We start from the raw sequence: 57671 nt of genomic DNA on the forward strand, positions 1-57671 counted from the left end.
GACCTCATCAATATAATGGTGGTTTGACGCCGAATGAATCAGAACGATTGTTCTGGAAAAACTCTAAAGCCGTGGCCAGTTTTGCTTGACCACTACAGTGCCACCTTCCTGTTACTCGGGTCTGGTACATACTGAATACAGGACATCAATTCTTCCATCAGCGGCTTGGCATCCTCTGGGTTCATTTTGGAGAGTAGAGAGAAACCAAATGTGGCTAACCCCACCAGCCCCATATCCTTCAGATTATCAGGCACCTCAAAACCACTTTTTGACATACCCATAAACGCCCTGACAGCCCACCACTCGCCCTGAGAGGAAGTCATCTCCTGGATATAGAACACTTTGCCTTCATCGCGCCCCTTCGTACCACTAATGGTGTAGAACAATTCTTTGCGTGCCATGTTGTCGTCTCTCCGTAATCGGCTTTACTGTTGCCTATTTGACGCTGTTGTAATCGCTCAGGTAGTTCTCTGGCTCTTCCAGGCAATTCCTGTAGTAAGGCATGATGAAATCAACGTCGCCTGTATCTCTGAAAAGGCGGCGGAAATTCTTATCCTTGTAGACTCGGTCAATAACGCTTTGAGCAAAGCGTTTACCCGCTTCAGGTGGGTTGGTTTCTGGCGCATAGGGCAGCAATTGCTGCTCTGACATTTCCTTATTGGGGTAAAAACCTGCCGCAGTGTTAGCAATGATGTGGAATGCCCGCGCATGCGACATGCAATCCTGCTGAATTTCAACCTGCCCGGCATGAGCCAAGGCAGGGAGAGTTAACATGAATACGCAAAGTAGCTTTTTCATTGTAATAACCCCACCAACTCCTTCACCGCAGCATCTAACTGAGCTTTACCGCCCTGCCCCAATACAGCTTTCTCGACAGTTGTCGCAACCTTGGTGACCGCTGCCGGGATTTGCTTCTTAATAGAGGCAATTGCCGCGTTCACTTCATCGAGAGTGGCATCTGACGTCCCTGCGCGGCCACCGTCCTGCGTAATGAGATTGGGGGATTTGGAATTCTGACTCGGATCAACCTTATTTGACTTGGCAGTGACCTGGACAGCCTGAAAAACCAAGTTCACCGTCAATAGCGTAATGCCATCTTGAGAGTTGACCTTATAGTCGTATCGCGACAAGTCGTAGCTCTCGTAAGTGGTATCCGGAGTCTCTATGTCATAGATTTCAGTGCTGGATATCATCTTATCCAAAGTCGTTAAAAACTCAGTCCGGCTGCTGGTGGTGAAATTAGTAAGGTTAGGGACCGAGCCACTGAATCCCGTCCAGCCTTCAAACACGACAATGGCGTTAATCTCAGCAGGCCGCTGGACCTTGTTGTAACTCTCATAATCCCCCTTCTCAAGCGGAGCCGTCGTGATGGACGCCTCTTTCACGCGTGAAACGTCGATAAAACTGGTTGGTTCCAGAGCGTAGGAGCTTGCCTTGGATTTTGTCTTCGTCAACGGGCTGTAGTAGATGCCATAACTCGGAGACAAAGAGCTATTGATAACGGACAACAGGCCGCCACCATTGATAGCGTTGAGTAACGTTGTTTCGTTTAACGATATGGCCATAAGGTTCTTAGCTCCTCTGCTCGCCGACAGGGAAGACGAGCATGGAAGTTAACCATGCGCCCCCAGGCGTTTTAGTTGAAATGTTATGTTCCATCGTTATGATGGAGAAAAGACCGTTGGCAGCCTTGTTGCCGCTCTTAATATTGACGCGATTCAATCGACGCAATTTGGGGCTGAACACCATGTTCACCAACACTCCCGAATTAGTTACCGTGGGGTATCCAATGAGACCTGTCTCTGGAGAGATTTCAGTTACGACATCACTGAGGAAATCCCCCTTCCAGGATATTTCTACCACCCCGTTATGGATGGTACAGCCAATGTCAGCCGCATCGACGCAATCCATAATCTGTTCAACGGCGCTACCACACAGGTACATATCTTTCAAAATCACACTTACACCGTGATTCACGAATGTGTAGTTACATGCCTTGGCCAACACCTTGATCACCTCAGCAACGTCAACACCGTTGATATAGCTGTTGGGAGCCGCAGGCTTGACCCGGTAAAAATAAGTGCTGGTGGATTTGATGCGTAAAGGCACGTCCGGCATCTGGTTGTAATCGACAAAGGCATCGTAAATTGTCCCTTGATAAATCTGAGTTTGCTCGTTCTCCGCCCCCGCCAGTACAGAAACAACAGCATTGGTAATTCTTGGCGTACTGAACCCCTGGCCGACTATCATCTGAGTCAGATCCTGGTTAACGTTGAAAATCGAAAGGTCGATTTGGCTTTGACTCCTACCGCCAGCATTACTCATTGACAGGGCACAACGATAATCAGAAAGGCGAACCGGCTCCTTCTGGTTATAGAGTTTAAACTCGACGGTGATCAGCTTTTCAGAGTATGTGTTCATTGCCATTCCTCTTAAGCCACCGGCTTCCCAGTATTAGAACCACCAGACTCCACACCACCATGTTCATGATCAGACAGTGGGATCCCCTTACCCGTCACTTCGCCAATAGCGGTAACATCACCACTCACACTTAAATTGCCCACCAGCTCGACCTCAGGAGCCTCAATGGTGACTTTTGATGGAGAGTGAATGACGATCCCCCCATTTTTGAACCATAGGTATTGAGACGGCGCACCATTGAGGAAGCCGCCAACATACAGCCCATCAGAGAAGTGATTACGGCGCTTTGAACCAGGCGCACCAGCTTGACGGGTTTCTTTCACAACCGAGATATCCCGATCGGCGAATATCGCCATACCGATATCACCGACAACCGGATCAATCACCACCGCATTAACCCCGCCCTGCAGGCGAAAATATGGAAGGTTGTAGATTTTGTTATGAGGCATCACTACCCCATCAGCCTGGACCTGATGGACCATAGGTTTAACTGTCACCATACCGACTGGCGACAGGGTATCTGTAGCAGAAACCGACGCCACCTCTACCAACCCTGAAAAGCACTTCTGGTCGATGAAGCGCCGCATCATGGCAAAAAGTACGTTCTCTTCGGTGGCCATATCTTCAACGCTCAACTCACCTTGGAAACTTTCCTGATCACTCATGATTGCCCCCCGTTCATCGCGCCAATTAGCGGATTCTTACCCAGTTCCCGACGAGCATCGTGAACAATGCCTTGGGCGTCTGTAGCCTGGGTGTAGATATTCAGATTGAATCGCCACAGGTTTAACAGACACCTCAGAGTCATTTAAGATGGCTTAAAGAGAGGTGCCCATGAGCGGTAAGCGTTATCCCGAAGAGTTTAAAATTGAAGCAGTCAAACAGGTTGTTGATCGTGGTCATTCTGTTTCCAGCGTTGCAACACGTCTCGATATCACCACCCACAGCCTTTACGCCTGGATAAAGAAGTACGGTCCGGATTCTTCCACTAATAAAGAACAGTCAGATGCTCAGGCCGAGATCCGCCGTCTCCAAAAAGAGCTGAAGCGGGTTACCGACGAACGGGACATATTAAAAAAAGCCGCGGCGTACTTCGCAAAGCTGTCCGACTGAGGTACGCCTTTATCCGTGACAACACCTGTTGCTGGCCTGTTCGCCTGCTCTGTCGGGTGCTGGATGTTCATCCCAGTGGCTTTTACGCCTGGCTTCAGCAGCCGCATTCACAACGCCATCAGGTAGACCTGAGACTGACAGGGCAGATTAAACAGTTCTGGCTGGAATCGGGATGCGTCTATGGTTATCGCAAGATCCATCTGGATCTGCGGGATAGCGGGCAACAGTGCGGAGTCAACAGAGTCTGGCGACTGATGAAACGTGCCGGGATAAAGGCTCAGGTCGGGTACCGGAGCCCGCGGGCACGTAAAGGCGAGGCCAGTATAGTGTCGCCCAACAGGCTCCAGCGACAGTTCAATCCGGATGCTCCGGATGAGCGTTGGGTAACGGACATAACCTACATCAGGACCCACGAAGGCTGGCTGTATCTTGCCGTGGTTGTTGATCTGTTCTCACGCAAAATTATCGGCTGGTCAATGCAATCCCGGATGACAAAGGACATTGTCCTGAACGCATTGCTGATGGCTGTATGGCGGCGTAATCCCCAAAAACAGGTGCTGGTTCACTCGGATCAGGGCAGTCAGTACACAAGCCATGAGTGGCAGTCGTTCCTGAAATCACACGGCCTGGAGGGCAGTATGAGCCGTCGCGGTAACTGCCACGATAATGCGGTTGCAGAAAGCTTTTTCCAGTTGCTGAAACGTGAACGAATAAAGAAAAAGATCTACGGAACGCGGGAAGATGCCCGCAGCGATATTTTTGATTACATCGAAATGTTTTATAACAGTAAGCGTCGGCATAGTTCTAGCGATCAGATGTCACCGGCAGAATATGAAAACCAGTATTATCAACGGCTCGGAAGTGTCTAGATTATTCGTGGCGATTCACCCATTACCATCAGATTTCCCCTCGAAACGCTCCCCGTTTTTTATCCAGGTACGTATCTGTATATCAGTTAGTTTTGGCATTCGTGGATACCTGAATATTAGAAGGTGTACCCAAAGAAGCGCCTATGTCATGGGTACACCTTTGGGTACACCCTAAACGTGCGCTGTAGTGATGCTTCATGCTACCTGATGGTAGTGTAAAATCCAGATAAAAGTGTGTGTGGCGTGATTTTTAGATGCTAATGGTTTTCCGTGAGGCTTAACTCAATGAGCAGAGAGTGCTCCTAGAGGTTTGACTGGCAGGCATTGCTGTTCCTGTGGTGGGATATTTTTTTAACTTATTGCTCCCCGGCGCAAACCTGGGCTTCAAGCGTATGGTTGTACCATGCCGGCCATTTGCCATCCAGCTATCACTGTAGAATCATTCAGATATTCCGCAGCTAACCTCGGCAGCCAGATCGAAACGGGAGAATAGCCGCGACCAAAACAGCGTAAAGCCGTATGAACCCTCAGCAACTCAAGCGAATGCTCACACAATTCTTGCTGGGAAGTGGCAAATAAAACGGGAAGTGGTCATGCTGTACGGCAAGTCCATTATCATATCTGTCCAAGGGGAATTTATGTCAGTATCAGCCCGTAACCAACTATCCGGTACCGTGTCTGCGGTCGCTAAAGGCGCCGTTAATGATGAGGTAGAAATCACCCTGCCGGGTGGCGAGAAACTGGTCGCCATTGTGACAGTGCAGAGCCAGCAATCGCTTGGCCTGGTCACCGGCAAAGAAGCCGTAGCCTTAATCAAAGCACCTTGGGTGATCCTGGCATCTGAAGATTGTGGGCTGCGTTTTTCCGCGCGTAATCAGTTTGCCGGAGAAGTAAGTGCAGTGGAGCAAGGGGCCGTGAACAGCACCGTACATATCAAAACGGATGCGGGCTTTACCCTGACCTCAGTGATTACCAACGAAAGCCTGCAGGAAATGGCATTGAAAAACGGATCTCGGGTGATTGCGCTGATCAAAGCCTCCTCCGTGCTGCTTGCCGTCAGAGCCTAACGGCATCCCTCCCTTGATATATCCGCTATCATGTCGGCGGATATATCCTCTCTATTTGAGCGCTTGCTCGGCTAACAAGGCGACGGCGATGATCACCATCGCGGCTCCGGAGATGCGGCTGACAACCCGCGCCGCCTGTGGACGGGTCTGCAAGACAGACTGCGAGCCAAACCCCACCAGCAGATAAACCAACCCACAACTGACCAGATGCAACAGGCCGAGTGCCAGGATCTGCATCGGTATCGACCAAACGGCATGCGGATCGGTGAATTGCGGCAGCAGGGCCAGAAACAGCAGGAATACCTTGGGGTTCATACCACTGATGCAAACCCCTTTGCCCGCCCAGCGCATCCATGAGTCTGAGCTCTGTTTCTCCGCAGAATTGGGTACAGGCGGGCTCATCAGCAGATTGATGCCAATCCACAACAGATAGGCCGCTCCCGCGACGGTGAGTACCGTCAAGATCAAGGGGCTACCGGCAACCAACACCCCCACGCCAGCCGCCACAACCACAATCGCCAGCAGGTGGCCAAACAGCAACCCGGCGACGGCGGGGACCACGACCCTGCCACGTATACCTGCCGAGATGACGTATGCCCAGTCCATACCCGGCGTGATGACAAACAGCATAGAGACCGCCCAGAAGGCCGCAAAAATGGCGAGCGTCATAATGGCTTGAGCCTCTGCCGAGATTGCTGTGTTATCCGTATGTTCACCTGACTTTCCTCATTATAAGACCCTGAGCGCCGCTGCAAAAACGCGCAGTCCCGAGCGGTTAATTATTGGAAAGAATATCTTTAGGGCGTTAAAATGTGCTGCCAATTACTTGCCTGAAACCTACGAATTTGGGGAAAATTTTCTAAATGGATAAGATTGACCGCAAAATTCTTGCTGAACTACAGACCGATGGGCGACTTTCGGTCACCGACCTGGCCGAACGGATCGGGCTTAGCGTTTCTCCCTGCCATCGTCGTGTCCGGGCTCTGGAAGAGTCGGGAGTGATCCGGGGTTATCGCGCCCAGCTTGATCCCACCAGCCTGGGGTATAACTTCTCTGCGCTGGTTTTCGTTACCATGAGGGAAGGCGATCGCCATGCCGTGGCGGCCTTTGAGGATGCGATGGTGGATATTCCTCAGGTGGTGCAGGCGCAAAGACTGTTCGGTGATCCAGACTACCTGCTGCATGTGATCTCGCGCGATCTGCCCGCTTTCCAGCAGCTGTATGACGAGAAGCTTTCCGCCCTGCCCGGCGTTCAACGCCTCAGTTCCACGCTGGTGATGAAAACCGTGGTACCTGAGCGCTCTTTTTTGCCGATGGGGAAATAACAACGGGAGCGTCTCCGCTCCCGTCGGGGACTTAAGGCTTAAGGCACAATCACAAAGTCTGGATTGGCGACGGCGAACAGCGCATCGCGATCCGCTGCCGGTGGATAGATCCACTGGGTGTTGATTTCCTGTTTGATCTTTTTGCCCTCTGCACGCGTGAAGCGTACCTGACGATCCCAGCCTTCGGTGTAGAGCGCCCCCCAGGCACCGAGATCGAGGCAGGTCACGTACTTGGGCTGGCTGTAAGGATGCACCGGCAAACCGACCAGTTCCGCCGCAGCATTATGTCCAGCTACGCGCCCCAGGCTCATCGCATGCTGGCAGGTCATCAGGTTATGATTTCCCTGCCCGTCAGTCGCGGCCTTGACCGTATCCCCGGTAACAAACACGCCATCCACCGCCGGTGCATGCAGGAAGGCATCGCCGACAATGCGTCCGGAACCGTCACGCTCACCCGGAATTTGTGCGACCAACGGATGCGCCCGCACGCCGGCGGCCAATATCACCGTGTCGGTTGCAATGCGTTCACCGCTCGACAAGGTAACGCTGCCGGCATCGATCGCCGTAACGCGCAGCCCGGCCCGTGACTCAACGCCGCATTCATCCAACGCTTGTCGGATCACCACGCCAGGTTCGGCCCCCATACCCGCCCCCACTTCTGCCGCGGTATCAACAATCACCACACGGATGTTCGCTTCGCTGCCCAGAATCTCACGCAAACGCATCGGCATTTCGGCCGCGCTTTCCAGCCCGGTTAGCCCACCGCCAACGACCACTACGGTGTTACGCGCCGGAGTTTCTGGCTGACTCGCTAATGCTTTTAAATGGACGTCCAATCGCTGCGCGCTTTGCAGCGTATCCACGTTGAATCCGTGCTCGGCAAAGCCAGCCACCGGCGGAATAAACAGTTGGCTGCCGGTCGCCAATACCAGGCGATCGTAATTCAGTTGCAGCCTTTGTCCTTCTGCGCTCTCCACCACCAGCGTCTGGTTCTCACTGTCTATCTGCTCAACCAAACCGGCCAAATGACGAACGCCAATAGCGGCAAGCTGTGCCGAGATATCCGGGCTCATGTTTTCCAACACCGCTTCATACAGCCGTGGACGAATGGTGACATTCGGCGTCGGTGAAACCATCGTTACTTCGATATCCCCTTCCTTGCCGGCCAGCGAGATTGCCCGCATGGCGGAAACGGCCGCCCAAAAGCCTGCAAAACCAGAACCGGCGATCACTATTTTCTGCGTCATGGAATAACTCCTTCATACACGTTTATCGGGGTGCCCGTACTGTTTTCCAGGCGAGTGGCGCCGTTCCGCCACCTGTCAAAAGGGTGCAGAAGGGCTACCGCCTATGGCACACAGGCGGGGAAAAAAGAATCAGGGAAAATACTGAGGCGTTATTGAGGCTTGGCGCGAGCCGGCTTGCCGCTGCGCGTGGTGCGCTCGCTCATCCGCTCATCGATCCAGATGTTAACCTCACCAAAAAAACCTTCTGGTGCTTTGCGCCCGAAGCGAGTGGCAACATCCCCCAGAGTTTGTACCGCCAGCGCATCACGCATGGCCTTTTCGGCCTGCAGCATCACCGCATGGATCGCACACTTGCCCGACACAGCCCAGTCTGGCGGGCTGTCGTCAAACACCGCACAGCGGCCGCGCACCTCCTGGCAATCGAACAGCGGCTTGTGGCCTTCGATGGCGTCAATGATTTCAAGAAAAGTGATTTCATCTGCCGGGCGGGCCAACCGATAGCCACCACGCACGCCTTCGCTAGCGGCGACAATGCCCGCTTTCTCCAGCTTGGGAAAGATTTTGGCCAGGAAGCTGGGGGAAATGCCCTGCAGCTCGGCAAGTTCGCGGCTGCTAAGAGCACGTTGATTATCGCCGACTAGCCAAAGCAGACAATGGATGCCGTATTCAACGCTGGTAGTGATGTAAGCCATAGTGGGTTTGCGGTGCGCCTGTGGACTCAATAACACAGACTATATTAGTCCACGTTTATCCTGTCAATTAAAACACGGACCAAACTTGTCCTCGTTTTTTAGTTAGCATCCTCAGAGCGCCACTCCTTCGACCGCCATGGCGGTATTCAGAAATGAAAAATAAAGCCTTTCTGTCCGATTATTGCCGAACATCAGTTTCATTGTCGCTTTCGGCTGACTATGATGTTAACTGCCAACAGGCCGCCGCAACGCGTGCATTTTTGTGAGCCAACACGCTTTCGCACTGATTGTTTTGGCGAGTCCGGTAGGGAACAAGAACTCTTAGGTGATGCTGACGTCTTAGAAATGACTATTTAAGGGAAAGGCCTGACTATGACCACCCGGTTGACCAAAACAGCGATTGCAGTACTGTTGCTTGGCACGCTCAACGCCACCGCGATGGCGCCGGTGCAGGCGGAAACCCAGGATCAACTGCCGGATATGGGCACCTCTGCGGGCGGCACCCTGAGCATTGGCCAGGAATTGGCCATGGGGGATTTCTATGTGCGTCAGCTTCGCGCCAGCGCACCGCTGATCAACGACCCACTGCTGACTCAATACATTAACCAGTTGGGTAACCGGCTGGTGGCAAGCGCCTATTCGGTGCGTACGCCATTCCATTTTTATCTGGTGCGTAACGACGAAATCAACGCCTTCGCCTTCTTCGGTGGCAACGTGGTGTTGCACTCTGCCCTGTTTCGCGAAACCGACAACGAAAGTCAGCTCGCCTCGGTGCTGGCGCATGAAATCTCTCACGTGACCCAACGCCATCTGGCACGCGCGATGGAAGATCAGCAACGCAATGCTCCCCTGACCTGGGTTGGCGCCCTTGGCTCCATCCTGCTGGCGATGGCTAACCCTACGATGGGCATGGCGGCGCTAAGCGGTACCCTGGCCGGTACGCAACAGGGCATGATCAGCTTTACCCAATCGAACGAGCAGGAAGCCGATCGCATCGGCATTCAGGTATTGCAGCGTGCCGGGTTTGATCCGGAGGCGATGCCTGATTTCTTGCAAAAGCTGGCTGACCAGTCGCGTTACGCCTCGAAACCGCCGGAAATGTTGCTGACCCACCCATTACCCGACAGTCGCCTGTCTGACGCACGCAACCGCGCCAACCAGATGCCCAAGCATTTGGTGCAGTCCACCCAGGATTACCTGATGGCCAAGGTGCGTTCTTTGGGGATGTACAGCTCCGAAGGTTACGGCCTGCGCGAAGAACTGCTCGATACTTACAGCAAAGGCAATATACGTGAACAGACCGCCGCCAAGTACGGCCGCGCCATTCTGTTCTATGAGGCGAAAAAATACGATGACGCCCGTAACATCATTCAGCCGTTGCTAACGAAAGATCCGAAAAACGTCTGGCTGCTCGATTTGATGACCGATATCGATCTCGGTCAGAAGCGTGCGCCGCAGGCCATCGCCCGCCTGCAGGCTGCCAATGCCGCCCAAAGTAACAACCCGGTGCTGCAGCTCAACCTGGCCAATGCCTATGTTGAAGGCAACCAGCCAGCCCAGGCATCCAAAATACTTAACCGTTATACCTTTGCCCATCCGGACGATCCCAACGCCTGGGATCTGCTGGCCCAGGCCAGTGCCGCTCAGGGACTGCGCGATGAAGAGCTTTCTGCCCGTGCCGAAAGCCTGGCACTGACCGGCCGTCTCGATCAGGCCATCGGCCTGCTCAGCAACGCCAGTTCGTTGCAAAAACTCGGCAGTCTGAAACAGGCGCGCTATGATGCGCGCATCGACCAGTTGCGCCAGTTGCAAGAGCGTTTCCGCCAGTACCAGCGCAGCTGATTTTGATAAGGATGATTTAAATGAAGAACGTCACGATTTACCACAACCCGCGCTGTTCCAAGAGCCGTGAAACCCTGGCGCTGCTGGAACAGCATGGCGTAACACCTGAAGTGGTGCTGTATCTGGAAACGCCGCCGTCGGTGGAGCAGTTGAAAAAACTACTGAAGGAGCTGGGCTTCAGCTCAGCACGCGAACTGATGCGTAAGAAAGAAGATCTGTACAAGGAATTGAAGTTGGCAGATGAAAACCTGAGTGAGGCCCAGTTGTTAGCGGAGATGGTGGCGAATCCGAAGCTGATTGAGCGCCCTATTGTGGTCAACGGCAGCAAAGCGCGTATCGGCCGACCGCCGGAGCAGGTGCTGGAGATTTTGTAAACGCCTCCTGTTCAGCTATCTATTGATCAATAAAATGGAAATAGCCCTCAATAGGGCTATTTTTAATTGCTTGTTATATAAATACTTTTCATCATCCCGCCTCGTTTTGACTGATATCATCCCAGTGACGTGTTGATTAAATACACCACCTTACAGGGAAAAGGGGAATTACGATGACAGTTTACAATTTCTCATTGGCGCTCACCGGTGTGACCGCAGAAACCCCGGATCTTGAGGATGCGTTATACCGCAGTGGCTGTGATGACGGGTTGATTTGTTTCTACGGCAAAGCGGTCCACGTGGAATTCGATCGGGAAAGTGACAGTTTTGCCAACGCCATTCTCAGTGCAATCTCCGATATCGAGGCTGCTGGCATTGGTGCGCAGGTAACGTCGGTCGATTCACAACTGGTAGACTTAAACAACATTGCACAACCCACCGGAATGGCTGGCAGAGAATGGTAAAATGGGCCAAGAACTGGCAGATAATGCGCAATGTCTGGAAAATATCAATTTGGCATTACAGCTCCGGGCCAGCAAGCAACGCGTTCAGATCGAACGCTTCTTCACCTTGCTGGAACACGCCGTAGATTAAGTGGGGTAAACCAACTCTCAAACCTTCGGTTACAGCCCCAGGATCTCTTTCACAAACGGGATGGTCAGCTTGCGCTGGGCGGTGATCGAAGCGTGATCGAGTTGATCCAGCGTCATAAACAGCGTGCGCATTTCGCGATCCAGGCGTTTGAGCAGGAAACGTCCTACATCTTCCGGTAATTCAAATCCGCGCAGTTTGCCACGCAGTTGCAGAGCCAACAGTTTCTCTTCATCCGACAACGGTTGCAGCTTGTAGATTTGCCCCCAGTCCAGGCGTGAAGCCAGATCGGGCAGGTGAAGATTGAGTTGGCGTGGCGGACGATCCCCGGTAATAAACAGGCGCGTACGGCCGGTTTCCAGGATGCGGTTATAAAGATTGAAGATGGCCATTTCCCAGGCTTCGTCACCGGCGATGCACTCAATATTATCGATACACACCAGCGCCAACTGCTCCATGCCATCCAGAACCTCAGGCACGAAATAGGCTCGCTTATCCAGCGGCACATAGCCTACGGCTTCACCGCGCTGCGAAAGCTCTGCGCAGGCCGCATGTAACAAGTGACTGCGCCCACCGCCCTCGCGTGACCAGAAATAGATATAGTTGCCATGTTCCTGACGAACGGCGGACTGGATCGCGCTCAATAGGGATGGGTTCTCCCCCGGATAAAAACTGGCAAAAGTTTCATCATCGGGAAGATAAAGTGGCAGTGAAAGCTGTGCCGGCGTATTCAGAAAAGCACCTCAACCAAAACTGGCAGGAAAACGCGGTAAGTCTACCACAGAAAACGGGCTCTGTTGAACCGGCAGGATTTTATGCCGTAATAGTGAACAACGGTGGACGACGCAGACAAACCGACCGACGGCCATAGCCAGTGAAATTTGTATTTCATCCAATTGTATTTCAGCCAAGTCTTATCCTAGTATAGATAAGCGAAACGCAATCACCATAAACAAGGTTCTACAAGGATATAGACAATGAAAGTATGGAATAAAGTGCTTTTGGCCTCACTCATTGGGCTAGTACTTGCCGGCTGTGATGACTCATCCAAAGTCGATGCCAATCTTGAAAAAGCCAAAGACAGCGCAGAGCAGATGAAAGACGCCGCTCAGAAAAAAGCGGACGATCTGACCGATCAAGCCGCAGCCGTGGCCAAGGACATCAAGAAAGAGGCCACCACTCAGGCTGACCAGCTTAAAGACAAGGCCTCGGCGATTAAAGACGATGCCAGCAAGCAGGCCGAAGCCATCACCAATGATGCGAAGGCCAAGGCCAACGCCATCAAAGATGACGCCAGCAAACAAAGCCAGCAATTGGTCGATCAGGCTAAAACCATTAAGAACGACGCCATTAATGGTGCCAACGATCTGACCGAACAGGCCAAAGCGAAAACCGAAGCAATTAAAAACAGTGCTGAGAATAAAGCGGAAGAATTAAAAAGTGATGCCGATGCGGCAGGGGCAAACAACACCCAGCCGGCGACACAGCAGTAATTTAGTTGATATCAAAGAAAGGAGCAGTCAATGGGAATTATTTCCTGGATCATCTTCGGCCTGATCGCCGGTATTTTAGCCAAGTGGATCATGCCAGGTAAAGACGGCGGCGGTTTTATCCTGACCGTCGTATTGGGTATTGTCGGCGCCGTGGTCGGGGGTTATATCAGCACCTTCTTTGGCTATGGCAGAGTGGACGGTTTCAACTTCGGCAGCTTCGTGGTAGCGGTGATTGGTGCCATCGTAGTGCTGTTTATTTACCGTAAAATCCGCAGCTAATTTGTTGCGTATTAATAAAACGGGCAGCTTATGGGCTGCCCGTTTTCATTCATCACTTCTGTTCGGCCGACTCATCCGGCGCTTCGATCACTTCCTCTTCCTTACGGTACAGGCTAATGACCTTGAACAGCAGGCTGAGGCCAATGCCCACGATGGTTGCCAGCGCCATGCCTTTCAGCTCGGCAGCACCGATATGCACCTTGGCACCGCTGACGCCGATAATCAGGATCACCGAAGTCAGAATCAAGTTTTGCGCCTTGTTGTAATCCACTTTGGATTCAATCAACACGCGAATACCAGACGCGCCAATCACCCCGTACAGCAGCAGGGATACGCCGCCCATCACCGGTACCGGCACCGCCTGAATGGCCGCTGCCAACTTACCGACGCAGGAAAGCAGGATCGCCAGAACCGCCGCACCGCCGATCACCCAGGTGCTGTAAACCTTGGTGATGGCCATCACGCCGATATTTTCACCGTAGGTGGTGTTTGGGGTTGAACCAAAGAAGCCGGAGATCACCGTCGAGATGCCGTTGGCAAACATGGAACGGTGCAGACCCGGGTCACGCAGCAGGTCTTTTTTCACGATATTGGCTGTTACTACCAGGTGGCCGACGTGCTCGGCGATCACTACCAGCGCCGCGGGCAGGATGGTGAAGATGGCAAACCATTCAAAACGTGGGGTGTAGAAAGTCGGCAGTGCGAACCAGTGCGCCTCACGGATCGGGGTTAAATCCACCACGCCCATAAAGAACGACAGCGCATACCCCACCAGTACGCCGATCAGAATTGGGATAATCGCCAGAAAACCACGGAACAACACGGAGCCCAGAATCGTCACACCCAGCGTTACCAGCGAAATGGTCACGGTAGTGGTATCTGCGCTAACGCCGTCGGCTGGCAGCAGCCCCGCCATATTGGCCGCCACACCTGCCAGTTCCAGACCGATGACCGCGACAATCGCCCCCATCGCCGCCGGTGGGAAGATGACGTCCAGCCAGCCGGTACCGGCTTTTTTGACAATCAGCCCCACCAGGCAGAACAGCACCCCACACATGATAAAACCGCCCAGCGCCACTTCATAACCCAGTGGCAGCAACAACAGCACCGGAGAGATAAAAGCAAAGCTGGAACCGAGATAGGCCGGGATCTTGCCCTTGCAAATAAACAGATACAGCAGCGTCCCGATGCCGTTAAACAGCAACACCGTCGCCGGGTTGATCTTGAACAGAATAGGTACCAGCACGGTAGCGCCAAACATGGCGAACAGATGCTGGAAGCTGAGTGGAATGGTCTGCAGTAGCGGCGGGCGTTCACTGACGCCGATGACGCGACGGGTCATGTTTTTTCCTCAATCATTTTCCGGTCAAAAAAAAGCCGACTCACGTCGGCTTCAATTTTATTTGGTACCAAATATCTTATCGCCCGCATCACCCAGGCCCGGCACGATGTAGCCCTTGTCATTCAGGCATTGATCGATAGAAGCGGTGTACAGCTCGACGTCCGGGTGCGCTTTCTCCAGCGCGGCGATACCTTCCGGTGCCGCTACCAGTACCAGCACCTTGATGCTGTTGCAGCCGGCTTTCTTCAGCAGATCGATAGTGGCGATCATCGAGCCGCCGGTCGCCAGCATCGGGTCAACAACCAGTGCCAAACGCTCTTCGATATTGGAAACCAACTTTTGGAAATAAGGTACCGGCTCCAGGGTTTCTTCGTCACGGTAAACGCCAACCACGCTGATGCGTGCGCTAGGGACGTTTTCCAGTACCCCTTCCATCATGCCCAGACCGGCACGCAGGATAGGCACAACGGTAATTTTTTTCCCTTTAATCTGGTCTATTTCAACCGGACCACACCAGCCATCGATGGTCACTTTCTCTGTTTCCAGATCGGCGGTCGCTTCATAGGTCAGCAAACTACCCACTTCCGAAGCCAGCTCACGGAAGCGTTTGGTGCTGATGTCATTTTCACGCATCAGGCCAAGCTTGTGTTTCACCAGCGGGTGTTTCACCTCAACGATCTTCATCATTTTTCTCCTATTAAGGTGGTTGACGGCCAAAAAAATCGCCGGATTATACCTCCTTTTGCCGACTGCGCCACCCACAATAGCCCGATCGGGATCAACAAAAGATTGAATAACAGTATAGATGACGAAAAAGCGGAGCTGGTTCACAAGCCACTCGCAAACGTTTGCCTGCGCTGTTAGAATTGCCGCGCCTTAGTCCGGAATCAATGCCGGATGCACAGTTTTCAAACCGCAAACCGTCGTGGGGATCGCGCAGTGACCGACAAAACCTCTCTCAGCTATAAAGACGCAGGTGTCGATATCGATGCTGGCAATGCATTGGTAGACCGCATCAAAGGTGTAGTTAAACAGACCCGCCGCCCTGAAGTGATGGGTGGTCTGGGCGGTTTTGGCGCCCTGTGTGCGTTGCCGCAGAAATACCGCGAGCCGATTCTGGTGTCCGGTACCGACGGCGTAGGCACCAAGCTGCGTCTGGCGATGGACCTGAAACGACACGACACCATCGGCATCGATCTGGTTGCAATGTGTGTGAACGATTTGGTGGTACAGGGCGCCGAGCCGCTGTTCTTCCTGGATTACTTCGCGACCGGCAAACTGGACGTGGACACCGCGGCCAGCGTGATTACCGGTATCGCCGAAGGCTGCAAGCAGTCTGGTTGTGCGCTGGTCGGGGGTGAAACCGCCGAAATGCCGGGCATGTACCATGGCGAAGATTACGACGTGGCCGGCTTCTGCGTCGGCGTGGTTGAGAAATCCGAAATTATCGACGGCAGCAAGGTTCAGTCTGGCGATGCCTTGATCGCCCTGGGCGCTTCTGGCCCGCACTCCAACGGCTACTCGCTGGTGCGCAAAATCCTGGAAGTCAGCAATACCGACCCAACCACCACCGATCTGGAAGGCCAAACGCTGGCTGACCATCTGCTGGCCCCAACCAAGATTTATGTGAAGTCCGTGCTGGAGTTGATCGAGAAAATCGACGTCCATGCTATCGCTCACCTGACCGGTGGCGGCTTCTGGGAAAACATCCCGCGCGTGCTGCCGGAAGGTATGCAGGCGGTGATCGACGAATCCAGCTGGCAGTGGCCGGCCGTCTTCACCTGGCTGCAGCAGACCGGTAATGTCAGCCGTCACGAAATGTACCGCACCTTTAACTGTGGCGTGGGCATGGTGATCGCACTGCCGGAGGAATTGGTTGAATCCGCCATCGCATTGTTGACCGCAGCCGGTGAAAAAGCCTGGAAGATTGGTAAACTGACCGCTTCTTCTGACGAACAACAAGTGGTCATCAACTGATGAAAAAGATCGTGGTGTTGGTCTCCGGCCAGGGGAGTAATCTCCAGTCACTGATCGACGCCTGCCAGCAGGGCCGGATTGCCGCCAAGATTGTGGCGGTATTCAGCAACCGGGCGCAGGCTTATGGCCTGCAACGTGCAGCAGCGGCAGGCATTGCCGCCCATGCGCTGGATGCCAAGGCCTTTGCCGACCGTGCGGCGTTTGACGTCGCACTGGCGGAAGCCATCGACCAATACCAACCCGATCTGGTGGTGCTGGCCGGCTACATGCGCATTCTCAGCCCGCAGTTCGTACAGCGCTTTACCGGGCGCATGCTGAACATTCACCCTTCCCTGCTACCGAAATACCCGGGGTTGCATACCCATCGGCAAGCCATAGACAACGGCGACAGCGAACACGGCACCTCGGTGCATTTCGTGACCGAACAGCTCGACGGCGGCCCGGTGATTTTGCAGGCCAAGGTGCCGATCTTCCCCGGTGACGAGGAAGATGAGGTGGTTGAACGGGTACAGGTCCAGGAACACCAGATTTATCCGCTGGTGGTGAACTGGTTTGCCGAAGGTCGGTTGGCGATGCGTGATAACGCTGCCTGGCTGGACGGTGAACGCTTGCCCGAACAGGGGCATGCGGCGGACTAAAGTGCATCTTGAGTTTCTTCAAACCCTGGCTTTCAGCCGGGGTTTTTTATTCAGGGATATTCACGTTTGGCATGAATAACACTCAGAACTTCTATATGCCCGATGATTCTATAAACAACCAGATAGTTGGGATGGACGACAATTTCTCGCGTATTATCCACCCTACCCAAGCGGTACATTAAAGGGTTTAACGGCAGGGAAAGGACCACCGCTTCGATTTCCCGGTGCAATTTTCGCGCCGCCTGCGGGTTTCTGTCATCGATATAATCAATAATGCTCCATAGCTCTTCCTGAGCCTCACTGCTCCATTCTATCCGCATTGATCATCCCATTTTGCGCAATTTTTTCTTTGCCGCTAGACGAGTTTGCATTTCAGTCATCACTTGTTCGTGTGAAATTCTCGGTTGTTCACTGTTAATTGCGCTCTCAACCTTGGCCCGGTACCAACGATCGTAACTCTCTGTTTGCTCAGCCGAGCCCAGCACCGGCAAAGTGGAGAGTGGAGGTTTTATCGCCATGGAATACGCCCTCTCTGGGTTGTCTATATTTCAGGCAGTATAACGGCTTTGTTTACGAAAAAATACGCGACTCAGAGCTTCATCCTGACCATAATGTATTGTCCGGTATTATCATTGGTACCCATCCACGACATTAAGGAACCCCCATGTCCAGCCCTACCAACGTCAAGCTACGCCCACTGGAACGGGATGATTTGACGTTCGTCCACCAGATGGACAACAACGCCAGCGTGATGCGCTATTGGTTCGAAGAACCCTACGAGGCCTTCGTGGAGCTTTCCGACCTGTACGACAAGCACATCCACGACCAGAGCGAACGCCGCTTTATTATCGAACACCAGGGTGCCAAAGTCGGCCTGGTGGAGCTGGTAGAGATTGACCATATTCACCGCCGCGCAGAGTTCCAGATCATTATCGATCCTACTCATCAGGGTAAGGGCTACGCCACTATCGCCGCCAAGCTGGCGATGGAGTACGGCTTCTCGGTGCTGAACCTGTATAAGCTGTATCTGATCGTCGACAAAGAGAACCCGAAGGCGATCCATATTTACAGTAAGCTGGGCTTCGAGGTAGAAGGCGAGTTGATCGACGAGTTCTTCGTTTACGGTGAATACCGCACCGTGCTGCGCATGTGTATTTTCCAGCCGCAGTACATGGCGAAGTTCAAAACCGCTGCCAGCGATAAGCCTCTGGTGAAGTAAACAAAAAACCCGCGGAAGCGGGTTTTGGCATGCTAAAGACCTGAGTTCTATTTCACCGGCAGAAAGCGATGCGGCGCCTTAACCATAGCGCCCGGTAATGTAATCCTCGGTACGGCGCTGGCGCGGCGAGGTGAAGATGTCGTCGGTGTCGTTATATTCCACCAATCGGCCCTGGTGAATAAACGCCGTGTAGTCCGATACTCGCGCCGCCTGCTGCATGTTGTGCGTTACCAGCACCACGCTGTAGTGTTGTTTCAGCGCGGAAATCAGCTCTTCGATGGTGAGCGTAGAGATTGGATCCAGTGCCGAGGTCGGCTCATCCAGCAGCAGCACTTCCGGCTCTATGGCGATCGCTCGCGCAATCACCAACCGCTGCTGCTGGCCACTGGAAAGGCGAAACGCGTTCTCACGCAGCCGATCTTTCACTTCGTGCCAAAGCGCTGCCGCACGCAGCGAGCGCTCTACCGCTTCGTCCAGGATCCGTCGGTCACGCACGCCCTGCAGGCGCAGGCCATACACCACATTTTCATAAATCGACTTGGGGAACGGGTTCGGGCGCTGGAACACCATACCGACCCGCCGTCTCAGTGCCGCGACATCGATTTGTGTACCGCTGATGCCCTGGCCGTTAAGCTGCAGGTCACCTTCAATTCGGCAGTTATCCACCAAATCATTCATCCGGTTGAAACAACGCAGCAGTGTCGATTTACCGCAGCCAGAGGGGCCGATCAGCGCCGTCACCCGATGTTTCGGAATTCGCAGTGAAATATCGTGCAGCACCTGCTTCTCACCATAAAACAGGTTGAGATCCTTTACCGACAGCGCGGTATCTTCATCACCAAGATGCTGGACATCCAGCCGGGGCAAACTGCCTGGCGTCATCAAACTCATTAGGCACTCCCCAGGAATAGCTTCATTGTTACTGCGACCATGCTCTGTACCGCTCCCTTAGCGAATGTCGAATACCCATCGCCGCCAGATTCAACCCCACCACAATCGCCACCAGCAGGAAGGCGGTGGCAAAGACCAGCGGCCGGGCAGCTTCCACACTCGGGCTCTGGAAGGCCATATCGTAAATCTGGAAGCTCAAGTGCATAAACTTCCGCTCCAGATGCAGATACGGGAAAATATCATCCACCGGCAGTACCGGCACGGATTTCACCACGCCCACCAGCATCAGCGGCGCGGTCTCACCCGCGGCGCGCGCTACCGCCAGGATCAGGCCAGTCATCATTGCCGGTGCGGCCATGGGCAAAACAATGCGCCACAGAGTTTCCGCCCGGCTGGCCCCCAGGGCCAACGATCCCTGACGCAGGGAGGCAGGAATACGCGACAGCCCCTCTTCGGTAGCAACGATCACCACCGGCAACGTCAACAGTGCCAGCGTCAATGCCGCCCATAGCACGCCCGGCGTACCAAAGGTCGGGTTGGGCAGCGATTCCGGATAGAACAACTGATCGAGCGTGCCACCAATCATATAAACAAAGAAGCCGAGACCAAACACCCCGTAGACGATCGACGGCACGCCGGCCAGATTCACCACCGCAATACGGATCAGCCGTGTCAGCAGATTATTCCCGGCGTATTCGTGCAGATAGACGGCGGCAATGACACCAAACGGCATCACCACGATCGACATCAGGATCACCATCAATACCGTACCGAAAATGGCCGGAAATACGCCGCCTTCGGTGTTGGCCTCACGTGGGCTGTCACTGAGGAACTTCTTCACCTGCTCGCCCCAGTGCACCAACTTCTGTGTGGTATTCATCGCATTGGGATACCAGGCATCGCGCACCTGGCTGAGAGAAATAGTATGGACCTGGCCATGCATATCACGCAGCAGCAGCGCATCACGCTGGCGATCGCGGTTCAAGCCTTCCAGTCGGTCAGACAGCAAGCGATACTGGCGCTGCAGCTCCAGCCTCTCTGCCTTGATGGATGCCTGCGCACGGGCGTCGAGCTGGTCGTCATGCAGCAGACTTTTCTCCCGCAGCCGCAACGCGTCAAACCGTTGGTTGATGCGCGCCATATCGCGGAACTGAATATCATGTGCCTGCCGCGAAAGTGCGGCAATTTGCGGCAAACGCTGTAGCAACGCCTGGCTGAGGTTACGCCCGGTCAACGGCTGGCCGTCCTCCAGCATGCCCGCCAGATAACCATAGGCGGTGCCATTGCTGTTGCGTTCCAGTACCAGCAAATTGCGCGGCGTGCTTTGGCTTAGAATGTCACCGGCCAGCAGTGTGCGGAAGTCCTGCCCTTCGCTCTCTCGGTTGCCCACTTTAATCAGGTAACGTTCAAAACTCTGCGCATCCCCCGGCGGCAAGGTAACGCCAGACTCCTGCAATTGACGGCGCGGAATACTCTGCTGCTGATACAACTCGCCGATCATCGTCACCGGCCCGGCAGCGCTCTGATTGAGCTCAAACTGGTAGACCGGGCTGGGCCAGAAATAGCGCATCCCCTGCCCGGCCAGCAACAGCATAATGCCGATCAACGCCAGCAGGCTGACGGCCACCGATCCGGCGGTCAGCCAGATCCACGGCGAACCGCTCTTTGCCCAAAGCCTCATGGCGCCTCCTGATTCAGGGTATAGCGTTTACGCAGGCGCAAACGGACTGCCTCCGCCAGCGTGTTGAACACAAAGGTGAAAATAAACAGCACCAGCGCGGTCAGGAACAGCACCCGGTAATGGCTGCTGTCAGCCACCGCCTCCGGCATCTCGATAGCGATATTGGCCGCCAGGGCGCGCAGCCCCTGGAACAGGCTGCCGTCGATTACCGGCGTATTGCCGGTCGCCATCAGCACAATCATGGTTTCCCCCACCGCTCGGCCAAAACCGATCATCAGAGCAGAGAAAATACCGGCGCTGGCCGAAGGCAAGACCACCCGCATCACGGTTTGCCACTGGGTCGCGCCCAGCGCCAACGAGCCCTGGCTCAGCGTCGCCGGCACGCTGAACAAGGCGTCTTCCGCCAACGAGAAGATGATCGGCACCAGCGCAAACCCCATCGCCACACCGACCACCAGCGCATTACGCTGGTCATAGTCATCGCCCAGCCAGAAATGCAGCGGTTCGCCAAACAGTTTGACCTCCAGCCACGGCCCCACGCTGAACGCCAGCCAAACGGTGAGTATCATCAACGGCAGCAGGATCAGCAGATCCATGCCCGGTGGCAAGCGACGCGGTGCCAGCTTGTTCAGCAGAGCGCCGCAGGCCAGCACCACTACCGCCAACAGCAGCGGCAGCGACAGCACCGCCAACAGATAATGTTCAATCACCGGCGCCAGCCAGATACCTGCCACCAGCCCAATCACTACCGTTGGCAGCGCGCCCATCACCTCGATCGCCGGCTTAATCACCCGTCGCAGCCCGGCCGACATGAAATAGGCGGTATAAATCGCCCCGGCCAATGCCAGCGGGATGGCGAACAGCATGGCGTAAGCCGCTGCCTTGAAGGTGCCAAAAATGACCGGCATCAGGCTAAATTTGGCCTGATAGCTATCCTCACCTGAGGTAGATTGCCAAACATAGGCCGGTTCGGGGTAATTCTCATACCACACCTTGTGCCACAGCGAGCGCCAGGTGACGTCGGGATAAGGGTTATCGATTGGATAATGCTGCCAGCCCTGCGCCGTTTCCAGCAGCAGACCGTCACCGCGTGGGGCGAATGCCATTTGCTGTACGCCGGTGCTCAACCTGCCGTTCAGCAGCGGCTGCGGCTGAATGCTGGAGAACAGAGAGAAGCCACCGTCAGGTCTCAGGGTGGCAAACACCCGACGATAGGGCTCGGCCACCAGCAAATCCTGTGGCTCGGACTGGTGGTCGAAATGCTGCACCGGGGTCAATTGCCAGCGCTGATCCTTTTCAACATCGAACCATTCACGTATGCCACCGTCAGCCGCTTCGATCAATAACGCGCTACCGCCGGGCAAGGCCGTCAGTTGATAAGGCGTGTGATCGCCGAGGATGCGCGTTTCTTTAAGCTGTAACTGGGTGTCGTTAATTTGATAGCGCGCCAGTCGGTTACCCGACAGCAGATACAATTGACGGCCGTCCGGCGTCAGCACCAACTGCTGCACCGCGCTCTCCAGCGGGCTTTCGCTCAACTGCGGCGCTTGATCGCTGCCAAAACGGCCAAATACCAAACGGTGGTCATCAGTGACACCAGCCAGCAGATAGTGACCGTGTCGCACCTCGGACAGTGCCAGCAACGCCAAAGGCCGTCCCTGCTTATCCAGCGCTAGCGGCCGTTGCCCCAGTGGAAATAGCCACTGCGGTGCGGAGGTGCTCGCGGCGGCAAAATCCGCGCTGGCAACGATAAAGCGGCCATCGGCCTGCGCCAAAGCAAACAGATCGCGTTCACCGGCCGCCTGGGTCAACAACGTCGGTTTGGTCAGCAATGGTTGCTGCGACAACGGCGTGCCCGCTGCGGCGGCGTCCTGCGGTACCAATCGGTAGAACTGCCCCAGCCCCTGCGCATCAATGCGGTACCCGATACGCTGCTGCACATCCATGCCCAGCGCCAGCGCAGGCGCGGTGGCGCTGATCGGCAAAGGCTTGGCCTGCCCCATCGTTGCCGGTTTAAACAGCGGCAGCACGGCAAACAGCAGGTAAACGAAGATCAGCATTAGCGTCATCAGCACCAGTAGCCCGCTGACGGTCACGGCCGCCTGCACGCTACGGTCGATGCGCGCACGCAGCCGATCCCGGGGATGTTGGTTTACCGTAGTCTGTGCCATGTCTCTCGCTGTCGCTGATGTAAGCAGGCTTGCGCCATAGAATAACCGGGCATCTTATGTCAGTTTTATGACGTTTGCATGACAAAGTTACCCGCCAGGCGCAGCGCATTTTGCGCTACCCATCAGCATTATTAATGCTATATATTGCTGAAAAATGATGATAAACCCGATCACATCTATAAATATAAAGCATGAAACACGCCATTTTATGCCAGTTGGTGATGACCAACAGTTCCCACGCCGCAGAAAATATATTTACCGCTCAAAATGCCTCACACCAAGGTAATGGATGTGTTGGACTTTCCTGTCAATCTCTCGCAATAATGATGAAGGACACTAGAGCGGCATCCGGGCTGCGTCCCGGATCCTTTTCTAAAATTGAACTGGAGTGGCAATGGGTCAGGAAAAGCTCTACATCGAAAAAGAACTAAGCTGGTTATCCTTTAATGAACGCGTATTGCAGGAAGCCGCAGATAAGAGCAATCCCCTGATTGAGCGCATGCGTTTTCTGGGCATTTACTCCAATAACCTTGATGAGTTCTATAAGGTCCGCTTTGCCGATCTCAAACGACGTATCCTGATCAGTGAAGAACAGGGTTCTGGTGGCGCTTCACGTCATCTGCTGAAAAAGATCCAGGCCAAGGTATTAAAAACCGATCAAGAATTCGACAGCCTGTATAACGATTTGCTGCTGGAAATGGCGCGGAATCAAATCTTCCTGATCAACGAGCGTCAGGTGTCGGAGAACCAGCAAATCTGGCTGCGACAATACTTCAAGCAGCATCTGCGTCAGCACATCACGCCCATCCTGATCAACCACGAAACCAATCTGGTGCAGTTCCTGAAAGACGATTACACCTATCTGGCGGTGGAGATTATTCGCGGCACACGCATCGATTATGCGCTGCTGGAGATCCCGTCGGATAAAGTGCCACGCTTCGTCAATCTGCCACCGGAAGCACCACGCCGGCGCAAGCCCATGATCCTGCTGGACAACATTCTGCGCTACTGCCTGGATGATATCTTCAAGGGCTTCTTCGACTACGACGTACTCAACGCCTATTCGATGAAAATGACCCGCGACGCGGAATACGATCTGGTCACCGAAATGGAATCCAGCCTGCTGGAACTGATGTCCTCCAGCCTGAAACAGCGTCTGACCGCCGAGCCGGTGCGCTTTGTTTACCAGCGCGACATGCCGAATGAAATGGTGGAACTGCTGCGCGGCAAGCTGGGTATCTCCAACTACGATTCGGTGATCGCCGGCGGCCGCTATCATAACTTCAAAGACTTTATTGGCTTCCCGAACGTCGGCAAGGCCAATCTGGTCAACAAACCGCTGCCCCGCCTGCGCCATATCTGGTTCGAAAAGTTCCGCAACGGTTTTGACGCCATCCGCGAACAGGACGTGCTGCTTTACTACCCATACCACACCTTTGAGCACGTGCTGGAGCTGGTGCGCCAGGCGTCGTTTGACCCCAGCGTACTGGCGATAAAAATCAATATTTACCGCGTAGCGAAAGACTCACGCATTATCGAATCGATGATCCACGCCGCCCACAACGGCAAAAAAGTGACGGTGGTGGTGGAGCTACAGGCACGCTTTGACGAAGAGGCCAACATCCACTGGGCCAAGCGTCTGACGGAAGCCGGGGTACACGTTATCTTCTCTGCGCCGGGGCTGAAAATTCACGCCAAACTGTTCCTGATCTCGCGCCGTGAAGGCGACGAAATTGTGCGCTATGCTCATATCGGTACCGGTAACTTTAACGAGAAAACCGCGCGTATTTATACCGACTATTCGCTGTTGACCGCCGACTCACGCATCACTAACGAAGTGCGCCGAGTGTTCAACTTTATCGAAAATCCGTACCGGCCAGTCACCTTCGACAACCTGATGGTGTCGCCGCAAAACTCGCGCCTGAAGCTGTATGAGTTGATCGATAAGGAAATTGCCAACGCCGAGGCAGGTCTTCCGGCTGGCATTATGCTGAAAATCAACAATCTGGTGGATAAAGGGCTGGTAGATCGGTTATATACGGCATCCGGCGCCGGCGTAAAAATCCGCCTGTTGGTGCGGGGTATGTGTTCTTTGATTCCCAACCTGCCGGGGATCAGTGACAATATTCAAGTAATCAGCATCGTCGACCGCTATCTGGAACACGATCGGGTTTACGTTTTCGAAAACAAAGGTGACAAACTGGTTTATCTGTCCTCTGCCGACTGGATGACCCGTAACATAGATTACCGCATCGAAGTCGCGGTCTCGCTGCTGGATCCAACGCTGAAACAACGGGTTCTGGATATTCTGGAAATCCTGTTCAGCGACACGGTCAAGGCTCGTTACCTCGATAAAGAACTGAGCAACCAGTACGTCCCGCGCGGCAATCGCCGCAAAGTTCGTTCTCAGGTTGCCATTTATGAGTATTTAAAAGCTCTGGAACAACCAGGACAGTAGGCCAGCCACTATGCCGCTAAAAAGCACTGCAACAAACAAACCGCAGGAAATCGCTGCCATCGACCTCGGGTCGAACAGCTTCCACATGGTGATTGCCCGCGTCGTCAACGGCGCCTTACAGGTGTTGGGCCGTTTAAAACAACGGGTCCACCTCGCCGATGGATTGGACAGCAACAATGTGCTCAGTGAAGAGGCAATAGAACGCGGCCTGGCTTGCCTGGCGCTATTTGCCGAACGCCTGCAAGGCTTCCCGGCAGATAACGTCACTATCGTCGGTACCCATACCCTGCGCCAAGCGGTTAACGCGGAAGTGTTCCTCAAGCGTGCGGCTAAAGTGATCCCCTACCCGATCGAAATTATCGCCGGGCAGGAAGAAGCGCGTCTGATCTTTATGGGTGTGGAACACACCCAACCGGAAAAAGGCCGCAAGCTGGTGATCGATATCGGTGGCGGTTCTACCGAACTGGTGATCGGCGAAGACTTTGAACCGCTGCTGGCAGAAAGCCGCCGTATGGGCTGCGTCAGTTTCGCCCAACAGTTTTTCCCCGGCGGTGAAATCAGCAAAAACAATTTCAAACGTGCACGCCTGGCGGCGGCACAGAAGTTGGAAACCCTGGCCTGGCAATACCGTATTCAGGGCTGGCAATATGCCCTGGGCGCGTCAGGCACCATCAAGGCCGCACACGAAGTGCTGGTAGAGATGGGCGAAAAAGACGGCCTGATCACCCTGGAACGGCTGGAGATGCTGGCGGAACAGGTGTTGCAGTTTAAAAGCTTCAGTTCCCTGAGCCTGCCGGGGCTGTCGGAAGACCGTCAGTCGGTCTTTGTACCGGGTCTGGCGATCCTGTGCGGCGTATTCGATGCGTTGGCGATCCGCGATCTACGTCTTTCCGACGGCGCGCTGCGCGAAGGCGTACTGTACGAAATGGAAGGCCGTTTCCGCCACCAGGATATCCGCAGCCGTACCGCCAAAAGCCTGGCCGATCACTACAATATCGACCGTGAACAGGCCAAACGGGTGCTGGATACCACCGAGCTGTTATACGCACAGTGGATGGCACAAAACACCAAGCTGGCGAATCCTCAGTTGGAAGCGCTGCTGAAATGGGCCGCGATGCTGCATGAAGTGGGGCTGAGCATCAACCACAGCGGCATGCACCGCCACTCGGCCTATATTCTGCAAAACACCAACCTGCCTGGCTTCAACCAGGAGCAGCAGTTGCTGCTGGCGGCGCTGGTGCGCTTCCACCGCAAGGGCATCAAGCTGGAAGAACTGCCGCGCCTGAACCTGTTCAAGAAGAAGCATTATCTGCCGCTGATCCAACTGTTGCGCCTGAGTACCCTGCTCAACAACCAGCGCCAGTCGACCACCACGCCAGAGACCCTGCGCCTGAGCACCGACGATAACCACTGGACGCTGCGCTTCCCGGCCGGTTATCTGGCACTGAACAATCTGGTGCAACTGGATCTCGAACGCGAACAGGCCTACTGGAACGACGTGGTAGGCTGGAAACTGATTTGCGAAGAAGAAGGTTCTCAGAACGAGCAACGCTCGGCCTGAGTCTGTGCCCCCTGACAGCCGGGGGGCACAATTCAATCTTGTACCGGTAACAACGCCGCCAACGGTTGTGGTTCACCGATGAAATAACCTTGCATATAGTCAACACCGACCCCCTTCAACGCAGCCAACTGTTCCATGCTTTCGACGTATTCCGCCACAATGGTCAGCCGCTTCATCCGTGCCACCTTGCAGATAGACGCAATCACCTGGAAATCCACCGGGTTGGTCAGCATGTCGCGGACAAACTCGCCGTCGATTTTCAACATGTCGACCGGCAGTATCTTCAGCCGTTCGTAGCTGGCATAACCGGTACCGAAATCGTCCAGCGCGATGCGGCAGCCCATTTCGCGCAGCGCCTGCAGGTTCGACCTGGCGTAATCCGTATCCTGCAGCAAGTGCGATTCCGTGACCTCCAGCGTCAGCTGATAGGGCTCAATCCGGTACTGCTCCAGCAGGCTGTTCACATCGTGGCACAGCATCGGTCGGCACAGCGAAGAAGGCGACAGATTCACCGCAAAGCGCGCGCTGGGGAGCTCTGCCCGATGCTGATCCATAAATTTCAACGTATGGCGCAGTACCCAAATGTCCACCCGATAGGACAGACCGAACTCGTGCGCCACCGGCAGAAAATCATTCGGCGAGATGATTTGCCCCCGTTCGTCGTGCATACGCAGCAAAATTTCATGATATCGGTCGCCACGCAGGCCAACGATCGGCTGCGCCATCAGGATAAACCCATCGTTATCCAGCGAATATTGCACGCCGTGCAGCAACGCCACCTTACGCTTGATTTCCCCCTGCACCAGATGACCACCGTTTTGCACGCTCTCCGGTTTGCCGCTGGTCAGTGATACCTCCGCCAGCGAGCTCAATTCCCCCAGCAGAAGGTAGAGATGTTCAAAATCGGCCACCACGCTGCAAAATCCTAACCCCAGCGGGGGGTGGAGCGGCAAGCCGTTCCATATCAGGCGAAATTTCTCTAGTGCGCGGTAAACCTCCGCCACCTTTGCTTCGCTGTTTTCGGCGTCCACTCGCAGCAATAGATCATAACCCGGCAGGTGGTAAACCCCCTCGCCAGGTGCCAACACCTGATGCAGTAGCGCCGCCAACTGCTGCTTGAAGCGAATGCGTAACTGCATGCCGTAGTTACGGCTCAGCAAATCCAACTCGCTGACCCGTAGAAAACACAGGGTTGAAGGTGGCGACTGGGCCAGATCGCGCTTGAGGGCACGCAGGTTAGGCAAGCCAATCACCGGATCCTGCAGCGAGGCGCTTTGTGCTCTGGCGTGGCTCAAACGCTGACGGGTATTGAGTGCCGACATCAGGTAAATGCACAGGGTAAACACCACCATCATCGAAGAGATCACCGCCAGGTTAAGCAGCAGATTCTCGCGCTGGGTATACCCGGGATAATTGAAAAACAGTACCAGCAGGGTGGCGGACCAGATAATACAGATGAATTGATAGCCAAAACGCATCGCACCGTACAACATCACCGGCAGCAGCAATATCAGGCCGTAGCCCCCCAGCAGCAAAGGATTGGCACTTTTGGCCTGATAAGACAGCAGAGCCACCATAGCGCCCAGCACTGACAGCCACAGCACCAGTTCTTTTTTATTGACGTTTGGCGCCATTTCGCGGCCAAAACGCCGCCAAAGGGTCAGAGCAAATCCGGGCTTGTTCAGAATGCGTAACATGAAGTAAAACAGCGGCATGGCGGAGAGGCTACCCAGCAACAAAGCCTGGAAATTAACCAGGGCCAACAGGTGGCTGCTATCGCCCGGCATCATTCCCAGTTCATCAGGCAATTGGGCAAGACTGACCAGCAGCTTCAGGCCGAAGATAAACAGCAGCGCCGGCAACACCACCAACCAGATTAGGCGCGCCTTGACCAGCGCCGGTACCCCCGGGGCCGCACACCAACGCCGCTGGGTTTGGCTACGGTACCCCAGCCAGCACAGGCCCAGACAAAACAGGTACAGCAACATCACCAACATGCCGCTTTCCAGGCCCAGTCGAAGACCGTAACGCAGCATGATAGCCAGGGTAATGCCCGGCAGCGCACGCCAGTCATAAACCATCAGCAACGCCATGCAGGCCGTCAGTGGCAGATAGAGCAAATAGACTTTGCCCTCGGGCAGCATAATGCGCGGTGACAACCAACCGGCGAACGGGATCAATAACAGGCCCCAGATGAGGGGACAACCCCACCAGCGCTCGCGCAAAAGCTTCCAGAATATTGGCTTAACCATAAAAATAGCGAATCCTTCAGAGCGTAATTCCCTTCACGCGTTCAGGTAATAAGGCAGGTTCCTTTACGTACCTCTCTCCATTCATGAGGCAAAGTGAAAATAACATATGCGACAGGGGAATGGGGGGAATTTTAGGCGCTGGGGTCAGCGGAGGCTTGACTGCGATCAATCAAAAAAGAAAAGTTGGGTAATAATGTGTAAAGCCCTATTTTGTATTGCCTTAACCCGCTGATCCCAGAGAGAAACTAAAACCCGAGCTAAACACCGGTGAAATACCTTGTTTTGCCGTCTGGAAATAAATAGACAATATTTGTCATCGATAGCTAAAATTCCGGTTACAATTTATCGGCTTTAATCCCCCGCCATCCCCAGACAGGATCGAGGCAATGTATCCGCCCCCTCCCGCTGGCAAGACGCACGGGTATAACACAGGAAACCGGCATGGCCGGGTGATATATGCGTAAAAAAACCACCGGACAAATGACGAAAATAGTGCTGTTTATCAGCTTTATCATTTTGGTCGGCCGTCTGTTGTATGCTGCGGTTGTCGCGGTGCCCCATCATCAGGAAAAACAACTCGCCCCTTATCAAAGCACCACCGAGATCGGCGGTGAAAATCAGGACACAACCCCCTGAACCCACAGACTCGAGCTCCTCTGCAGGGCTTGCGAATAGTTAAGCAGCCTGCCGGCGTTTCGGCATGCCAGGCCCCTTACTTATTCCTCAGCTTCTGCACCCATATCATAAAAATGACGCCTGCATTCACTATGCTCTATGTTGTCCAGAGTCCGTCTGTAAGGATCACCGAGTGCCAGTAAGGAATACCATGTCAGCCGCAACGCATAACGTTAAAAAAGTCGCTGAGTATCGCCAGCGCATTCTTTCTCTGCTGTTAAACAACAAAGACCTGGTCGACGGCATTCTCGGTCGCCCAGGGGATGAAAATGCCCTCAGCAAAAGCGAACTGCTAAACCAGACCGCTGAAATCACCGGCCTGCTGGATGATATGCACGCCGCTGACCTGGCAGACTTGCTGGAAGCCCTGCCGCAGGACGAGCGCCTGGCATTGTGGCGATTGATCGGCAACGCCAAACGCGGTCAGACGCTGGTGGAAGTGGCCGAACCGGTGTGGGACAGCCTGATCGAAGAAATGAGCGACAAAGACCTGCTCAAAGCGATTAAAACGCTGGACGTCGATGAACAGGCCTATCTGGCGCAATACCTGCCGCGTAACCTGATGGGTCGCCTGCTGACCTCAATGGATCCGGAGCAACGCGCGCAGGTGCGCGAGATGATCCACTACGGTAAAGATACCGTCGGTTGGATGATGGATTTTGAACTGGTCACGGTGCGCCCGGACGTCACCCTGGGGGCGGTGCATCGCTTCCTGCGCCTGCGCAAAACCATTCCGGCAGCCACCGACAAACTCTTCGTCACCGATCGTAAAAATACCCTGTTGGGCGAATTGCCGCTCACCGCCGTGCTGCTAAATGACCCGGAAACGCTGGTGCAGACGGTAATGGACAGCGATCCCACCCGTTTTCTGCCGGAAGATAAAGCCGAGGCAGCCGCCAGTGCGTTCGAACGTTATGACCTGATCAGCGCCCCGGTGGTTGATGCCAAAGGCAAGCTGATGGGCCGTCTGACCATTGAAGAAATCGTTGACGTGGTCAACGAAGAAAGCGACAGCAACCTGCGCCGCATGGGGGGCTTAAGCCCGGAAGAAGACGTGTTTGCCCCGGTCAGCAAAGCGGTGAAAACCCGCTGGGCCTGGTTGGCGATTAACCTGTGTACCGCGTTTATTGCCTCACGCGTTATCGGTCTGTTTGAACACACTATTTCGCAACTGGTGGCGCTGGCCGCATTGATGCCGATTGTCGCGGGTATCGGCGGTAATACCGGCAACCAGACCATCACCATGATCGTTCGTGCGCTGGCGCTGCATCAGATTGAGGTCGGCAATATTTCCCGCCTGATGTTCCGAGAGCTGGGGGTCGCCATCATCAACGGCGTGGTCTGGGGCGGGATCATGGGGATAGTCACCTGGCTACTGTATGGCGACTGGGCGATGGGCGGCGTGATGACGCTGGCGATGATCCTCAACCTGCTGGTAGCGGCGCTGATGGGGGTAGTGATCCCGATGACCATGCTAAAAATGGGGCGCGATCCGGCGGTCGGTTCCAGCGTCTTGATCACCGCACTGACCGACACCGGCGGCTTCTTTATTTTCCTCGGTCTGGCCACCATTTTCCTGCTCTGAATCCTGATGGCCGGCGGCAACGCCGGCTTTTGCTACAGCTCACTAAAACCGCCTGATCCAGTAGGCTTTCTTGCCGCACTGTACTACCCTTTGGCAATAAACTTTTCACCTCATCCGCGTCATGACGTCGTTCAGTGACAGATGCCAGTATTAAGGTTGTCTATGGATATCAGCGCACCGAATCATCTCACCACGCGCAAAAGCGCACTGCTGACGCATACCTTACTGGCGGCCGCCGTGGTTTTCCTGTTGGCGCTGCTGTGCCTGACGTTGTCCAACGAGCCCAGCCACTTTACCCCGCTGTGGTTCCCGACCGCCGCCATCATCACGGTGCTATATCGCTACTCACCACACCAGTGGGGCTTGCCCTTGCTGGCCAGTGGAGCCGCCATTGTCACCGCCAGCTCGCTCCTGTACGGCTTTAGCTGGCTGCCGTTCAAACTGTCGCTGATCAACCTGCTGGAGGCGTGGTCTGTACTCTGTTGCTGCGCCGTATGCTGTTACCGGACGATCCGCTGAACAGCCTGGCCAGTTGGCTAAAATTTGTGGTCTGTGCGGTGATCTTCACCCCGTTATTCAGCGCTTTACTGGCGGCCTGGTGGGCTCCAATCCCCGGACAAAGCTTCTGGCAGCCGTTTAACACCTGGTTTATTTCGGAAGCCATTGGCGTGCTGTCGCTGGCCCCTATCGGGTTGGTGTACCGCCGTCGCATGCTGGAGCAGTTAAACCTTTTCCCGCTGTTATTGGCGCTGATAGCGTCGCTGGTTTTCGGTTATCTGGCGCTGGCCCACCTGCCCTTTCCATTTACCTTCGTCATCCTGCCGCTGCTGTGGGCGGCGATCGCTCTGCCACGGCTGGAAGCCTTCACCATCTGCTTTTGCACCACGCTCATGATCACCGTAATGATTTCATTGGGGTTATTGCATTTCCGTACACCCACTACGCCGCTCAGCGACATTGAAATCTACCTGCCGATCCTGTTGATTCTGATCCCGGCGCATTCGATGGCGATGGTGATGCACGCCTTCCGGGTAGAAAAGCAGCATATCGTCGAGAGCGAAATCCGCTTTCGTAATGCGCTGGAGTATTCCGCCATCGGTATGGCCTTGGTGTCACCGCAGGGACAATGGCTGCAGGTCAACCAGGCGTTGTGCAAGCTACTGGGCTACACCCCGGAGGCGCTGCGACGCCTGACGTTTCAGGAGATCACTCACCCGGACGATCTCAATGCGGATCTGGTGCAGTTGCGCGACCTGCTCGACGGCCATATCAGCAGCTACACCCTCGAAAAACGCTATATCCGCAGCGACGGTGAGCACGTCTGGACGCTACTGGCGGTATCGATGGTGCGCGATGCCGAAGGCCTGCCGCTGTATTTTATTTCTCAGGTGGAAGACATCAGCGAGCTGAAACGCACCGCAGCGGAAAATCACCGCAGCGGAAAATCACCGGCTGGTTGAGCGCATTACCCTGGCCAATCAGGTCGGGGGGATCGGCGTTTGGGAGTGGGTGATGGACGGCGAAGAGCTCACCTGGGACAAACGCATGTTTGAGCTTTATGACCTCAGTCCGGACCAGAAGCCGACGCTGTCGCTGTGGCGGACCCTGCTGCTGCCGGAAGATCGTGAGCGTACCGACCTTGAGATGTCCTCTTTGCTGGACCAGCCACGACCGTTTATCCTGGAATTCAGACTGCTCACCCGCGAAGGGAAAGTGCGCCATATCCGCGGTCAGGGCAACGTCATTCTGGATACCCAGGGCAAGCCACTGCGCATGATCGGCACCAACATCGACATGACCGAAGTACGCAACCTGACCGAAGCGCTCCACCAGGAGAAAGAGCGTCTGCATATCACCCTCGACGCCATCGGCGAAGGTGTAATTTCAACCAACGATGCCATGCAGATTACCTTTATGAACCCGGTGGCCGAGCAGATGTGTGGCTGGCCACTGAGCCTGGCGGTGGGCATGCCGATCGCCGGGGTGGTACGCATGACCAACGGCAAAGACGGCTCAGAAGTCGAAAACCCGGTTCAGTGCTGCCTGCACGAAAACCGCCAGCTTTCAGCCGATTATGCCCTGGTGCTGCACAGCCGCGACGGCCGCCACTTCGACATTCAGCAGTCGGTATCGCCGCTGAAAACCCTCAATGATGAAGTGATGGGGGCAGTGATGGTGCTGCAAGACGTCACCGTCTCACGCGAATTGATGCGTAAGCTCAGTTACAGCGCCTCTCACGATGCCCTGACCACCCTGCCCAATCGTACCAACTTTGAGAAACGGCTGAAAAACGCCATCGCCGGCGCCGCTGAAAAACAACGCCAGCATGCGTTGGTGTTCCTCGATCTCGACCGTTTTAAAGCGGTCAATGACAGTGCCGGCCATGCGGCAGGGGATGCGTTGCTGAGGGATATCGCGCAACTGATGCAGCACCATCTGCGCCACAGTGACTGTCTGGCCCGGCTGGGTGGCGATGAGTTCGGTCTGATCCTGTTTGACTGCTCATCCGAGCAGGCCAAATCCCTGATGCAGCAACTGGTGAACTACATCAGCCAGTACCCATTCTATTGGGAGGGCAAGGTTTATCACGTCGGGGCCAGCGCAGGCATCACCTGCATCCATACCGGCGGCGGCAATAGCAGTGAACTGCTGGCACAGGCCGATATCGCCTGCTACACCGCCAAACATCAGGGTCGCGGGCAGGTCTATCTGTACGAAGCACGGCAAAAAAAGATGCTGAGTCCTGAAGAACCACACCGCAAAAGTTAGCCACAAGGGTCTGACAATAGCACTGAGACAGCCGCGGGCGGCATGACTCCGCGGCTGTCTTCGACGTTCGCTCCCCTCGTTCCCCTTTATTCTGCCTCACTCTCCTGTTTTTCGGGCTGTGGCGTCATTTGCCCCCATGCCCCCATCACACTTTTTTTGCTTAGCCAACCTGAGGTTAGTGGTATAACTAACGAGTCAAAGTTAATCGTTTGAACAATACCTCGATACGGAAATCAGCACGCGCGTTAATTTCCACCCCCATTTTTAAACGTGATGGCTCAGGGATAATGGCTATGAAAAACGAGTGGTTTGCCGCCAGAGAGCTGACCGGCATTGCAGGACTGCCCTCCTCACCACAGGGAATCAACTTGATGGCCCGCCGTGAAGGCTGGATCAGTCGCCGTCGAAAAGGCGTCCAGGGCAAAGCGGTGGAATACCACATCAACAGCCTGCCGATCGGCGCGCGCAGCCTGCTGATGTTGCAAGAGGCTCCCGCAGAATATCAGGTTGAACGTAAGGATCCGTTGGCGGTATGGGTTGAGTATTACTATCACCTGAGCGAAAGCGAACGCGAGAAAGTCCTGACGTTCCTGATGCGAGAAGGGATCGACAGCCTGCTGGCGCGCATCGCCGCTGAAGAGTAACGCGCTAGCCGTCAGTGTCCTCTGACGGTGCTCAGCCCTCGTTATGCCACAGATGCAGCGTGGCGTAGGAGCGCCATGGCCGCCAGCGTTCAGCATAGTTTTCAATCTGGCGTGGCGTCATCCCCGGAAATCGCTGTTTGATCAGATAATCCCCCGCCAGAAAGACGTCCGGCCATGACCAGGCGCGCATAGCGATATAACTGGCCGTCCAACTGCCAATTCCCGGCAACGCGGTCAGTGCCTTGATCCCCTGCTCAATATCCAGCACGTTATCCAACTGCAACCGCCCTTCGGTGACCGCCCGTGCAATGGCGATCAGCGCCGCTGCGCGTTTCAGTTGCACCCCCAGCGGGCGCAGTTCCTCGGGTTGCAGTTGCGCCACCTGCTCAGCATTGGGGAACACATGGGTAATGCCGGCGTAGGGCTGTTCCAACGGCGTTCCCCAGCGTTCCGCCATGCGTCCGGCAAAGGTCGCCGCCATCTTGACGCTGACCAACTGCCCAAGCACCGCCCGGGTCGCCTGTTCAAAACTGTTGACGCAGCCGGGCAGCCGCAAGCCCGGCGCATCGGCGGCCAGTGCTCCCAAGGCCTGGGTGATCAGATCCGGTGCGGCATCCAGATCGAACAGTTGGCGGATACGGCGTAACACTTCCGTGGTCACCCGGCTGAGCGCCGGAGCGATCTCTACCCTTACCCGATTACGGGCCGCCTCCGGCTGTACGCTGACCCAACCCTGATAGTCAATGCCGCCCTGAGTAATGGCGATCGCCCGCAGATATTGTTGCCCCTCAACCCGTTCCACCCCGCTCACCGCACGGGTTTGCAAAAAGCTCAGCATGCGCGGCCAGTCATAGGGTGGCCGGTAGCCCAAATGAAACACCAGGCCGCTGGCGACGGTACGCTCATTGCGGCCGCTGCTGCTGCGCAGCGCCGAGGGGATCAGCCGGTAGCGCGCCTTGAACAGCTCGTTAAAGCGTCGCAGGCTGCCAAAACCGGCGGCAAACGCCACCTCACTCAGCGGCATATCGGTATCCGCCAGCAGCCGTTTGGCCTGTAACAGCCGATGCGACTGGGCATAATCAATCGGTGAGGCGCCAAACTGATCGGCAAAAATGCGCCGCAGGTGGCGATCGGAAATTCCCAACCGCGCGGCCAGTTGCTCGCAGCTGTGCTCCGACAGATAGCCTTGTTCAATCAGCTGTACTGCCACCTGAGCATAGCGATTGCCGAGGTCGATCAACGCCAGCCCCGGTGCCAACTCCGGCCGGCACTTCAGACAGGGGCGAAAACCCGCCAGCTCCGCCGCCGCCGCGCTCGGGTAAAAGGTGCAGTTTTCGATTTTCGGCGTGCGGGCACTGCACACCGGGCGGCAATAAATGCCGGTCGAAGAAACGCCGACGAAGAAGCGGCCATCGAATTTGCGATCGCGCGCACTCAGTGCCTGATACAACGCCTGCTGTTGGTTTTTCATGGCCACGCTCGGGGTCAGTTTTTTGTTCATTATGCGACTCGGCTGATGCGCTGACGTGCGGGATTCGGACATTAAGTTAAGCATGCGCTCCCGTTCGCCGCTAAAATTTTCGTCAGTTAAGCGCTCACACATTGCCCGGGGGGCAAGTCTCGGGTAAAGTCGCCCCCCTTCATCGGCATGGGGAATGAGAAAAGACATGTTTATTGGATTCGATTACGGAACGGCCAACTGTTCCGTCGCAGTGATGCGTGATAACGGCCCCGAGCTGCTGACGTTGGAAAACAACGAACCCTATTTACCGTCGATGCTGTGCGCGCCGACGCGGGAAGCCGTGAGCGAGTGCTTGCACCGTCACTGGCAGGTGCCGACCGGCAGCGAAGAGAACCAGCAACTGCTGCGCCGGGCGATCAACTTCAATCGTGAGGAAGATATTCCGGTCGCGAATAACAGCGTGCTGTTCGGCCTGCAGGCATTGGCGCACTACGTTGAAGATCCGGAAGAGGTGTATTTTGTTCGCTCACCGAAATCCTTCCTGGGTGCCAACGGCCTGAAGCCACAGCAGATCGCACTGTTTGAAGATCTGGTGTGCGCCATGATGTTCCACATCAAGCGCCAGGCAGAAAACGTTCTGCAGGACAGCATCAGCCAGGCGGTCATCGGTCGCCCGATCAACTTCCAGGGCATGGGTGGTGAAGAGGCCAACCAGCAGGCGCAGGGCATTTTGCAGCGCGCTGCCGAACGTGCCGGGTTCAGGGACATTGAATTCCAGTTTGAGCCGGTCGCAGCAGGGCTGGACTTTGAAGCGACGCTGAGCGAAGAGAAAACCGTGCTGGTGGTAGACATCGGCGGCGGGACTACTGACTGTTCAGTCTTGCTGATGGGGCCGCAATGGCGTGACCGCGCCGATCGCCAGCAAAGCCTGCTGGGACACAGTGGTTGCCGCGTTGGCGGTAACGATCTGGATATCATGCTGGCATTCAAACAGCTGATGCCGCTGTTCGGCATGGGCGGCGAAACCGGAAAGGGTATCGCCCTGCCCGCGCTGCCCTACTGGAACGCAGTCGCCACCAACGACGTGCCGGCGCAGAACGACTTTTACAGCGTCGCCAACGGCCGCATGCTGCAAGATTTGATCCGCGATGCCGCCGAGCCGGAAAAGGTCAAACGCCTGCTGAAAGTCCACCAGCAACGTCTGAGCTACCGTTTGGTGCGCGCGGCGGAGGAGAGTAAAATCGCCCTGTCTGCGCAGCAAAACATCAGCGCACCGCTGGCTTTCGTCCAGGCTGATTTGGCGGAAACCATCAGCCAGGATCAGCTTGCCGAGGCTATTTCGCAGCCGCTGTTGCGCATCCAGGAACAGGTCAGCGCCGCGCTGGCCAGCAGCCAGACAGCGCCACAGGTGATTTATCTCACCGGCGGCAGTGCACGTTCACCGCTGCTGCGCGCCGCGCTGCAACAGCAGTTGCCGGGCATTCCTATCGTCGGCGGCAACGACTTCGGCTCGGTCACCGCCGGGTTGGCACGCTGGGCGCAAACGTTGTTCCGTTAATGACCAGAAGGCGCGGCTTGCCGCGCCTTTGTTCACTGGAGCCAAGTCGATGAGTGAAATACTCCCCTTCGAAAGCGACCGGTTGCTGTTGCGTGCCTGGCGCGACCAAGACCTGCCGGCATTCGCCGCACTCAATGCCGATCCACAGGTAATGCGTTATTTCCCTGCCCCGCTGACAACCGAGCAAAGCTACGCGCAGGCTGACAAAATCTGCCAGTTTATGCAGCAAAACGGTTGGGGTTTGTGGGCGGTGGAAGAAAAAGATGGCGCGCCTTTTATCGGCTTTGTCGGGTTGGCGATCCCGGCGGACGATCTGCCCTGCTCACCCTGCGTAGAAATCGGCTGGCGGTTAACCGCAGCGCACTGGGGTAAAGGCTATGCCTCTGAGGCTGCCCGGGCCGCACTGCGCTACGCTTTCGAACAGCTGGATTTGGCTGAAGTGGTCTCTTTTACCGCCGAAAGCAACGAGCCATCACGCCGGGTAATGGAACGCATTGGCATGACGTCCCGTGACGAAAATTTCCTGCACCCACGACTGCCGCAAGACCATCCGCTGCAAAAACATGTACTGTATCGGCTGGCACAACAATCATGGCGGGAGCAACAATGCTGATCGTTTTTTCCGGCCTGCCGGGCAGCGGTAAAACTACACTTGCACGGGCGCTGGCCAGCGCATTACCCGCAATGCATCTGCGAATCGATACCCTTGAACAGGCGATCCGCAACAGCGGGTCTCTGGCCAATGATATTGGCCCGGCGGGATATTTTGCCGCTTATGGCGTCGCCGAAGATAACCTGCGCCTGGGTCACACCGTGATTGCCGACTCGGTCAATCCGCTGCCTGTCACGCGTGAGGACTGGCATAGCGTTGCACTACGGGCTGGCACTGCCTGCCTGGATATTGAAGTGGTCTGTTCCGACCGCACGGAACACCGCCGACGAGTCGAAACCCGCGACGGTGATATTGCCGGGTTACGTTTGCCCAATTGGGAAAATGTCACCGCCCATGATTACACGCCCTGGAGCACACCGGTGGTGACGATTGATACCGCGGGGCGCACCATTGAAGCCTGCCTGACGCAGTTGCTGTCATTGATTAACGCCGTCCGCAGCTAACCCTATTACCAAGCGCTGGCCTGGTTCAGGGTGCTGATATCTTCGGCATCCAACCGCAGTCGGGTGGCGCTAATCAGCTCATCCAACTGTTTCAGCGAAGTGGCGCTGACGATCGGTGCGGTGATGCCCGGTCTTGCCATCAGCCAGGCCAGCGAAACCTGCGCCGGTGAGGTGTGGTATTTCGCCGCAACGCTATCCAACGCCGCCAGGATTTTAAAACCACGCGGATTGAGATACTGTGCAATCACTCTGTCACCACGCTGGCTCTTGCCAATATCCTGCTCGCTGCGGTATTTGCCGGTCAGGAAGCCGCTGGCTAACGAGAAGAAGTTAATTACCCCCAGGCCATGACGGTGCGCCACCGCTTCCAATCCTTGCTCGTAACCTTCACGCGCGTACAGGTTATATTCCGGTTGCAGGGTTTCGTAACGTGCCAGACCTTCCTGCTCACTGACTGTCAGCGCTTCTTCCAGACGATCGGCCTGATAGTTGGAGGCGCCGATTGCTCGCACCTTGCCGGCCTTGATCAGCGTATCGAACGCCGCCAGGGTTTCTGCCAATGGCGTATCCCGGTCATCATCATGTGACTGATAAAGGTCGATATAGTCGGTCTGCAGACGGTGCAGCGAATCCTCGACCGCCTGCTGGATATAGCGCGGCGACAGCCCCTGCTTTCCTTCCCCCATGGGTTTACCCACCTTGGTGGCGATAATCACCTGGTCTCGCTTGCCGCTTTTTTTCAGCCACTGACCAATCGTACTTTCGGACTCACCGCCCTGGTTGCCCGGTGCCCAGCTCGAATACACGTCGGCGGTATCAATAAAATTAAGCTGATTCTCCACCAGTGCATCCAGCAAGCTGAAGGAAGTTTCGCGATCCGCCGTCCAGCCGAACACGTTGCCGCCGAAGGTTAATGCCGGCACTTTGATACCCGAACGGCCCAGTTCTCTGTTGCTCATTGCATGCTCCATGGGGTTAATTATTTGCAGGTTAATTATTAGCGTAAAATCGGAAGGCAGGCTAAAACACATTGGCTATAAGCCCGTTTAAGTCTCTTATAAACCTGACATGATCAAATCTACAACTAATTCGGACAATGCTGACGGTTCCTCCATATTTCCTTCATCTTTATGCCGTCTTTGCTGGCTAAACTAGTATCCTGTAAGGAGTGTAACTTTTGAGGCAATGAGTGCCCGCACGCCTGCCCTTTTGGAGATATTTTCGCCGCCATGAATGCAAAAAAACCACGTCGTTCACTGATACTGCGCCTGCTGGTGGTGGTCATTGTGGCTATTGCCGCCGTGCTGATTTGGCGTCACTTCAGCGCTTCACCACCGGCTACGGCTACCGCACCGGGTGCGCGCCATGCAGGTAGCGGCCAGGCTGCCGGTGGCCGACGTGGGGCACCCATGTCACCGGTGCAGGCCGCGACCGTCACGCAGCAGACGGTACCACGCTACCTTTCCGGGCTGGGCACCGCCACCGCCGCCAACACAGTGACCGTCACCAGCCGGGTTGACGGCCAACTGATGGCTATCCACTTTACCGAAGGCCAACAGGTCAAGGCCGGCGATCTGCTGGTTGAAATCGACCCACGCCCATTTGAAGTACAACTGACCCAGGCACTGGGGCAACTGGCCAAAGATCAGGCCACGCTTGCCAACGCCCGGCGTGATTTGGCACGTTATCAGCAACTGGCGAAAACCAATTTGGTCTCGCGCCAGGATCTGGATACCCAACTTTCCTTAGTGCAACAGACAGAAGGGGCGATCAAAGCCGATCAGGGCACGGTCGACAGCGCCAAACTGCAAATCACCTACAGCCGTATCACCGCACCGATCGACGGCCGCGTCGGCCTGAAGCTGGTGGATGTCGGTAATTACATCACCAGCGGCAGCACCACCGGCATTGTGGTGATCACCCAGACTCACCCTATCGACGTGGTATTTACCCTGCCGGAAGCCAATATCAGCGATTTGATCAAGGCGCAAAAAGCCGGCCCGGTCAGCGTCGAAGCCTGGGATCGCACCAACCAAAGCCAATTGGCGACCGGTTCGCTGCTGAGCCTGGATAACCAGATCGATACCACCACCGGCACCATCAAGCTGAAGGCGCGTTTTACCAACGAGGACGACGCACTGTTTCCCAATCAGTTTGTTAACGCCCGGCTGAAAGTGGCAACCTTGCATGATGCGACCGTTATCCCAACCGCAGCGCTGCAAATGGGCAACGAAGGCAACTTCGTCTGGACCCTGAGTGAAGAGAACAAAGTCAACAAACACCTGGTCACTACCGGCATGCAGGACAGCCAACAGGTGGTGATCAACGCCGGTCTTAACGTCGGCGATCGGGTGGTTACCGACGGTATCGATCGCCTGACTGAAGGCATGCAGGTCGAAGTGGTGACGCCGCAGGCGGCTGCGACAACCACCAAACCCAGCCATCCACCGCGCGCTCAGGGGAAATTCTGATGCAGGTGATGCCACCTAACCCCGGCGGCGGCCCATCCCGCCTGTTTATTCTGCGCCCGGTCGCCACCACATTATTGATGGTGGCGATACTGCTGGCAGGGATTATCGGCTATCGCGCCCTGCCGGTTTCCGCCCTGCCGGAAGTCGACTATCCGACCATTCAGGTGGTCACGCTGTACCCTGGCGCCAGCCCGGACGTGGTCACTTCCGCTATCACCGCCCCGCTGGAACGCCAGTTTGGCCAGATGTCCGGCCTGAAACAGATGGCGTCGCAAAGCTCCGGCGGTGCCTCGGTAGTGACGCTGCAATTCCAGCTTGAGTTACCGCTCGACGTCGCCGAACAGGAAGTGCAGGCGGCGATCAACTCCGCCACCAACCTGTTGCCAAGCGATCTGCCCTACCCGCCGATTTACAGCAAGGTTAACCCCGCCGATCCGCCGATCCTGACGCTGGCCGTGACCTCATCCGCCATACCTATGACTCAGGTGGAAGACATGGTGGAAACCCGCGTGGCGCAGAAAATATCGCAGGTCACCGGCGTCGGGCTGGTCACGATATCCGGCGGTCAGCGACCGGCGGTACGCGTGAAGCTCAATGCGGCGGCAGTCGCCGCCTACGGCCTGGACAGCGAAACTATCCGCACCGCCATCAGCAATGCTAACGTCAACTCCGCCAAAGGCAGCCTGGATGGCCCAACCCGTTCGGTCACGCTGTCCGCCAACGATCAGATGAAGTCCGCCGACGATTACCGCCAACTGATTGTCGCCTATCAAAACGGCGCGGCGATCCGCCTGCAGGATATCGCCACTATCGAACAGGGCGCAGAAAATACCCGGCTGGCGGCCTGGGCCAACAAGCAACCGGCCATTGTGTTGAATATTCAGCGTCAGCCGGGGGTGAACGTGATCACCACCGCCGACAGCATTCGCGAGATGCTGCCAACGCTGATTAAAAGCCTGCCGAAGTCGGTCGACGTCAAGGTACTGACCGATCGCACCACCACCATTCGTGCCTCGGTCAGCGACGTACAGTTCGAACTGCTGCTGGCGGTAGCGCTGGTGGTGATGGTGATTTACGTGTTCCTGCGCAACGTGCCGGCCACCATTATTCCGAGCGTCGCGGTACCGCTGTCGCTGATCGGTACCTTTGCCGCCATGTACTTTCTGAACTTTTCGATCAACAACCTGACGCTGATGGCGCTGACCATCGCCACCGGGTTTGTGGTCGATGACGCCATCGTGGTGATCGAAAACATCTCGCGCTACATCGAAAAAGGGGAGAAACCGCTCGACGCGGCGTTGAAAGGCGCCGGTGAAATCGGCTTCACCATTATCTCACTGACCTTCTCGCTGGTGGCGGTGCTGATCCCATTGCTGTTTATGGGCGATATCGTCGGTCGGCTGTTCCGTGAGTTTGCCGTGACGCTGGCGGTAGCGATTTTGATTTCCGCCGTGGTCTCGCTAACGCTGACACCGATGATGTGCGCGCGCATGCTGAGTCACGAATCGCTGCGCAAGCAGAACCGCTTTTCTGCGGCCTCCGAGCGTTTCTTTGATCGGGTCATCGCGCGCTACGGCAAATGGCTGAAAACGGTGCTGAATCATCCCTGGCTGACCCTGGGTGTGGCGTTCAGCACGCTGGTGCTCACCGTGTTGCTGTACCTGATCATCCCAAAAGGCTTCTTCCCGGTGCAGGACAACGGCATTATTCAGGGCACGCTGGAAGCACCGCAATCCGTGTCGTTCAGCAATATGGCTGAGCGGCAACAGCAGGTGGCGGCAGAGATCCTCAAGGACCCGGCGGTGGAAAGCCTGACGTCATTTGTCGGCGTTGACGGCACCAACGCCACGCTCAACAGTGGCCGGTTGCAGATCAACCTCAAGCCTTTGAGCGAACGTGCAGACCGTATTCCGGCTATCATCACCCGCCTGCAACAGCAAAGCGCGCAGTTCCCCGGCGTGAAGCTGTATCTGCAGCCGGTGCAGGATTTGACCATCGACACCCAGGTCAGCCGCACCCAATACCAGTTTACTTTGCAGGCAATGTCGCTGGACGATCTGAGCCTGTGGGTGCCGAAACTGATGGCGGAACTGAAACAAACGCCACAGTTGGCAGACGTGACCAGCAACTGGCAAGATCAGGGGCTGGTGGCCTATGTAAACGTCGATCGCGATTCGGCTTCCCGCCTCGGCATCAGCATGAGCGACGTGGATAATGCGTTGTATAACGCCTTTGGTCAGCGGTTAATTTCCACCATTTACACCCAGGCTAACCAGTACCGTGTGGTGCTGGAACATGACGTCAGCAGCACGCCAGGGCTGGCGGCGCTGAATGATATCCGCCTGACCAGCAGCAACGGCACCATAGTGCCTCTAAGCACCATTGCCAAAATAGAGCAGCGCTTCGGGCCGCTGTCGGTTAACCATCTGGATCAGTTCCCGGCGGCTACCATCTCCTTTAACGTGGCGGGCAATTATTCGCTCGGTGAAGCGGTCGATGCCATCACCCTGGCGGAAAAAAACCTCAATATGCCAAAAGACATCACCACCCAGTTCCAGGGCGCGACGTTGGCGTTCCAGGCAGCGTTGGGCGGCACCCTGTGGCTGATCCTGGCGGCGGTGGTGGCGATGTATATCGTGCTGGGCGTGCTGTATGAGAGCTTTATCCACCCGGTGACCATTCTGTCTACCCTGCCCACCGCCGGGGTCGGTGCCTTGCTGGCGCTGATGCTGGCCGGCAGTGAACTGGACGTGATCGCCATTATCGGCATCATCCTGCTGATCGGCATCGTGAAGAAAAACGCCATCATGATGATCGACTTCGCCCTGGCCGCCGAACGTGAACAGGGAATGACGCCGTATGACGCGATTTATCAGGCCTGCCTGCTGCGTTTCCGGCCGATCCTGATGACCACGCTGGCCGCGTTGCTGGGCGCACTGCCGCTGATGCTCAGTACCGGCGTCGGCGCGGAACTGCGTCACCCGCTCGGGGTTTGTATGGTTGGTGGGCTGGTGATGAGCCAGATCCTGACGCTGTTCACCACCCCGGTGATCTACCTGCTGTTTGACAAGCTGGCGCGTAACACTCGCCACCAGCCGGATGCGCAGGAGCTGCCGTGAAATTCTTCGCCCTGTTCATCTACCGGCCGGTCGCCACCACGCTGCTGACATTAGCCATCGCCATCAGCGGCGTGATTAGCTTCAGCCTGCTGCCGGTTTCCCCGCTGCCGCAGGTCGACTATCCGGTGATTTCGATCAGCGCTTCGCTGCCGGGTGCCGATCCAGAGACCATGGCCTCGTCGGTGGCGACACCGCTGGAACGCGCATTGGGCCGAATTGCCGGGGTCAATGAAATGACTTCGATGAGTTCACTCGGCAGCACCCGGGTGATCCTGCAGTTTGATCTCGACCGTGATATCAATGGGGCCGCACGTGACGTACAGGCGGCAATCAATGCGGCACAAAGCCTGCTGCCTACCGGCATGCCAAGCCGCCCCAGCTACCGCAAGGTCAACCCGTCCGACGCGCCGATCATGATCCTGACGCTGACCTCGGATACTTACAGCCAGGGCCAGCTTTACGACTTCGCCTCTACCCAGTTGGCGCAGAAAATCGCCCAGACCGATGGGGTGGGTGACGTTTCAGTCGGCGGCAGTTCGTTGCCTGCGGTGCGGGTCGAACTCAACCCGAGCGCCCTGTTCAATCAGGGTATATCGCTCGATGCGGTGCGCCAGACCATCAGCAACGCCAACGTGCGCAGGCCGCAGGGTGCGGTGGAAGATCCTCAGCAGCGCTGGCAGCTCCAGGCCAACGACGAGTTGAAAACCGCCGAGGCCTATCGCCCGCTGATTATTCACTATAACAACGGCTCGGCGGTGCGCCTGAGCGATGTGGCCGCGGTCAACGACTCGGTGCAGGACGTGCGCAACGCCGGGATGACCAATGCCAAACCGGCAATTATTCTGGCCATCAGCCGGGCACCGGATGCCAATATCATTGAAACCGTCGATCGCATTCGCGCCGAATTGCCCGCGCTGCAAGACAACATTCCGGCGTCAATCCAACTGAATATCGCCCAGGACCGCTCGCCGACCATTCGCGCCTCACTGGCTGAGGTGGAGCAGTCGCTGGTGATTGCCATTGGGCTGGTGATCCTGGTGGTGTTCATCTTCCTGCGTTCCGGCCGCGCTACGTTGATCCCGGCGGTCGCCGTACCGGTGTCGCTGATCGGCTCCTTCACCGCCATGTATCTGTGCGACTTCAGCCTGAATAACCTGTCGCTGATGGCATTGACCATCGCCACCGGCTTCGTGGTCGACGACGCCATCGTGGTGCTGGAGAACATTTCCCGCCACATCGAGGCCGGCATGAAGCCGATCAACGCGGCACTGGTCGGGGTGCGTGAAGTCGGCTTTACCGTGCTGTCGATGAGCGTGTCGCTGGTGGCTGTGTTTATTCCGCTGCTGCTGATGGAAGGCCTGCCGGGCCGTCTGTTCCGAGAGTTTGCCGTGACCCTGTCGGTGTCGATCGGGCTGTCGTTGATTATCTCACTGACGCTAACCCCGATGATGTGTGCCTATCTGCTGCGCCACCAGCCGCCGCGCTCGCAGCGGCGCGTACGCGGCTTCGGAAAAATACTGATGGCGTTGCAACAGGGCTACGGCCGCTCGCTGAGCTGGGTGCTTGGCCACTCACGCTGGGTGCTGGCGGTGTTTTTAGCCACTATCGCGCTCAACGTGTGGCTGTACGTCAGCATTCCAAAAACCTTTTTCCCGGAGCAGGATACCGGCCGGCTGATGGGCTTTATCCAGGCTGACCAGAGCATTTCCTTCCAGGCGATGCGCGTTAAGCTGGAAGATTTCATGAAAATCGTGCGCGATGATCCAGATGTGGAAAACGTCACCGGCTTTACCGGGGGTTCACGCACCAACAGCGGCTCGATGTTTATCTCGCTGAAACCTCTGTCGGTGCGCAGCGATGATGCGCAGAAAGTGATCGCCCGGCTGCGCGCCCGATTAGCCAAAGAACCGGGAGCCAGCCTGTTCCTGATGGCGGTGCAGGATATCCGCGTCGGTGGCCGACAGGCTAACGCCAGCTACCAGTACACGCTGCTGGCAGATGACCTCGCCGCGCTGCGTGAATGGGAGCCGAAGATCCGTACCGCGCTGGCCGCGTTGCCGGAGCTGGCAGACGTCAACTCCGATCAGCAGGACAAAGGGTCGGAAATGGATCTGGTTTACGATCGCGAGACCATGGCCCGGTTAGGTATTTCGGTCTCTGACGCCAACAACCTGCTGAACAACGCCTTCGGCCAGCGCCAGATTTCGACCATCTATCAGCCGCTCAATCAATACAAAGTGGTGATGGAAGTGGCGCCGCCCTATACCCAGGACGTCAGTTCGCTAGACAAGATGTTCGTGATCAACAAAGACGGCAAGGCTATCCCGCTGTCCTACTTCGCCCGTTGGCAACCGGCCAATGCACCGCTGTCGGTCAACCATCAGGGGCTGTCGGCCGCCTCAACCATCTCGTTTAACCTGCCGGAAGGCGGCAGCCTGTCTGATGCCACCGCCGCCGTGGAACGCACCATAACGGCACTCGGCGTCCCCGCTACCGTGCGCGGTGCCTTCGCCGGTACCGCACAGGTGTTCCAGGAAACGCTGAAATCCCAGTTGCTGCTGATCGCTGCCGCCATCGCTACGGTGTATATCGTGCTCGGCATTCTCTACGAAAGCTATATTCACCCGCTGACCATTCTGTCCACCCTGCCCTCTGCCGGCGTGGGAGCGCTGCTGGCGCTAGAGCTGTTTGGTGCGCCGTTCAGCCTGATTGCGCTGATTGGCATTATGTTGTTGATTGGTATTGTGAAGAAAAACGCCATCATGATGGTCGACTTTGCCCTGGATGCGCAGCGCAACGGCGGAATTAGCGCGCGGGATGCCATTTTCCAGGCATGCCAGCTGCGCTTCAGGCCGATCATGATGACCACGCTGGCGGCACTGTTCGGTGCATTGCCGTTGGTACTGACCCACGGTGACGGCGCCGAACTGCGCCAGCCACTCGGTATCACCATCGCAGGCGGCCTGATCGTCAGCCAACTATTGACGCTGTACACCACCCCGGTGATTTACCTGTATTTTGACCGGCTGCAGATGAAGTTCCGTCGCGGCAAGAAACTGGATCCTTTGCCCCAATAATGGCTGATTGATGCTTATAAAACACACCGCTTCAGTACAGTGGCAACTCTGGATTGTAGCGTTCGGCTTCTTTATGCAGACGCTGGACACCACCATCGTCAACACCGCCCTGCCGTCGATGGCTGTCAGCCTGGGGGAGAATCCGCTGCGCATGCAATCGGTGATCGTCTCCTACGTACTGACGGTGGCGGTGATGTTGCCAGCCAGCGGCTGGCTGGCGGATCGGGTTGGCGTGCAGCGGGTATTCTTCAGCGCCATCGTGCTGTTCACTCTGGGATCGATCCTCTGTGCCCGCTCCGAAACCCTGAATGAGCTGATTGCCTCACGCGTGGTGCAGGGCATCGGCGGCGCGATGATGGTGCCGGTCGGTCGGCTGACGGTGATGAAAATTGTCCCGCGTGAACAGTATATGGCGGCGATGACCTTCGTTACCCTGCCCGGCCAAATCGGCCCACTGATGGGGCCGGCGCTGGGCGGCTTTTTGGTGCAGTACGCCAGTTGGCACTGGATTTTCCTGATCAATATTCCGGTGGGGATCGCCGGGGCCATCGCCACGCTGCTGCTGATGCCCAACTACCGCATGCAAACCCGGCGCTTCGATATCAGTGGTTTTATCATGCTGGCGATCGGTATGGCGACGCTGACGCTGGCGCTTGACGGCCACAAAGGGATGGGGCTGTCTGCCACCGCCATCGGTGGCCTGGTAGTGGCTGGCGTGGCGGCGTTGGCCGGCTACTGGTGGCATGCTCACGGCAACAGCCGGGCACTGTTCTCGCTGCGGTTATTCAAAACCCAGACTTATAAAATTGGGCTGACGGCCAGCCTGCTGGGCCGCATCGGCAGCGGCATGTTGCCGTTTATGACGCCGCTGTTTATGCAGGTCGGCATGGGATTCTCCCCGTTCCACGCCGGGCTGATGATGATCCCGATGATTATCGGCAGCATGGGGATGAAGCGCATCGTGGTGCGAGTGGTTAACCGCTTCGGCTACCGCAACGTGCTGGTGGCCGCAACGCTGATGCTGGCGTTGATCAGCCTGAGCTTCCCGCTGGTTGCCATGCTCGGCTGGATCTGGCTGTTGCCGGTGGTGTTGTTCTTCCAGGGCATGGTCAACTCGCTGCGCTTCTCGGCCATGAATACCCTGACGCTGAAAGATTTGCCTGATCGGCTGGCTAGCAGCGGGAACAGCCTGCTGTCGATGGTGATGCAACTGTCGATGAGCCTTGGCGTCAGCATCGCCGGTATTCTGATCGGCAGCTTTGCCCATCAACAGGTGATCTCCGGCAGCCCGGCGATTCACAGCGCCTTTATTTACAGCTACTGCTGCATGGCGTTAATTATCGCCCTGCCTGCACTGGCCTTCGCCCGTGTCCCGGCTGATACCACGACTAACCGTACGCTGACCAAAGAGCCGGGTACCGGCTCCACGAGGTTGCAATAATGAAAATAGGCATTACCGGCAAACTGTTCATGGCGATCTTCGCCACCTGCATGCTGGTGCTCATCACCATGCACTGGGGTGTCCGCATCAGCTTCGAGCGCGGTTTTATCGACTACATCAAGAACAGCAACGAGCAGCGTATCAATATGCTGGGCGAAGCCCTGGAAGAACAGTACAGCCGCCACGGTAACTGGGTCTTTCTGCGCAATAACGATCAGGTGGTTTACCAGATCATGCGTTCGTTCGAACAAAACAGCGACAGCAGCCATAATCTGCCCCCTAAAGGCTGGCGCACCCAGTTTTGGGTGGTAGACAGCCAGTTTAACCGGCTGGTCGGGCATTCCGGCCCGTTACCGAAGGAAGGTCCGCGCCATCCCATCCGCTACAACAATGAAATCGTCGGCTGGGTGATCACCACGCCGATTGAAAGACTGACGCGCAATACCGACATTAACTTCGACCAACAGCAAAGACGCACCAGCTGGATGATTGTTGCCCTCTCCACGCTGCTGGCAGCGGCGGTGACCTGGCTGATGTCGCGCGGGTTGCTGGCACCGGTGAAACGGTTGGTGGCGGGGACACATCGTCTGGCGGCCGGGGACTTCAGCACCCGAGTGGCCGTCAGCAGCCAGGATGAACTGGGGCGGCTGGCGCAGGACTTCAACCAGCTTGCCACCTCGCTGGAAAAAAACGAACAGATGCGGCGCGCCATGATGGCCGATGTCTCGCACGAGTTACGTACTCCGCTGGCGGTGTTGCGCGGCGAACTTGAAGCCTTGCAAGATGGCGTGCGTCAGCCGACCCCGGCCTCACTGGGTTCACTGCAAGCAGAGGTCGCCACCCTGACCAAGCTGGTGGACGACCTGCATCAACTGTCGCTCTCCGATCTCGGCGCACTAGCCTACCGTAAATCACCGGTCGACTGCGTGCATTTGCTGCAAATCGCGGTCGCCAGCTTCCGCGAACGTTTTCGCGCCAAAGAGCTGGAAATCGTAACCCTGTTGCCGGAACAGGCAACGCTGTTTGGCGATCCCGACAGGCTTAATCAGCTGTTTAACAACCTGCTGGAAAACAGCCTGCGCTATACCGACGCCGGCGGTAAGCTGGAGATCGGCGTTGAACCGGTGCCGGGCCGCCTGCGGATTTACTGGCAGGACAGCGCGCCGGGCGTCAATGATGAGCAACTGGCGCGCATTTTCGAACGCTTCTACCGTACCGAAGGTTCGCGCAATCGTGCCAGCGGCGGCTCCGGACTCGGGCTGTCGATCTGTCAAAACATAGTGGAAGCCCACAACGGGACGATCTACGCACAGCACTCGCCTTTGGGCGGCGTGCGGATTACAGTAGAATTTGCCACCCCGGTAATGAATAAGGCGTCATGATGGAAACCCAGAATCAGCCGTTGCAAATTATGATTGTTGAAGACGAACCCAAGCTCGGCCAACTGCTGGTGGACTACCTGCAGGCCGCAGGGTACGCCACACGTTGGCTGACCAACGGCAGCGAAGTCGTGCCTGCCGTGCATGAACATGCCCCTGCACTGATCCTGCTGGATCTGATGCTGCCAGGCTCTGATGGGCTGACCGTCTGCCGCGAACTCCGCCGCTTTACCGATATCCCGGTGGTGATGGTGACGGCGAAAATTGAAGAGATCGATCGCCTGCTGGGGCTGGAGATCGGCGCAGATGATTACATCTGCAAACCTTACAGCCCGCGCGAAGTGGTCGCCCGGGTGAAAACCATTCTGCGCCGTTGCTACCGCCCATTGGACAATACGCAGGAAGAAACCCAGCTTCACATTGATGAACCGCGCTTTCAGGCCAGCTATCAGGGCCATATGCTGGATCTCACCCCAGCGGAATTCCGCCTGTTGAAAACGCTGGCCAGCCAGCCGGGCAACGTGTTCTCACGCGAGCAGTTGTTGAATAATCTGTATGACGACTACCGGGTGGTAACCGACCGCACCATCGACAGCCATATCAAAAACCTGCGGCGCAAGCTGGAACTGATCGACGGCGAAAAATCTTTTATCCGCTCAGTGTATGGCGTGGGTTACCGCTGGGAATCCGAAGCCTGTCGGCTGGTGAATGGGTTGTAACCGGGACTAGGTCCAGTCTTCGACCCTCAGCCCCGGCACCATGGCGAACGCCTTATCGTTAGTCACTATTGTCGCACCGCGACTCTGCGCATGTGCGGCAATAAGCTGATTCAAAGCCCCCATCACCCGCCCCTTTTTCACCATATCCGCGCGCATCGCTCCGTAGCAATGCGCGGCTTCCCGGTCCCAGGCATACACCGTCACGGAATCCAGGAATGCCGCCACAGTCGCTTTCAGCGCCAAACTTTGCCGCTTGGCTACGCCATACAACAATTCCGCCTCCGTGATACTGGAAATACAAACCGCTGACGGCGGGATCTTTTCCATTACGCGCAGCAAGCGGGGATGCCGACGGAACAGCTGGCTGACCGTATTGGTATCAAACATGTACATGCTTACTCTTCCTCGCCGAATGGATCGCGGGTGGCGATCCCCTGTTGACGATCCTCAGCCACCAGGAAGTCCTGCGGTACCTGAGATTGCTCGATCATTTGCAACAGCGGAGCCCAACTGTCTGGTTTTGCCGGGTACTTTGATAAAATCACGTTTCCCTCCCGATCGCGGCGGATGTACACACGATCTGTATCAAATTCGAATTCCACGGGTAATCTCACCGCCTGATTTCTGCCGTTTTTAAACAGCTTCGCGACTCTTTCCATTTCCATCTCCTCTGACAGGCATAGGCCTAAGCATATGCCTGTTGAGCTTCGATGCCAAGATACTGTGCTTATTTTTTGAACGCTAATGACGCAGCGAGCCAACCTTAACGTGACGTGACCGTCGGTGAAACACTGCCCTGGCAAAAATGCGGCCAGCTGCGCAGACTTTCGCGCATCACAATCCCCCATTAGCTTCTCGTGCTACAGCACTATCCGCTGGTTGAAACTCAACGCCAGCGCAAAAAAATCGCCTGTTTTTTGCGCTATGGTGCGCAAGTCATGTTTATTAGCCGCCCAATTTCAAGCTATTGGCTACACTTACATCACTTATCGGAACCCACAGGAGAGGAACCATGGCAATCGGTCACTATGAGCTGAAAAAAGCAAAGAATGGACAGTACCACTTCAACCTGAAAGCCAGTAATGGCGAAATCATTCTGGCCAGTGAGATGTACGCCAGCAAGGCCTCGGCGGAGAATGGCATTGCCTCAGTGCAAACCAATTCCCCTCACGAAGCGCAGTATGAACTGAAACACAGCACCAGCAATCAGCCTTACTTTGTACTGAAAGCCAAGAACCATCAGGTGATCGGCGTCAGCGAAATGTACAGCTCTGAAACAGCGGCAAAAAACGGTATTCAGTCGGTGATCAAAAACGGCCCGAACACCGATGTGCGCGATTTGAGCGCATAACTTTATCTGGGCGACGCGCGATGGCAGCCATCGCGCGTTTTTCTTATGACCAGGATCAATCTCCCTGTAATAAATCCGGTTACCTGCTGATTTCTTGTCGCGCTGCCGCTACAATCCCCCGCTTTTACTGCGCCATTTGGTGGTGCGGTACTGACCTGAAATCAGACCGAGACTCATTATGTTTACACCGGAACTCCTCTCCCCGGCCGGTACGCTGAAAAACATGCGTTACGCCTTTGCCTATGGTGCCGACGCCGTTTATGCCGGCCAACCGCGTTACAGCCTGCGGGTGCGCAACAACGAATTCAACCATGAGAACCTGGCTCAGGGGATCAACGAAGCCCACGCCCTGGGCAAAAGATTCTACGTAGTGGTGAATATCGCCCCGCACAATGCCAAGCTGAAAACCTTCCTGCGCGATCTTAAACCGGTGATCGACATGGGCCCGGATGCGCTGATCATGTCCGATCCCGGCCTGATCATGATGGTGCGCGAGGCCTTCCCACAGATGGATATTCATTTGTCGGTACAGGCAAATGCGGTTAACTGGGCGACGGTGAAATTCTGGCAGCAAATGGGACTGACGCGAGTGATCCTGTCGCGCGAACTGTCACTGGAAGAGATCGCCGAGATCCGCGCCCAGGTGCCGGAAATGGAGCTGGAAATCTTCGTTCACGGCGCGCTGTGCATGGCCTACTCCGGCCGCTGCCTGCTGTCGGGTTATATCAACAAGCGCGACCCTAATCAGGGCACCTGCACCAACGCCTGCCGCTGGCAGTACAAGGCGGAAGAAGGCAAAGAGGACGAGACCGGCAACATCGTGCATATGCATGAGCCGATCCCGGTGCAGACCGTCGAACCGACATTGGGTATCGGTGCGCCAACCGACAAAGTGTTCATGCTGTCCGAAGCGCAAAAGCCGGATGAATACATGAGCGCCTTTGAGGATGAACACGGCACCTACATCATGAACTCAAAGGATTTGCGCGCCATTCAGCACGTAGAACGCCTGACTCAGCTCGGCGTGCATTCGCTGAAAATCGAAGGCCGTACCAAATCCTTCTACTACTGCGCGCGTACTGCGCAAGTCTATCGCCGCGCCATCGACGACGCCGTCGCGGGCAAGCCATTCGATCCCACCCTGCTCACCACGCTGGAGGGTCTGGCGCACCGCGGTTACACCGAAGGTTTCCTGCGTCGCCATGTGCATGAAGCCCAGCAAAACTACGATTACGGTTCCTCACTGTCTGAACGCCAGCAGTTTGTCGGTGAATTCACCGGCGTCCGGCGTGACGGTTGGGCAGAAGTGGATGTGAAAAACAAGTTTATGGTCGGTGATGGCGTAGAGATGATGACCCCCGGTGGTAACGTCCTGTTTACTCTGGAGAGCATGCAGAATAAGAAAGGTGAAGCGATCGATGTGGCGCCGGGCAACGGGCATATCGTCTATTTACCGATCCCGCAGGATATCGATCTCAATTACGCGTTGCTGATCCGCAATTTGCCCGATATCAATAGTCCTGCGGTGTAAAAATTCCGCTTGCTACCTTTAAGTGGTGGTTTTTAGCAAATATTAGAATTGGATCACATCAATTAGTCCGCAGCTTGGTTAATATCAGGCTGCTTAAAACTAAGAACGAAAAATATTTGCATAGCAATACTAGGAACCACCTCCTTAGCCGGTCCAATCTCCCTTGGACTGGCTTTTTCTTTGGTTTCAACCGCGTATCCGCTCGGGCATCGCTAATATAACCTGTCTTTTTTTCAATACGTTATTTTATCTACTTTTAAAAATACCTTCCTCGTGACGATATAAATACCATGCTACAACGGTTAATTAATTCATTAACAAAAATCGCTAATTCATCTACGCCGTATATCTCAGATTAAGTCAATTATGCAGGAATAATCTCTGCCCAACGGCAACCAACCAGAATTAACTGAATATTCTGATGGCCTGCCGCGGGTAGCTAGTTTATCGTTGCTCATTATCTGTTTACCGCAGGGAGAGACCGGGAATGCATCCACCAGCACCAGCGCTTCTGATCATTAACGGCAAAGGCGCCGGCAACGAAGAGGTTCGCCTTGCAGTCCAGAAATTGCGGCATGAAGGCCAAACTCTGCACGTTCGTGTCACCTGGGAGCATGGAGATGCCGCACGGTATGTGCAGGAAGCCAGCCAACTGGGAGTGGCCACGCTGATTGCCGGCGGCGGCGATGGCACCATCAACGAAGTGGCCGCAGCATTGGCAACCTTACCGGCCAAGGGTCGGCCAGTATTGGGTATTCTGCCGTTGGGCACGGCCAACGACTTCGCCGTGGCCTGCAATATCCCACTGCTGCCGGAGCAGGCACTACGTTTAGCGGTGAAAGGCCGCGCAGTGCCGATAGACCTGGCCAAAGTGAATGATCATCGCTATTTCATCAATATGGCCACCGGCGGCTTTGGCACGCGTATCACGACCGAGACGCCGGAAAAACTGAAGGCGGTGTTAGGCGGTGTGTCCTACTTTATTCATGGCTTACTGCGCATGGATACGCTCAAGGCCGATCGCTGCGAGATCCGCGGGCCGGATTTCCATTGGTCTGGCGACGCGCTGGTGATTGGCATCGGTAACGGCAAGCAGGCCGGTGGCGGGCAGCAGTTATGCCCGGACGCGTTGATTAACGATGGTTTGCTGCAACTGCGCCTGTTGATTGCTGACGAGCTGTTACCGGCACTGATCGCCAGCCTGTTTAACGATGAAGAAAACAAAAACGTGATCAGCGCGGCGTTGCCGTGGCTGGAAATCGATGCTCCCCATGAGATGACTTTTAATCTCGATGGCGAGCCGCTCAAGGGTACTCATTTCCGTATTGAAGTGCTGCCAAACGCCATAGAATGCCGCCTGCCCCCCAACTGTGGATTACTGGGCCAACCTCAGTCCTCTAAATAGGCCCCCACAGCGCCCACCAGCACAGGTTGGGCGCTGTTTGCTATCAGACCTTGCCATCCTCTGCCCCCTTTTCCACAACAAAATGTGATCCTCTCCGGCAAAATCATTAAATCATACTTGTATGGTAGTTAGTTCATGGCGTATTTTTCGTCCATTATGATGACCCGTGGGAACAGGATTTAGACCTATGAAAATTATCAACGCAGAGGTTTTTGTGACCTGCCCAGGCAGGAACTTTGTCACGCTGAAAATCACCACCGACGAGGGGATTACCGGTATCGGCGACGCGACCCTTAACGGCCGCGAGCTGCCGGTGGCGTCCTACCTGAAGGATCACGTCTGCCCGCAATTGATCGGTCGTGATGCCCACCAGATCGAAGACATCTGGCAGTTCTTCTATAAAGGCGCTTACTGGCGGCGCGGCCCGGTGACCATGTCCGCCATTTCCGCCGTAGACATGGCGCTGTGGGATATCAAAGGCAAGGCCGCCAACATGCCGCTGTACCAGTTACTGGGCGGCGCATCACGCACTGGCGTGATGGTTTACTGCCACACCACTGGCCATTCGATCGACGAAGTGCTCGACGACTACGCCAAACATAAAGAGCTGGGCTTTAAGGCCATTCGCGCCCAGTGTGGCGTGCCGGGCATGAAAACCACCTATGGCATGGCCAAGGGCAAAGGACTGGCTTATGAACCCGCCACCAAGGGCTACTGGCCGGAAGAACAGCTGTGGTCCACAGAAAAATACCTCGATTTCACCCCCAAGCTGTTCGAAGCCGTGCGCAACCGCTTTGGTTTTGACGAGCACCTGCTGCACGACATGCACCACCGGCTGACCCCGATTGAGGCCGCACGCTTCGGCAAAAGCGTTGAGCAATACCGCCTGTTCTGGATGGAAGACCCCACGCCTGCGGAGAATCAGGAATGTTTCCGCCTGATCCGCCAGCACACCGTCACGCCAATCGCCGTCGGCGAGGTGTTTAACAGCATCTGGGATTGCAAACAGCTGATTGAAGAGCAGCTGATCGACTATATCCGCACCACCCTGACCCACGCCGGCGGCATTACCGGCATGCGCCGTATCGCCGACTTTGCCTCGTTGTATCAGGTGCGCACCGGCTCGCACGGCCCCTCTGATCTTTCGCCTATCTGCATGGCGGCGGCGCTGCATTTTGATCTGTGGGTGCCGAACTTTGGCGTGCAGGAATACATGGGTTACTCCGAACAAATGCTCGAGGTATTCCCCCATAGCTGGAGCTTTAACGACGGTTATATGCACCCGGGCAACAAGCCGGGGCTGGGCATTGAGTTCGACGAAAAACTGGCCGCCCGTTATCCGTACGAACCGGCTTATTTGCCGGTCGCGCGCCTGGAGGATGGCACCTTATGGAACTGGTAACAGGAGAACGCACCATGCAAAGCGTGGTCATTGAACAGCCCGGCCTGCTGGCTATCCAGCAGCGCCCTCTGCCGCAGCCGGCCGCTAATGAAGTACGGGTAAAAGTTAAATTTGCCGGTATCTGCGGTTCTGACGTGCATATTTATCATGGTCATAATCCGTTCGCCCGCTACCCACGTGTGATCGGTCATGAGTTTTTTGGCGTGATTGATCAGGTGGGCAGCGATGTCGACCCGCAGCGGCTCGGCGAACGCGTTTCGGTCGATCCGGTGGTCAGTTGCGGCCATTGCTACCCTTGTTCTATAGGTCGCCCCAACGTCTGCACCGAACTGCAGGTGATAGGTGTGCACCGCGACGGTGGCTTCAGTGACTATGCCTGCGCCCCGGCGCGCAATGCCTACCACATTCCTGACAGCATCAGCGATCGCCACGCCGCCATGGTGGAACCCTTCACCATTGCCGCC

At 55.9% G+C, this 57671-nt stretch carries 53 protein-coding genes and 1 pseudogene (1 of these 54 running past the window's edge); 33 read left to right on the forward strand and 21 right to left on the reverse strand.

Annotated elements, in window-relative coordinates:
- Positions 1–92: 92 nt before the first annotated feature.
- The 5 genes from OC597_RS18720 to OC597_RS18740 are packed head-to-tail and all read right to left on the reverse strand — an operon-like array spanning position 93 to position 3086.
- On the reverse strand, positions 93–401 hold the full coding sequence (locus tag OC597_RS18720) for a hypothetical protein (protein WP_262209976.1): 309 nt from the start codon (positions 399–401) through the stop codon (positions 93–95).
- 34 nt (positions 402–435) lie between these two features.
- On the reverse strand, positions 436–798 hold the full coding sequence (locus OC597_RS18725; protein ID WP_135344567.1) for a hypothetical protein: 363 nt from the start codon (positions 796–798) through the stop codon (positions 436–438).
- Positions 795–1565 carry a phage baseplate protein gene (locus tag OC597_RS18730; protein ID WP_262209977.1) on the reverse strand — a complete coding sequence of 257 codons (771 nt, stop codon included), beginning with the start codon at positions 1563–1565 and terminating at the stop codon, positions 795–797. The genes OC597_RS18725 and OC597_RS18730 overlap by 4 nt, the downstream gene beginning before the upstream one ends.
- 7 nt (positions 1566–1572) lie before the next feature.
- Complete coding sequence (locus OC597_RS18735) at positions 1573–2421, reverse strand: baseplate hub protein (RefSeq protein ID WP_262209978.1); 849 nt, start codon at positions 2419–2421, stop codon at positions 1573–1575.
- Between the two features lie 11 nt (positions 2422–2432).
- On the reverse strand, positions 2433–3086 hold the full coding sequence (locus tag OC597_RS18740) for a Gp138 family membrane-puncturing spike protein (RefSeq protein WP_262209979.1): 654 nt from the start codon (positions 3084–3086) through the stop codon (positions 2433–2435).
- A 169-nt stretch (positions 3087–3255) separates the two neighbouring features.
- Here OC597_RS18740 and OC597_RS18745 point away from each other — a divergent pair.
- Both OC597_RS18745 and OC597_RS18750 read left to right on the forward strand, forming a co-directional pair.
- Positions 3256–4403 (forward strand): IS3 family transposase gene (locus OC597_RS18745; protein WP_262209980.1). Its coding sequence is split into 2 segments (ribosomal slippage): positions 3256–3493 and positions 3493–4403, totalling 1149 coding nucleotides; the frame shifts between segments, so codons are not numbered across the junction.
- A gap of 638 nt (positions 4404–5041) precedes the next feature.
- Positions 5042–5470 (forward strand): TOBE domain-containing protein, encoded by a 429-nt coding sequence (locus OC597_RS18750; protein ID WP_099062762.1) that lies wholly within the window; start codon positions 5042–5044, stop codon positions 5468–5470.
- A 51-nt stretch (positions 5471–5521) separates the two neighbouring features.
- Here OC597_RS18750 and OC597_RS18755 read toward each other — a convergent pair whose 3' ends face one another.
- Entirely contained in the window at positions 5522–6139 is a 618-nt protein-coding gene (locus OC597_RS18755; RefSeq protein ID WP_262209981.1) for a LysE family translocator, read from the reverse strand.
- 194 nt (positions 6140–6333) lie between these two features.
- Here OC597_RS18755 and OC597_RS18760 point away from each other — a divergent pair, with 194 nt between their 5' ends.
- On the forward strand, positions 6334–6795 hold the full coding sequence (locus OC597_RS18760) for an Lrp/AsnC family transcriptional regulator (RefSeq protein ID WP_085118113.1): 462 nt from the start codon (positions 6334–6336) through the stop codon (positions 6793–6795).
- 38 nt (positions 6796–6833) lie between these two features.
- Here the strand turns inward: OC597_RS18760 and OC597_RS18765 are convergent, their stop codons facing one another.
- A complete protein-coding gene (locus OC597_RS18765) occupies positions 6834–8042 on the reverse strand; it encodes an NAD(P)/FAD-dependent oxidoreductase (RefSeq protein ID WP_261425736.1) in 1209 nt (402 codons plus the stop codon).
- Positions 8043–8191: 149 nt separating this feature from the next.
- Entirely contained in the window at positions 8192–8734 is a 543-nt protein-coding gene (locus tag OC597_RS18770) for an RrF2 family transcriptional regulator (RefSeq protein ID WP_261285124.1), read from the reverse strand.
- Between the two features lie 372 nt (positions 8735–9106).
- Here OC597_RS18770 and bepA point away from each other — a divergent pair, with 372 nt between their 5' ends.
- The 3 genes and pseudogenes from bepA to OC597_RS18785 all read left to right on the forward strand — a co-directional run bounded on the left by bepA (position 9107) and on the right by OC597_RS18785 (position 11544).
- Positions 9107–10576 (forward strand): beta-barrel assembly-enhancing protease, encoded by a 1470-nt coding sequence (gene bepA, locus OC597_RS18775; RefSeq protein ID WP_262209983.1) that lies wholly within the window; start codon positions 9107–9109, stop codon positions 10574–10576.
- A gap of 20 nt (positions 10577–10596) precedes the next feature.
- Positions 10597–10950: an arsenate reductase (glutaredoxin) gene (arsC, locus tag OC597_RS18780; RefSeq protein ID WP_262209985.1), complete on the forward strand. Its 354-nt coding sequence runs from the start codon at positions 10597–10599 to the stop codon at positions 10948–10950.
- A 173-nt stretch (positions 10951–11123) separates the two neighbouring features.
- Positions 11124–11544: pseudogene (locus tag OC597_RS18785) on the forward strand (DNA-binding protein).
- A 29-nt stretch (positions 11545–11573) separates the two neighbouring features.
- Here the strand turns inward: OC597_RS18785 and hda are convergent.
- Positions 11574–12275, reverse strand: a complete 702-nt coding sequence (hda, locus tag OC597_RS18790; RefSeq protein WP_085118118.1) for a DnaA inactivator Hda — start codon at positions 12273–12275, stop codon at positions 11574–11576.
- A 243-nt stretch (positions 12276–12518) separates the two neighbouring features.
- On the opposite strand from hda, the gene OC597_RS18795 reads away from it, so the two are divergent.
- A complete protein-coding gene (locus tag OC597_RS18795; protein ID WP_261259096.1) occupies positions 12519–13034 on the forward strand; it encodes an E3 ubiquitin--protein ligase in 516 nt (171 codons plus the stop codon).
- A 30-nt stretch (positions 13035–13064) separates the two neighbouring features.
- The gene (locus OC597_RS18800) at positions 13065–13313 is read left to right on the forward strand and encodes a GlsB/YeaQ/YmgE family stress response membrane protein (RefSeq protein ID WP_261259094.1); all 249 of its coding nucleotides are present in this window, start codon (positions 13065–13067) and stop codon (positions 13311–13313) included.
- A 52-nt stretch (positions 13314–13365) separates the two neighbouring features.
- Here the strand turns inward: OC597_RS18800 and uraA are convergent, their stop codons facing one another.
- Positions 13366–14655 (reverse strand): uracil permease, encoded by a 1290-nt coding sequence (gene uraA / locus OC597_RS18805; RefSeq protein WP_112348682.1) that lies wholly within the window; start codon positions 14653–14655, stop codon positions 13366–13368.
- 57 nt (positions 14656–14712) lie between these two features.
- A complete protein-coding gene (upp, locus tag OC597_RS18810) occupies positions 14713–15339 on the reverse strand; it encodes a uracil phosphoribosyltransferase (protein WP_017893631.1) in 627 nt (208 codons plus the stop codon).
- Positions 15340–15594: 255 nt separating this feature from the next.
- Between upp and purM the strand changes: the two genes are divergently transcribed.
- Both purM and purN read left to right on the forward strand, forming a co-directional pair.
- The gene (gene purM / locus OC597_RS18815; protein ID WP_207979958.1) at positions 15595–16632 is read left to right on the forward strand and encodes a phosphoribosylformylglycinamidine cyclo-ligase; all 1038 of its coding nucleotides are present in this window, start codon (positions 15595–15597) and stop codon (positions 16630–16632) included.
- Positions 16632–17270 carry a phosphoribosylglycinamide formyltransferase gene (gene purN / locus OC597_RS18820; RefSeq protein ID WP_261259090.1) on the forward strand — a complete coding sequence of 213 codons (639 nt, stop codon included), beginning with the start codon at positions 16632–16634 and terminating at the stop codon, positions 17268–17270. Before purM ends, purN begins: the two co-directional genes overlap by 1 nt.
- Positions 17271–17320: 50 nt before the next feature.
- On the opposite strand, the gene OC597_RS18825 is transcribed toward purN, so the two are convergent.
- Both OC597_RS18825 and relB read right to left on the reverse strand, forming a co-directional pair.
- Positions 17321–17590 (reverse strand): type II toxin-antitoxin system RelE/ParE family toxin, encoded by a 270-nt coding sequence (locus tag OC597_RS18825; RefSeq protein WP_261259088.1) that lies wholly within the window; start codon positions 17588–17590, stop codon positions 17321–17323.
- Between the two features lie 3 nt (positions 17591–17593).
- Positions 17594–17788 (reverse strand): type II toxin-antitoxin system RelB family antitoxin, encoded by a 195-nt coding sequence (gene relB, locus OC597_RS18830; RefSeq protein ID WP_099062595.1) that lies wholly within the window; start codon positions 17786–17788, stop codon positions 17594–17596.
- A 146-nt stretch (positions 17789–17934) separates the two neighbouring features.
- Here relB and speG point away from each other — a divergent pair, with 146 nt between their 5' ends.
- Positions 17935–18489 carry a spermidine N1-acetyltransferase gene (gene speG / locus OC597_RS18835; RefSeq protein ID WP_099062596.1) on the forward strand — a complete coding sequence of 185 codons (555 nt, stop codon included), beginning with the start codon at positions 17935–17937 and terminating at the stop codon, positions 18487–18489.
- Between the two features lie 78 nt (positions 18490–18567).
- Here speG and pstB read toward each other — a convergent pair whose 3' ends face one another.
- Genes pstB through OC597_RS18850 form a run of 3 tightly spaced genes read right to left on the reverse strand, consistent with a single transcriptional unit; the run spans position 18568 to position 23232 of the window.
- Complete coding sequence (gene pstB, locus OC597_RS18840) at positions 18568–19380, reverse strand: phosphate ABC transporter ATP-binding protein PstB (protein WP_261259086.1); 813 nt, start codon at positions 19378–19380, stop codon at positions 18568–18570.
- A gap of 28 nt (positions 19381–19408) precedes the next feature.
- Positions 19409–21061 (reverse strand): phosphate ABC transporter permease PstA, encoded by a 1653-nt coding sequence (pstA, locus tag OC597_RS18845; RefSeq protein ID WP_261259085.1) that lies wholly within the window; start codon positions 21059–21061, stop codon positions 19409–19411.
- Positions 21058–23232 (reverse strand): ABC transporter permease subunit, encoded by a 2175-nt coding sequence (locus OC597_RS18850; RefSeq protein WP_262209989.1) that lies wholly within the window; start codon positions 23230–23232, stop codon positions 21058–21060. The genes pstA and OC597_RS18850 overlap by 4 nt, the downstream gene beginning before the upstream one ends.
- Before the next feature lie 394 nt (positions 23233–23626).
- Here OC597_RS18850 and ppk1 point away from each other — a divergent pair, with 394 nt between their 5' ends.
- Positions 23627–25690 carry a polyphosphate kinase 1 gene (gene ppk1, locus OC597_RS18855; protein ID WP_261259082.1) on the forward strand — a complete coding sequence of 688 codons (2064 nt, stop codon included), beginning with the start codon at positions 23627–23629 and terminating at the stop codon, positions 25688–25690.
- A 10-nt stretch (positions 25691–25700) separates the two neighbouring features.
- Positions 25701–27251: an exopolyphosphatase gene (gene ppx / locus OC597_RS18860; protein WP_261259081.1), complete on the forward strand. Its 1551-nt coding sequence runs from the start codon at positions 25701–25703 to the stop codon at positions 27249–27251.
- A 32-nt stretch (positions 27252–27283) separates the two neighbouring features.
- Here the strand turns inward: ppx and OC597_RS18865 are convergent, their stop codons facing one another.
- Positions 27284–29503 carry an EAL domain-containing protein gene (locus OC597_RS18865; protein WP_262209992.1) on the reverse strand — a complete coding sequence of 740 codons (2220 nt, stop codon included), beginning with the start codon at positions 29501–29503 and terminating at the stop codon, positions 27284–27286.
- 456 nt (positions 29504–29959) lie between these two features.
- Here OC597_RS18865 and OC597_RS18870 point away from each other — a divergent pair, with 456 nt between their 5' ends.
- From OC597_RS18870 to OC597_RS18895, 6 genes are all read left to right on the forward strand, one after another.
- Entirely contained in the window at positions 29960–30139 is a 180-nt protein-coding gene (locus tag OC597_RS18870) for a YfgG family protein (protein ID WP_261259079.1), read from the forward strand.
- A gap of 190 nt (positions 30140–30329) precedes the next feature.
- Entirely contained in the window at positions 30330–31763 is a 1434-nt protein-coding gene (mgtE, locus tag OC597_RS18875; protein ID WP_261285886.1) for a magnesium transporter, read from the forward strand.
- A 162-nt stretch (positions 31764–31925) separates the two neighbouring features.
- Entirely contained in the window at positions 31926–32282 is a 357-nt protein-coding gene (locus OC597_RS18880) for a hypothetical protein (protein WP_262209994.1), read from the forward strand.
- Positions 32231–33223, forward strand: a complete 993-nt coding sequence (locus OC597_RS18885; RefSeq protein WP_262209996.1) for a PAS domain S-box protein — start codon at positions 32231–32233, stop codon at positions 33221–33223. The genes OC597_RS18880 and OC597_RS18885 overlap by 52 nt, the downstream gene beginning before the upstream one ends.
- 52 nt (positions 33224–33275) lie before the next feature.
- The gene (locus OC597_RS18890) at positions 33276–34532 is read left to right on the forward strand and encodes a diguanylate cyclase domain-containing protein (RefSeq protein WP_262209998.1); all 1257 of its coding nucleotides are present in this window, start codon (positions 33276–33278) and stop codon (positions 34530–34532) included.
- 293 nt (positions 34533–34825) lie between these two features.
- Complete coding sequence (locus OC597_RS18895) at positions 34826–35176, forward strand: DNA-binding protein (protein ID WP_261259073.1); 351 nt, start codon at positions 34826–34828, stop codon at positions 35174–35176.
- A 31-nt stretch (positions 35177–35207) separates the two neighbouring features.
- On the opposite strand, the gene alkA is transcribed toward OC597_RS18895, so the two are convergent.
- Positions 35208–36677 (reverse strand): DNA-3-methyladenine glycosylase 2, encoded by a 1470-nt coding sequence (alkA, locus tag OC597_RS18900; RefSeq protein WP_262210000.1) that lies wholly within the window; start codon positions 36675–36677, stop codon positions 35208–35210.
- 166 nt (positions 36678–36843) lie between these two features.
- On the opposite strand from alkA, the gene yegD reads away from it, so the two are divergent.
- The 3 genes from yegD to OC597_RS18915 are packed head-to-tail and all read left to right on the forward strand — an operon-like array spanning position 36844 to position 39312.
- On the forward strand, positions 36844–38196 hold the full coding sequence (gene yegD / locus OC597_RS18905) for a molecular chaperone (RefSeq protein WP_261259067.1): 1353 nt from the start codon (positions 36844–36846) through the stop codon (positions 38194–38196).
- Positions 38197–38245: 49 nt separating this feature from the next.
- On the forward strand, positions 38246–38809 hold the full coding sequence (locus OC597_RS18910) for a GNAT family N-acetyltransferase (protein ID WP_262210001.1): 564 nt from the start codon (positions 38246–38248) through the stop codon (positions 38807–38809).
- On the forward strand, positions 38803–39312 hold the full coding sequence (locus OC597_RS18915) for a P-loop nucleotide/nucleoside kinase family protein (RefSeq protein ID WP_261259063.1): 510 nt from the start codon (positions 38803–38805) through the stop codon (positions 39310–39312). Before OC597_RS18910 ends, OC597_RS18915 begins: the two co-directional genes overlap by 7 nt.
- A gap of 5 nt (positions 39313–39317) precedes the next feature.
- Here the strand turns inward: OC597_RS18915 and OC597_RS18920 are convergent, their stop codons facing one another.
- The gene (locus tag OC597_RS18920) at positions 39318–40271 is read right to left on the reverse strand and encodes an aldo/keto reductase (protein ID WP_262210004.1); all 954 of its coding nucleotides are present in this window, start codon (positions 40269–40271) and stop codon (positions 39318–39320) included.
- 270 nt (positions 40272–40541) lie between these two features.
- Between OC597_RS18920 and OC597_RS18925 the strand changes: the two genes are divergently transcribed.
- From OC597_RS18925 to baeR, 6 genes are read left to right on the forward strand one after another with little or no spacing between them, the layout of a single operon-like run.
- Positions 40542–41783: an MdtA/MuxA family multidrug efflux RND transporter periplasmic adaptor subunit gene (locus tag OC597_RS18925; RefSeq protein ID WP_262210007.1), complete on the forward strand. Its 1242-nt coding sequence runs from the start codon at positions 40542–40544 to the stop codon at positions 41781–41783.
- A complete protein-coding gene (locus OC597_RS18930) occupies positions 41783–44902 on the forward strand; it encodes an MdtB/MuxB family multidrug efflux RND transporter permease subunit (protein WP_261285892.1) in 3120 nt (1039 codons plus the stop codon). The genes OC597_RS18925 and OC597_RS18930 overlap by 1 nt, the downstream gene beginning before the upstream one ends.
- Positions 44899–47979 carry a multidrug efflux RND transporter permease subunit MdtC gene (mdtC, locus tag OC597_RS18935; RefSeq protein WP_262210013.1) on the forward strand — a complete coding sequence of 1027 codons (3081 nt, stop codon included), beginning with the start codon at positions 44899–44901 and terminating at the stop codon, positions 47977–47979. Before OC597_RS18930 ends, mdtC begins: the two co-directional genes overlap by 4 nt.
- Positions 47980–47989: 10 nt before the next feature.
- The gene (locus OC597_RS18940) at positions 47990–49420 is read left to right on the forward strand and encodes an MFS transporter (RefSeq protein WP_262210015.1); all 1431 of its coding nucleotides are present in this window, start codon (positions 47990–47992) and stop codon (positions 49418–49420) included.
- Positions 49420–50802 carry an envelope stress sensor histidine kinase BaeS gene (gene baeS, locus OC597_RS18945; protein WP_261259052.1) on the forward strand — a complete coding sequence of 461 codons (1383 nt, stop codon included), beginning with the start codon at positions 49420–49422 and terminating at the stop codon, positions 50800–50802. The genes OC597_RS18940 and baeS overlap by 1 nt, the downstream gene beginning before the upstream one ends.
- The gene (gene baeR / locus OC597_RS18950; RefSeq protein WP_261259293.1) at positions 50802–51518 is read left to right on the forward strand and encodes an envelope stress response regulator BaeR; all 717 of its coding nucleotides are present in this window, start codon (positions 50802–50804) and stop codon (positions 51516–51518) included. The genes baeS and baeR overlap by 1 nt, the downstream gene beginning before the upstream one ends.
- 6 nt (positions 51519–51524) lie before the next feature.
- Here baeR and OC597_RS18955 read toward each other — a convergent pair whose 3' ends face one another.
- Both OC597_RS18955 and OC597_RS18960 read right to left on the reverse strand, forming a co-directional pair.
- Positions 51525–51911 carry a type II toxin-antitoxin system VapC family toxin gene (locus tag OC597_RS18955; RefSeq protein ID WP_262210016.1) on the reverse strand — a complete coding sequence of 129 codons (387 nt, stop codon included), beginning with the start codon at positions 51909–51911 and terminating at the stop codon, positions 51525–51527.
- Positions 51912–51913: 2 nt separating this feature from the next.
- Positions 51914–52177, reverse strand: coding sequence for an antitoxin (locus OC597_RS18960; protein WP_261285895.1), 264 nt, complete (start codon positions 52175–52177; stop codon positions 51914–51916).
- Positions 52178–52530: 353 nt separating this feature from the next.
- Here OC597_RS18960 and OC597_RS18965 point away from each other — a divergent pair, with 353 nt between their 5' ends.
- The 5 genes from OC597_RS18965 to OC597_RS18985 form a co-directional block, all read left to right on the forward strand.
- Positions 52531–52869 (forward strand): YegP family protein, encoded by a 339-nt coding sequence (locus tag OC597_RS18965; protein WP_037417767.1) that lies wholly within the window; start codon positions 52531–52533, stop codon positions 52867–52869.
- A 178-nt stretch (positions 52870–53047) separates the two neighbouring features.
- A complete protein-coding gene (gene trhP, locus OC597_RS18970; protein ID WP_261259048.1) occupies positions 53048–54400 on the forward strand; it encodes a prephenate-dependent tRNA uridine(34) hydroxylase TrhP in 1353 nt (450 codons plus the stop codon).
- 487 nt (positions 54401–54887) lie between these two features.
- Positions 54888–55805, forward strand: coding sequence for a lipid kinase YegS (yegS, locus tag OC597_RS18975; RefSeq protein WP_262210022.1), 918 nt, complete (start codon positions 54888–54890; stop codon positions 55803–55805).
- A gap of 187 nt (positions 55806–55992) precedes the next feature.
- Positions 55993–57207, forward strand: a complete 1215-nt coding sequence (gene manD, locus OC597_RS18980; protein WP_262210023.1) for a D-mannonate dehydratase ManD — start codon at positions 55993–55995, stop codon at positions 57205–57207.
- 14 nt (positions 57208–57221) lie between these two features.
- A protein-coding gene (locus OC597_RS18985) for a Zn-dependent oxidoreductase (RefSeq protein WP_262210115.1) crosses the window boundary here: on the forward strand, positions 57222–57671 show its start. The gene runs 567 nt beyond the window's last position; the window shows 450 of its 1017 coding nt (coding positions 1–450); it begins with the start codon at positions 57222–57224; its stop codon lies beyond the right edge, outside the window.

It is taken from the genome of Serratia proteamaculans, assembly GCF_946227095.1.
Classification (GTDB): Bacteria; Pseudomonadota; Gammaproteobacteria; order Enterobacterales; family Enterobacteriaceae; genus Serratia; species Serratia proteamaculans_E.

What these genes read in the sequence shown, in the direction of transcription:
- OC597_RS18720 (WP_262209976.1), bottom strand. Translation starts at nt 401, where the DNA reads ATGGCACGCAAAGAATTGTTCTACACCATTAGTGGTACGAAGGGGCGC.
- OC597_RS18725 (WP_135344567.1), bottom strand. Translation starts at nt 798, where the DNA reads ATGAAAAAGCTACTTTGCGTATTCATGTTAACTCTCCCTGCCTTGGCT.
- OC597_RS18730 (WP_262209977.1), bottom strand. Translation starts at nt 1,565, where the DNA reads ATGGCCATATCGTTAAACGAAACAACGTTACTCAACGCTATCAATGGT.
- OC597_RS18735 (WP_262209978.1), bottom strand. Translation starts at nt 2,421, where the DNA reads ATGAACACATACTCTGAAAAGCTGATCACCGTCGAGTTTAAACTCTAT.
- OC597_RS18740 (WP_262209979.1), bottom strand. Translation starts at nt 3,086, where the DNA reads ATGAGTGATCAGGAAAGTTTCCAAGGTGAGTTGAGCGTTGAAGATATG.
- OC597_RS18750 (WP_099062762.1), top strand. Translation starts at nt 5,042, where the DNA reads ATGTCAGTATCAGCCCGTAACCAACTATCCGGTACCGTGTCTGCGGTC.
- OC597_RS18755 (WP_262209981.1), bottom strand. Translation starts at nt 6,139, where the DNA reads ATGACGCTCGCCATTTTTGCGGCCTTCTGGGCGGTCTCTATGCTGTTT.
- OC597_RS18760 (WP_085118113.1), top strand. Translation starts at nt 6,334, where the DNA reads ATGGATAAGATTGACCGCAAAATTCTTGCTGAACTACAGACCGATGGG.
- OC597_RS18765 (WP_261425736.1), bottom strand. Translation starts at nt 8,042, where the DNA reads ATGACGCAGAAAATAGTGATCGCCGGTTCTGGTTTTGCAGGCTTTTGG.
- OC597_RS18770 (WP_261285124.1), bottom strand. Translation starts at nt 8,734, where the DNA reads ATGGCTTACATCACTACCAGCGTTGAATACGGCATCCATTGTCTGCTT.
- bepA (WP_262209983.1), top strand. Translation starts at nt 9,107, where the DNA reads ATGACCACCCGGTTGACCAAAACAGCGATTGCAGTACTGTTGCTTGGC.
- arsC (WP_262209985.1), top strand. Translation starts at nt 10,597, where the DNA reads ATGAAGAACGTCACGATTTACCACAACCCGCGCTGTTCCAAGAGCCGT.
- OC597_RS18795 (WP_261259096.1), top strand. Translation starts at nt 12,519, where the DNA reads ATGAAAGTATGGAATAAAGTGCTTTTGGCCTCACTCATTGGGCTAGTA.
- OC597_RS18800 (WP_261259094.1), top strand. Translation starts at nt 13,065, where the DNA reads ATGGGAATTATTTCCTGGATCATCTTCGGCCTGATCGCCGGTATTTTA.
- uraA (WP_112348682.1), bottom strand. Translation starts at nt 14,655, where the DNA reads ATGACCCGTCGCGTCATCGGCGTCAGTGAACGCCCGCCGCTACTGCAG.
- upp (WP_017893631.1), bottom strand. Translation starts at nt 15,339, where the DNA reads ATGAAGATCGTTGAGGTGAAACACCCGCTGGTGAAACACAAGCTTGGC.
- purN (WP_261259090.1), top strand. Translation starts at nt 16,632, where the DNA reads ATGAAAAAGATCGTGGTGTTGGTCTCCGGCCAGGGGAGTAATCTCCAG.
- OC597_RS18825 (WP_261259088.1), bottom strand. Translation starts at nt 17,590, where the DNA reads ATGCGGATAGAATGGAGCAGTGAGGCTCAGGAAGAGCTATGGAGCATT.
- relB (WP_099062595.1), bottom strand. Translation starts at nt 17,788, where the DNA reads ATGGCGATAAAACCTCCACTCTCCACTTTGCCGGTGCTGGGCTCGGCT.
- speG (WP_099062596.1), top strand. Translation starts at nt 17,935, where the DNA reads ATGTCCAGCCCTACCAACGTCAAGCTACGCCCACTGGAACGGGATGAT.
- pstB (WP_261259086.1), bottom strand. Translation starts at nt 19,380, where the DNA reads ATGAGTTTGATGACGCCAGGCAGTTTGCCCCGGCTGGATGTCCAGCAT.
- pstA (WP_261259085.1), bottom strand. Translation starts at nt 21,061, where the DNA reads ATGAGGCTTTGGGCAAAGAGCGGTTCGCCGTGGATCTGGCTGACCGCC.
- OC597_RS18850 (WP_262209989.1), bottom strand. Translation starts at nt 23,232, where the DNA reads ATGGCACAGACTACGGTAAACCAACATCCCCGGGATCGGCTGCGTGCG.
- ppk1 (WP_261259082.1), top strand. Translation starts at nt 23,627, where the DNA reads ATGGGTCAGGAAAAGCTCTACATCGAAAAAGAACTAAGCTGGTTATCC.
- ppx (WP_261259081.1), top strand. Translation starts at nt 25,701, where the DNA reads ATGCCGCTAAAAAGCACTGCAACAAACAAACCGCAGGAAATCGCTGCC.
- OC597_RS18865 (WP_262209992.1), bottom strand. Translation starts at nt 29,503, where the DNA reads ATGGTTAAGCCAATATTCTGGAAGCTTTTGCGCGAGCGCTGGTGGGGT.
- OC597_RS18870 (WP_261259079.1), top strand. Translation starts at nt 29,960, where the DNA reads ATGCGTAAAAAAACCACCGGACAAATGACGAAAATAGTGCTGTTTATC.
- mgtE (WP_261285886.1), top strand. Translation starts at nt 30,330, where the DNA reads ATGTCAGCCGCAACGCATAACGTTAAAAAAGTCGCTGAGTATCGCCAG.
- OC597_RS18880 (WP_262209994.1), top strand. Translation starts at nt 31,926, where the DNA reads ATGGATATCAGCGCACCGAATCATCTCACCACGCGCAAAAGCGCACTG.
- OC597_RS18890 (WP_262209998.1), top strand. Translation starts at nt 33,276, where the DNA reads ATGGACGGCGAAGAGCTCACCTGGGACAAACGCATGTTTGAGCTTTAT.
- OC597_RS18895 (WP_261259073.1), top strand. Translation starts at nt 34,826, where the DNA reads ATGAAAAACGAGTGGTTTGCCGCCAGAGAGCTGACCGGCATTGCAGGA.
- alkA (WP_262210000.1), bottom strand. Translation starts at nt 36,677, where the DNA reads ATGAACAAAAAACTGACCCCGAGCGTGGCCATGAAAAACCAACAGCAG.
- yegD (WP_261259067.1), top strand. Translation starts at nt 36,844, where the DNA reads ATGTTTATTGGATTCGATTACGGAACGGCCAACTGTTCCGTCGCAGTG.
- OC597_RS18910 (WP_262210001.1), top strand. Translation starts at nt 38,246, where the DNA reads ATGAGTGAAATACTCCCCTTCGAAAGCGACCGGTTGCTGTTGCGTGCC.
- OC597_RS18915 (WP_261259063.1), top strand. Translation starts at nt 38,803, where the DNA reads ATGCTGATCGTTTTTTCCGGCCTGCCGGGCAGCGGTAAAACTACACTT.
- OC597_RS18920 (WP_262210004.1), bottom strand. Translation starts at nt 40,271, where the DNA reads ATGAGCAACAGAGAACTGGGCCGTTCGGGTATCAAAGTGCCGGCATTA.
- OC597_RS18925 (WP_262210007.1), top strand. Translation starts at nt 40,542, where the DNA reads ATGAATGCAAAAAAACCACGTCGTTCACTGATACTGCGCCTGCTGGTG.
- OC597_RS18930 (WP_261285892.1), top strand. Translation starts at nt 41,783, where the DNA reads ATGCAGGTGATGCCACCTAACCCCGGCGGCGGCCCATCCCGCCTGTTT.
- OC597_RS18940 (WP_262210015.1), top strand. Translation starts at nt 47,990, where the DNA reads ATGCTTATAAAACACACCGCTTCAGTACAGTGGCAACTCTGGATTGTA.
- baeS (WP_261259052.1), top strand. Translation starts at nt 49,420, where the DNA reads ATGAAAATAGGCATTACCGGCAAACTGTTCATGGCGATCTTCGCCACC.
- baeR (WP_261259293.1), top strand. Translation starts at nt 50,802, where the DNA reads ATGGAAACCCAGAATCAGCCGTTGCAAATTATGATTGTTGAAGACGAA.
- OC597_RS18955 (WP_262210016.1), bottom strand. Translation starts at nt 51,911, where the DNA reads ATGTACATGTTTGATACCAATACGGTCAGCCAGCTGTTCCGTCGGCAT.
- OC597_RS18960 (WP_261285895.1), bottom strand. Translation starts at nt 52,177, where the DNA reads ATGGAAAGAGTCGCGAAGCTGTTTAAAAACGGCAGAAATCAGGCGGTG.
- OC597_RS18965 (WP_037417767.1), top strand. Translation starts at nt 52,531, where the DNA reads ATGGCAATCGGTCACTATGAGCTGAAAAAAGCAAAGAATGGACAGTAC.
- trhP (WP_261259048.1), top strand. Translation starts at nt 53,048, where the DNA reads ATGTTTACACCGGAACTCCTCTCCCCGGCCGGTACGCTGAAAAACATG.
- yegS (WP_262210022.1), top strand. Translation starts at nt 54,888, where the DNA reads ATGCATCCACCAGCACCAGCGCTTCTGATCATTAACGGCAAAGGCGCC.
- manD (WP_262210023.1), top strand. Translation starts at nt 55,993, where the DNA reads ATGAAAATTATCAACGCAGAGGTTTTTGTGACCTGCCCAGGCAGGAAC.